39 protein-coding genes, 2 tRNA genes and 5 pseudogenes are annotated in these 41,655 nt (G+C 61.6%); 33 read left to right on the forward strand and 13 right to left on the reverse strand.

The annotated features are described in order from the left end of the window. Positions 1 to 261 (forward strand): putative transposase (locus tag E4Q23_RS12850; RefSeq protein ID WP_211203747.1); only part of this gene is annotated, 261 nt, incomplete at its 5' end. A 25-nt stretch (positions 262 to 286) separates the two neighbouring features. Here E4Q23_RS12850 and E4Q23_RS12855 read toward each other — a convergent pair. Next, positions 287 to 541: a hypothetical protein gene (locus tag E4Q23_RS12855; RefSeq protein WP_169067004.1), complete on the reverse strand. Its 255-nt coding sequence runs from the start codon at positions 539 to 541 to the stop codon at positions 287 to 289. A gap of 292 nt (positions 542 to 833) precedes the next feature. Between E4Q23_RS12855 and E4Q23_RS12860 the strand changes: the two genes are divergently transcribed. Together E4Q23_RS12860 and E4Q23_RS12865 are read left to right on the forward strand one after the other, a co-directional pair. After that, positions 834 to 989 (forward strand): hypothetical protein, encoded by a 156-nt coding sequence (locus E4Q23_RS12860; RefSeq protein WP_169067005.1) that lies wholly within the window; start codon positions 834 to 836, stop codon positions 987 to 989. Positions 990 to 1,001: 12 nt separating this feature from the next. Beyond that, on the forward strand, positions 1,002 to 1,181 hold the full coding sequence (locus tag E4Q23_RS12865) for a hypothetical protein (protein ID WP_169067006.1): 180 nt from the start codon (positions 1,002 to 1,004) through the stop codon (positions 1,179 to 1,181). Positions 1,182 to 1,330: 149 nt separating this feature from the next. On the opposite strand, the gene ppk2 (E4Q23_RS12870) is transcribed toward E4Q23_RS12865, so the two are convergent. From ppk2 (E4Q23_RS12870) to E4Q23_RS12895, 6 genes and pseudogenes are all read right to left on the reverse strand, one after another. Further along, a complete protein-coding gene (gene ppk2, locus E4Q23_RS12870) occupies positions 1,331 to 2,164 on the reverse strand; it encodes a polyphosphate kinase 2 (protein ID WP_248595429.1) in 834 nt (277 codons plus the stop codon). Between the two features lie 176 nt (positions 2,165 to 2,340). Beyond that, entirely contained in the window at positions 2,341 to 3,171 is an 831-nt protein-coding gene (ppk2, locus tag E4Q23_RS12875; protein WP_248595430.1) for a polyphosphate kinase 2, read from the reverse strand. A 244-nt stretch (positions 3,172 to 3,415) separates the two neighbouring features. Next, a complete protein-coding gene (locus E4Q23_RS12880; RefSeq protein WP_169067009.1) occupies positions 3,416 to 4,825 on the reverse strand; it encodes an efflux transporter outer membrane subunit in 1,410 nt (469 codons plus the stop codon). Further along, positions 4,818 to 8,056: pseudogene (locus E4Q23_RS12885) on the reverse strand (efflux RND transporter permease subunit). The gene E4Q23_RS12880 and the pseudogene E4Q23_RS12885 overlap by 8 nt, the downstream one beginning before the upstream one ends. 6 nt (positions 8,057 to 8,062) lie before the next feature. Continuing rightward, positions 8,063 to 9,292, reverse strand: coding sequence for an efflux RND transporter periplasmic adaptor subunit (locus E4Q23_RS12890; RefSeq protein ID WP_169067010.1), 1,230 nt, complete (start codon positions 9,290 to 9,292; stop codon positions 8,063 to 8,065). 554 nt (positions 9,293 to 9,846) lie between these two features. Further along, positions 9,847 to 12,790 (reverse strand): annotated as a pseudogene (locus E4Q23_RS12895) (Rne/Rng family ribonuclease). Positions 12,791 to 13,195: 405 nt separating this feature from the next. Here E4Q23_RS12895 and E4Q23_RS12900 point away from each other — a divergent pair. Genes E4Q23_RS12900 through E4Q23_RS12915 form a run of 4 tightly spaced genes read left to right on the forward strand, consistent with a single transcriptional unit; the run spans position 13,196 to position 16,119 of the window. Further along, on the forward strand, positions 13,196 to 14,188 hold the full coding sequence (locus E4Q23_RS12900; RefSeq protein WP_169067011.1) for an RluA family pseudouridine synthase: 993 nt from the start codon (positions 13,196 to 13,198) through the stop codon (positions 14,186 to 14,188). After that, complete coding sequence (locus E4Q23_RS12905) at positions 14,172 to 14,828, forward strand: HAD-IIIA family hydrolase (protein WP_169067012.1); 657 nt, start codon at positions 14,172 to 14,174, stop codon at positions 14,826 to 14,828. Before E4Q23_RS12900 ends, E4Q23_RS12905 begins: the two co-directional genes overlap by 17 nt. Beyond that, entirely contained in the window at positions 14,807 to 15,166 is a 360-nt protein-coding gene (locus E4Q23_RS12910; protein ID WP_169067013.1) for a Rieske (2Fe-2S) protein, read from the forward strand. Before E4Q23_RS12905 ends, E4Q23_RS12910 begins: the two co-directional genes overlap by 22 nt. Before the next feature lie 59 nt (positions 15,167 to 15,225). Further along, positions 15,226 to 16,119 carry a S49 family peptidase gene (locus E4Q23_RS12915; RefSeq protein ID WP_169067037.1) on the forward strand — a complete coding sequence of 298 codons (894 nt, stop codon included), beginning with the start codon at positions 15,226 to 15,228 and terminating at the stop codon, positions 16,117 to 16,119. 20 nt (positions 16,120 to 16,139) lie between these two features. Here E4Q23_RS12915 and E4Q23_RS12920 read toward each other — a convergent pair whose 3' ends face one another. Further along, a complete protein-coding gene (locus tag E4Q23_RS12920) occupies positions 16,140 to 16,850 on the reverse strand; it encodes an SAM-dependent methyltransferase (protein WP_169067014.1) in 711 nt (236 codons plus the stop codon). A gap of 33 nt (positions 16,851 to 16,883) precedes the next feature. After that, entirely contained in the window at positions 16,884 to 17,468 is a 585-nt protein-coding gene (locus E4Q23_RS12925; protein ID WP_169067015.1) for a Maf family protein, read from the reverse strand. Between the two features lie 130 nt (positions 17,469 to 17,598). Between E4Q23_RS12925 and E4Q23_RS12930 the strand changes: the two genes are divergently transcribed. From E4Q23_RS12930 to E4Q23_RS12970, 9 genes are all read left to right on the forward strand, one after another. Continuing rightward, positions 17,599 to 18,078, forward strand: a complete 480-nt coding sequence (locus E4Q23_RS12930; protein ID WP_336511685.1) for a YceD family protein — start codon at positions 17,599 to 17,601, stop codon at positions 18,076 to 18,078. Positions 18,079 to 18,102: 24 nt separating this feature from the next. After that, positions 18,103 to 18,315 carry a 50S ribosomal protein L32 gene (gene rpmF, locus E4Q23_RS12935; protein ID WP_169067017.1) on the forward strand — a complete coding sequence of 71 codons (213 nt, stop codon included), beginning with the start codon at positions 18,103 to 18,105 and terminating at the stop codon, positions 18,313 to 18,315. 37 nt (positions 18,316 to 18,352) lie between these two features. Beyond that, positions 18,353 to 19,369: a phosphate acyltransferase PlsX gene (plsX, locus tag E4Q23_RS12940; RefSeq protein ID WP_169067018.1), complete on the forward strand. Its 1,017-nt coding sequence runs from the start codon at positions 18,353 to 18,355 to the stop codon at positions 19,367 to 19,369. A gap of 1 nt (position 19,370) precedes the next feature. Continuing rightward, positions 19,371 to 20,330, forward strand: coding sequence for a beta-ketoacyl-ACP synthase III (locus E4Q23_RS12945; protein ID WP_169067019.1), 960 nt, complete (start codon positions 19,371 to 19,373; stop codon positions 20,328 to 20,330). Positions 20,331 to 20,347: 17 nt separating this feature from the next. Beyond that, positions 20,348 to 21,298 carry an ACP S-malonyltransferase gene (gene fabD, locus E4Q23_RS12950; RefSeq protein ID WP_169067020.1) on the forward strand — a complete coding sequence of 317 codons (951 nt, stop codon included), beginning with the start codon at positions 20,348 to 20,350 and terminating at the stop codon, positions 21,296 to 21,298. A gap of 17 nt (positions 21,299 to 21,315) precedes the next feature. Then, positions 21,316 to 22,056: a 3-oxoacyl-ACP reductase FabG gene (gene fabG, locus E4Q23_RS12955; RefSeq protein WP_169067021.1), complete on the forward strand. Its 741-nt coding sequence runs from the start codon at positions 21,316 to 21,318 to the stop codon at positions 22,054 to 22,056. 119 nt (positions 22,057 to 22,175) lie between these two features. Then, on the forward strand, positions 22,176 to 22,412 hold the full coding sequence (gene acpP, locus E4Q23_RS12960; RefSeq protein ID WP_169067022.1) for an acyl carrier protein: 237 nt from the start codon (positions 22,176 to 22,178) through the stop codon (positions 22,410 to 22,412). Positions 22,413 to 22,528: 116 nt separating this feature from the next. Beyond that, a complete protein-coding gene (gene fabF / locus E4Q23_RS12965; RefSeq protein WP_169067023.1) occupies positions 22,529 to 23,767 on the forward strand; it encodes a beta-ketoacyl-ACP synthase II in 1,239 nt (412 codons plus the stop codon). Between the two features lie 31 nt (positions 23,768 to 23,798). Then, entirely contained in the window at positions 23,799 to 24,233 is a 435-nt protein-coding gene (locus tag E4Q23_RS12970; RefSeq protein ID WP_169067024.1) for a protein YgfX, read from the forward strand. On the opposite strand, the gene nadB is transcribed toward E4Q23_RS12970, so the two are convergent. After that, on the reverse strand, positions 24,217 to 25,788 hold the full coding sequence (gene nadB / locus E4Q23_RS12975) for an L-aspartate oxidase (protein ID WP_169067025.1): 1,572 nt from the start codon (positions 25,786 to 25,788) through the stop codon (positions 24,217 to 24,219). The genes E4Q23_RS12970 and nadB overlap by 17 nt on opposite strands. Before the next feature lie 194 nt (positions 25,789 to 25,982). On the opposite strand from nadB, the gene rpoE reads away from it, so the two are divergent. The 13 genes and pseudogenes from rpoE (at position 25,983) to nagZ (ending at position 36,439) form a co-directional block, all read left to right on the forward strand. Next, positions 25,983 to 26,582 (forward strand): RNA polymerase sigma factor RpoE, encoded by a 600-nt coding sequence (gene rpoE / locus E4Q23_RS12980; protein ID WP_169067026.1) that lies wholly within the window; start codon positions 25,983 to 25,985, stop codon positions 26,580 to 26,582. Between the two features lie 2 nt (positions 26,583 to 26,584). Further along, complete coding sequence (locus E4Q23_RS12985) at positions 26,585 to 27,022, forward strand: SoxR reducing system RseC family protein (protein WP_248595427.1); 438 nt, start codon at positions 26,585 to 26,587, stop codon at positions 27,020 to 27,022. Positions 27,023 to 27,100: 78 nt separating this feature from the next. Beyond that, entirely contained in the window at positions 27,101 to 28,552 is a 1,452-nt protein-coding gene (locus tag E4Q23_RS12990; protein WP_169067027.1) for a DegQ family serine endoprotease, read from the forward strand. Continuing rightward, complete coding sequence (locus E4Q23_RS12995; protein WP_169067028.1) at positions 28,549 to 28,800, forward strand: glutaredoxin family protein; 252 nt, start codon at positions 28,549 to 28,551, stop codon at positions 28,798 to 28,800. Before E4Q23_RS12990 ends, E4Q23_RS12995 begins: the two co-directional genes overlap by 4 nt. A 93-nt stretch (positions 28,801 to 28,893) precedes the next feature. After that, positions 28,894 to 30,685 (forward strand): annotated as a pseudogene (lepA, locus tag E4Q23_RS13000) (translation elongation factor 4). A gap of 14 nt (positions 30,686 to 30,699) precedes the next feature. Further along, a complete protein-coding gene (gene lepB, locus E4Q23_RS13005) occupies positions 30,700 to 31,488 on the forward strand; it encodes a signal peptidase I (RefSeq protein WP_169067029.1) in 789 nt (262 codons plus the stop codon). Positions 31,489 to 31,497: 9 nt separating this feature from the next. Continuing rightward, positions 31,498 to 31,869, forward strand: coding sequence for a DUF4845 domain-containing protein (locus E4Q23_RS13010; RefSeq protein WP_211203749.1), 372 nt, complete (start codon positions 31,498 to 31,500; stop codon positions 31,867 to 31,869). Beyond that, positions 31,866 to 32,537: a ribonuclease III gene (gene rnc / locus E4Q23_RS13015; RefSeq protein WP_169067030.1), complete on the forward strand. Its 672-nt coding sequence runs from the start codon at positions 31,866 to 31,868 to the stop codon at positions 32,535 to 32,537. Before E4Q23_RS13010 ends, rnc begins: the two co-directional genes overlap by 4 nt. Then, positions 32,534 to 33,419 (forward strand): annotated as a pseudogene (gene era, locus E4Q23_RS13020) (GTPase Era). Before rnc ends, era begins: the two are co-directional and overlap by 4 nt. Positions 33,420 to 33,493: 74 nt before the next feature. Further along, a complete protein-coding gene (recO, locus tag E4Q23_RS13025; RefSeq protein WP_291996477.1) occupies positions 33,494 to 34,210 on the forward strand; it encodes a DNA repair protein RecO in 717 nt (238 codons plus the stop codon). Further along, positions 34,207 to 34,974, forward strand: coding sequence for a pyridoxine 5'-phosphate synthase (locus E4Q23_RS13030; RefSeq protein ID WP_169067032.1), 768 nt, complete (start codon positions 34,207 to 34,209; stop codon positions 34,972 to 34,974). The genes recO and E4Q23_RS13030 overlap by 4 nt, the downstream gene beginning before the upstream one ends. After that, a complete protein-coding gene (gene acpS, locus E4Q23_RS13035; RefSeq protein WP_169067033.1) occupies positions 34,971 to 35,348 on the forward strand; it encodes a holo-ACP synthase in 378 nt (125 codons plus the stop codon). Before E4Q23_RS13030 ends, acpS begins: the two co-directional genes overlap by 4 nt. A gap of 98 nt (positions 35,349 to 35,446) precedes the next feature. Then, on the forward strand, positions 35,447 to 36,439 hold the full coding sequence (nagZ, locus tag E4Q23_RS13040) for a beta-N-acetylhexosaminidase (protein WP_211203752.1): 993 nt from the start codon (positions 35,447 to 35,449) through the stop codon (positions 36,437 to 36,439). Positions 36,440 to 36,503: 64 nt separating this feature from the next. Here nagZ and efp read toward each other — a convergent pair whose 3' ends face one another. Together efp and earP are read right to left on the reverse strand one after the other, a co-directional pair. After that, the gene (gene efp / locus E4Q23_RS13045; RefSeq protein ID WP_169067034.1) at positions 36,504 to 37,061 is read right to left on the reverse strand and encodes an elongation factor P; all 558 of its coding nucleotides are present in this window, start codon (positions 37,059 to 37,061) and stop codon (positions 36,504 to 36,506) included. 36 nt (positions 37,062 to 37,097) lie between these two features. Continuing rightward, positions 37,098 to 38,249 carry an elongation factor P maturation arginine rhamnosyltransferase EarP gene (earP, locus tag E4Q23_RS13050; RefSeq protein WP_169067035.1) on the reverse strand — a complete coding sequence of 384 codons (1,152 nt, stop codon included), beginning with the start codon at positions 38,247 to 38,249 and terminating at the stop codon, positions 37,098 to 37,100. A 184-nt stretch (positions 38,250 to 38,433) separates the two neighbouring features. On the opposite strand from earP, the gene uvrC reads away from it, so the two are divergent. From uvrC to E4Q23_RS13070, 4 genes are all read left to right on the forward strand, one after another. Beyond that, positions 38,434 to 40,251 (forward strand): excinuclease ABC subunit UvrC, encoded by a 1,818-nt coding sequence (gene uvrC, locus E4Q23_RS13055; RefSeq protein ID WP_169067036.1) that lies wholly within the window; start codon positions 38,434 to 38,436, stop codon positions 40,249 to 40,251. Then, on the forward strand, positions 40,251 to 40,907 hold the full coding sequence (pgsA, locus tag E4Q23_RS13060; protein ID WP_248595428.1) for a CDP-diacylglycerol--glycerol-3-phosphate 3-phosphatidyltransferase: 657 nt from the start codon (positions 40,251 to 40,253) through the stop codon (positions 40,905 to 40,907). Before uvrC ends, pgsA begins: the two co-directional genes overlap by 1 nt. A gap of 26 nt (positions 40,908 to 40,933) precedes the next feature. Next, a tRNA-Gly gene (locus E4Q23_RS13065) sits at positions 40,934 to 41,009 on the forward strand. Between the two features lie 63 nt (positions 41,010 to 41,072). Next, a tRNA-Cys gene (locus E4Q23_RS13070) sits at positions 41,073 to 41,146 on the forward strand. A 318-nt stretch (positions 41,147 to 41,464) separates the two neighbouring features. Here the strand turns inward: E4Q23_RS13070 and E4Q23_RS13075 are convergent. After that, positions 41,465 to 41,655: pseudogene (locus E4Q23_RS13075) on the reverse strand (IS1634 family transposase); the annotation flags it as partial.

Below are 41,655 nucleotides of genomic sequence, written 5' to 3' on the forward strand. Positions count from 1 at the left end.
TACCGGGCCGAAACCGCCATGGTGGCGCTATTGCGTCGCCACTTGAAGAAGGAGGACGACGCGCGTGCGCTCATTCGCGAATTGTTCGTTTCTTCCGCCGACATCGAACCGAACGCTCTGGCCAACACCCTGACCATCAAAATTCACCGGATGGCCAGCCCAGCCCATGATCGCGCCATCGCCGCGCTCCTCGATGAACTCACCCTGCAAGATTTCCCGCATCCTGAAACTGGGGCAAAAATGATCTTCGCCCTCGTCTAAAGTGCCAACCGGGTTTCCTCCGAGATCAGGAAGTCTGAAGTTGGAAAATGACGGCTTGCTGGCCAGGTCCGAGGTCGAGGACCTGGCGTGTGCCGATGGTCGTCCAGTCGCCGGTGAAGCCTTGCTTCTCGTCGGCCGCCACGGTGCCCTCGGTGCTTGCAGCGCTAACTTTTGTCGCCGGTGGCGTCGCTGGCTGGCCGCAGGCGGTCACCAGTAGCACGCCGAGCAGGGCAATGCTTCTCGCGCAATGGTGTTTGCATGATGCAGGTGGAAAACGCATAGTCTTGCCTCCCGTCGGAAAAAGAAGCGGCAAAACGCAAGCGGCCGGTTCGCTACAACCTCTGTAGGTGGCCCCCGCGTCCACTGCTTTGAAGACTAGCACTTTGCCCTTTGCCAAGCCAATATTTTTTTTTGGCGCATCAACTGCCCCTATGATTGCCAATGTCTTAGTGGTTTGTCGTACCGTGGAATCCTGAATATGCCATACGCAGCATAGGGGTTGAATGCCGCCATTATCGGAAAGCTCGCCTGTTTGTTGTCGCCGAGGCACAGGAGTATGGCAGCGGTATGCTGTGCTATCGCATTCCCGCGGGGCTGTACTTCCCGCTGGCCAACACGCTTGCTTCGCCAGCGGGCAGGCCGTCATCGTCGGCGGCAGCTTCGGTGGTGGCAAGCTGACCTACAAGGGCGAAGTCCATGACTTCAAGATTGGTGGCCCCACCGCATGAGGAAACGTCGGCGTGTCGACGATGAGTGCCGCAGGCGAGGTCTACGACCTGACGGACGTGGCCAACTTTCCCGGCACCTACACGAAACTCGACGCAAGTGCGACGGTGGGCGGCGGGGTTGGGGTGCTTCACCTGAAGAACGAACACGGCGTAATCATGAAGCTGACGTCGCGTCCAAAGGCCTTCAGCTGAACGCGGGCTCGGCAACCGGCGTCACTGTCACGATGAAGTAGGTCGCCTCGGCGCTTTGCCTTACTGGCGACCCAGCGTTTCGCTCACCCCGGCATGAGCGAAGGTCCGCTTGCCGCGGCGGCCTCGGGAAGCCGCCGGCCAGCGATGCTTCAGAACATTTCCGGGATGTACTTCACGGGATGCTCGCTTTTCTGGTACTTGCCAGCGCTTTGCCGTTTGGGCAGCTTGATGTCCAGTGGCTTGGCCACTTCGTAGGGAATGCTGTTCAGGATGTGCTTGATGATGTTCAGCCGCACCCGCCTCTTGTCGTCGGATCGTGCCGCAAACCACGGCGCCCATTCAGAATCAGTGGCCTCGAACATGTCGTCCCGGCTTTGCGAGTAGTCGTACCAGCGGCTGTACGACTTGAGGTCCATCGGCGACAGCTTCCAGCGCTTGCGTGGGTCGGTGATGCGCGCTTCGAGGCGGCGCGTCTGCTCGTCCATGTCGACTTCCAGCCAGTACTTGAGCAGGATGATGCCGTTCTTGCTGACCATGAGTCTTTCGAACAGGGGCGCTCCCTTGAGGAAATCCTCGACCTGCTCGTCGCTGGCGAAACCCATGACGCGTTCGACGCCGGCGCGGTTGTACCAGCTACGGTCGAAGATGACCACTTCGCCGGCTGCCGGCAAGTGCGGCAGGTAGCGCTGCACATACATCTGCGTCTTCTCGCGCTCCGTTGGCGCGGGTAGCGCGACGACCCGGAAAACGCGCGGGCTGACGCGGCCGGTGATGGCCTTGATCGTGCCGCCCTTGCCGGCGCCGTCACGGCCTTCAAAAACGATGACCACCTTGAGGCCTTTCTTGATCACCCATTCCTGGAGGTGCACCAACTCGGCTTCGAGCTTTTCGAGCTCCTTCAGGTAGGCCTTGTTCGACAACTTTTTGTGCGTCGAGGCCGCGGCCGTTTCGGCCGCGTCGCCGTTCAACGCTGCCAAGGGCATGTCGGGACTGATGTTGCCCAGGATTTTGTCTTTCTTTTGTGCCTTCTTTTTCTTGCCCATCGTTCCGATCTCTCCAATCGCTGTTGTCAATAGAAAAATCATCTTGCCACCAGAAGCCGGGTCATGCCGCCGCGCAAGCACGTCGGCGGCAAGGCCCTGCCACCACGGTTCGCCGCCTAAAAGACTTCCGGAACGTACTTCAGAGACAGCTTGGGTTCCTTGTAGTCGCCCTTCTTCTGTCTTGCGGGCAGCTTGATCTTGGGAGTCTTGGGTACTTCGTAGGGGATGCTGCTCAGGATGTGCTGGATGATGTTCAGGCGAACGCGCTTCTTGTCGTTGGAGTTGGCGACGAACCAGGGTGCCCAATGGGTATCGGTTTCCCTGAACATTCGGTCGCGCGAGCGCGAATAGTCGTACCAGCGGCTGAAGGACTTGAGGTCCATCGGTGAGAGCTTCCACTGCTTGCGCGGGTCGGTGATGCGTGCCTCGAGGCGCCGCTCCTGCTCGTCCATGTCGACTTCCAGCCAGTACTTGAGCAGGATGATGCCGTTTTCCTCGACCGCTGCCTTCTCGAACATCGGCGCCATCTTGAGGAAATGCTGCACCTGATCCTCGGTGGCGAAGCCCATCACCGTTTCGACGCCTATCCGGTTGTACCAGCTGCGGTCGAAGATGGCCACTTCGCCGGCCGCCGGGAAGTGCTCGATGTAGCGCTGGACGTACATCTGGCTCTTCTGGCGATCGGTCGGCGCGGGCAGGGCGACGACGCGGAAAATGCGCGGGCTGACGCGCGCGGTGATCGCCTTGATCGTTCCGCCCTTGCCGGCGGCATCGCGGCCTTCGAAGACCAGGATGACTTTGAGACCCTCTCTGATGACCCAGGACTGGAGATGAACGAGTTCCGCCTCGAGTTTCTCGAGGGCCTTGAGGTAGGCCTTATTGGACAATTTCTTCTGCGCTTTCTTGGCCTTTCCAGTTCCTTCTGCGCTAACGATCACCTCGGGCATCGCGCCGATCTCTGCTTCTGGCGGCATGTCCGGATTGATGTTTTCCTCGACCGGGGCTGGCGTGCCCGGTTTTTGCTTCTGGCTCATTGTCTTCTCCTTTGGTTGTCTCTGAGAAACTTCCTTGCTGGAAAATCGCCGGCGATGAAGCCGGTCAAACGCTGCCGCGCCGTTCAGGGCACCGCAGATTGCCAATGCCAATGCCGATGCCGTCGTCAGCCGCGGCGCGCCGGAAGTTCAGCGGCGATCACTGCACTTTGCGCGTGGCGGTCAGCTTGTCGGCCTCGCCTATCCAGCCGCCGCCCATCGCCAGGTAGAGATTGATCATCGCCTGGAACTGCGTTTGCTGCGTCTGCGTGTACTGCAACTGAACGTTGAACAGGCTGCGCTCGGCATCGAGAACTTCGATGTAGCTGGTGTAGCCGTTGTCGTAGCGCAGCCGGGCGGTTGCTGAATACTGCTCCAGCGCCTTGACCTGCTGCTTCTGCGCGCGCAGCTGCTCGCGTGTGCGCTCCTGATTGATGAGTGCGTCATTGACTTCGCGGAATGCTTCCTGGATGCTTCTCTGGTAGGCGAACAGGGCTTGCTGCTGCTGTGCTTCCGCTTCCTGCACCTGGCTGGCGATGGCGCCAGCGGTGAAGATCGGCATGGTGATCGGTGCCGCGTATTGCCAGGCCTTCGATTGGCTGTTGAACAGCTCGCTCAGACCATTGCTGGCGTAGCCGAAGAGCCCGGTCAGGGATATCGTCGGGAAGTAGGCGGCTTTGGCCGCACCGATCAGCGCGTTGGCGGCGATCAGGTTTTGCTCGGCCAGCTGAATGTCTGGCCGGCGTTCGAGAAGATCGGAGGGCAGGCCGGCAGGGATCGTCGGCAAGCTCAGTTGATCAATGTTCTTGCCGCGGGCGATGGGCCCGGGATTGCGACCGAGCAGGACGCTGAGGCCGTTCTCCTGCTGGGCGATCGCTCTTTCAATCGGCGGGATGCTGGCCAGCGCTTCGTCGTACTGCGACTTGTTCTGGCTCAGTTCGAGCGTCGAGATAATGCCGCCGAGATAGCGTTCCTGGAATACGGAGTAGGACTCTCCTCGGCTCAGGGCGGTCGCCTGGGCGATCTCCAGCTGGCGATCGAGGTCGCGGAGGTTGATGTAGGCTCCGGAAACCCGGCCAACCAGCGACAGGATCACCGCTCGGCGGGCGTCTTCACTGCCCAGTAGCTGTGCCCGGGCGGCTTCGTTCAGGCGGCGAATTCGCCCCCAGATGTCAATTTCCCAACTCGCGCTGATCACCGCCTGATAGCTGTTGTAGGTGGAGGGACTGCTGGCGCCGGAAAGTATGCTGCGCTGCCGGCTCGCCTCGTAGCCGGCGCCAACTTGCGGGAAGAGTTCGGCACGAGAGATGCCGTAGCGGCCGGCGAACTCCTCGATGCGCGCGGTGGCGATCAGCAGGTCGTGGTTGTTGTGCAATGCCGTGCTGACCAGATCGTCGAGTACCGGATCGTCGAACTGCTTCCACCAGGCAGTGTTTGCGAGCTCATTGGCCGTCTGGGTGTCGAGGCGCCAGGCCGGCGGCGTCTCCACCTGCGGACGAAGGTAGTCCGGGCCGATCATGCAGCCACTGGCGAGCAGCGCCAGCAGGGCGGCGATCATGGTCTTACGCATGGCTCGGGCCCTCCTTTGCGGCGATCTGCGTTGGCAGCTCGTCGCTTGCGCCGGCCTTGGCATGGCCGTCGCCACCTCCACCGCCACTTCCACCGCCGTCAGGGTGTTGATAGGGTCCCGTATGGCCCTTGTGCGCGAGCTTCTCGACGACGTAGAAACAGACCGGGACGATGAAGATCGCCAGACAGGTCGCCGCCAGCATGCCGCCGATCACCGCGCCGCCCATCACCTGCCGTGAAATGGCGCCGGCGCCGGTGGACAGGGCGAGCGGGATCAGGCCGAAGATGAAGGCGAAGGAAGTCATCAGGATTGGCCGCAGGCGCAGCTGCGCGCCCTTGAGTGTCGCGTCGGCGAGCGAAAGCTCACCTTTTTCATACTCCATCTTGGCAAACTCGACGATCAGGATGGCGTTCTTGGCGGCCAGGCCGATCAGCATCACCAGGCCGATCTGGGCGTAGATGTTGTTCTCCTGGCCGCGCAGCAGCAGTGCGGCGAAGGCGCCGGCGACGGCGATCGGTGTTCCCAGAAGGACCGAGAACGGCAGCGACCAGCTTTCGTACTGGGCCGCCAGGATCAGGAAGACGCAAAGCAGCGAGAAGCCGAAGATGACTGTTGGCGAGACGCCCTGCTGCGCTCTTTTCTCCTGGTAGGACATGCCCATGTAGTCGTAGCCCATTTCGCCCGGCATGGTTTCGGCGAACACCTCCTCGAGCGCCGTCATGACCTGATCGGAACTGTAACCGGGGGCTGCCGAGGCATTAATCTGCGCGCTGCGGTAGAGGTTGTAGCGCATCGTGAACTCCGGGCCGGCGATGTGGCGTACCGAGGTCAGCGCTGACAGCGGCACTGTTTCTCCGTCCTTGTTGCGCACATAGAACTGGCCGATCCCGTCAATATCGGTGCGGTAATCGCCCTCGGCCTGCAGGTAGACCTGCCATTGACGGCCGAAGCGGTTGAAGTAGTTGATGAAGCCGCTACCCAGGAAGCTCTGCAGGGTCTTGTACACATCGTCGATGTTGACCCCTTGCTTGAGTACCTTGTCGCGGTCGACATCTACAAACAGCTGCGGGACCGTGGGTCGGAAAGTGGTCGACACACCGGCCAGTTCGGGACGCTTTCGGGCAGCGTCGACGAACTTGGTGGTGTTCTCGGCGAGGAAGGCAATGTCCTTGCCGGAGCGGTCCTGAAGGATGAAAGTCGCGCCACCCGAGGTGCCGACGCCGGGAATCGCCGGTGGCGGAAACGAGAAGCCGATGGCACCCGGGATGCTGCCCAGTCTCTTGGTCAGCGCGGCCTTGATCGCTTCGTATTGCAGTTCGGGCGCCTTGCGTTCGGCCCAGTCCTCGAGGGTGATGAAGAAGAAGGCGCTATAGGTGTTCTGTACCTGACTGAGCATGTTGTAGCCGATGACCGTCGTCGTGTACTTGACGCCTGGAACCTCCATCACCAGCGCTTCCGCTTCCTTGGCGATTTCCCGGGTGCGCTGCAGCGAGGCCGCGTCGGGGAGCTGGATGCCGGCATAGACAAAGCCCTGGTCTTCATCGGGAAGGAAGCCGACGGGAGTCATTTTGCCGAGAAAACCGGCAGCGACGGCGATGCCGAGCAGGAAAAGGAGGCTGATTGCGCTCTTGCGGATGGCCAGGCGGCAGGTTCCGACGTAGCCGCCGGTGAGGCGGTTGAAGCCCCTGTTGAACCAGTCGTAGAACTTCTGGACCGGGCCGGTCCCCCTGCCTTTGGTTTGAGGAGCAGGGCGCAGAGCGCCGGGCTGAGGGTCAGCGCATTGAACGCAGAAATGATCACCGATAGCGCAATGGTGACCGCAAACTGCTGATAGAGCTGCCCGGTGATGCCGGGGATCATCGCCGTCGGTACGAAGACCGCCGAGAGGATGACGGCGATGGCAATCACCGGTCCGGTGACTTCGTCCATCGCTTTCATCGTCGCTTCCTTGGGCGACAAGCCGTGCTCAATGTGATGTTCGACGGCTTCGACGACGACGATCGCGTCGTCGACGACCAGACCGATCGCCAGCACCAGACCGAACAGCGACAGGGTGTTGATCGAAAAACCGAACACCGGGAAAAGCATGAAGGTGCCGACCAGTGATACCGGCACGGCGAGCAGCGGGATCAGGGTCGCACGCCAGCCTTGCAGAAAAGCGAAGACGACGATGATTACCAGGACGATGGCCTCGAACAGCGTGTGCTGGATGGCCGTGATCCCTTCGGTGACCGAGAGGGTGGTATCGAGAGCGACGACGTAGTCGAGGTCAGGCGGGAAACTTTCCTTGATCGTTTTCATTAGCGCCTTGGCGCCGTCTGCTGCCTCGAGGGCATTGGCGCCCGGCATCTGGTAGAGGGCGATCAGTGTCGCTGCCTTGCCGTTGAGGCGGCCTTCCATGTTGTAGGTTTGGGCGCCGAGTTCGATGCGCGCCACGTCGCGAACGCGAACGATCGATCCGTCCGGGTTGGCGCGCAGCACGACTTTGCCGAACTCCTCGGCACTCTCCAGGCGTCCCTGCGCGCGTACCGCGTAGGTGAATTCCTGCCCCGGTGGAGCAGGCTCGGCGCCGACCGTACCGGCCGGGTTAACGGTGTTCTGCGCGTTGACCGCGTTGATGATCTCGGGAATGGTGATGTTCAGCTTGGCGAGCTGGTCGGGCTTGACCCACAGGCGCATCGCGTACTGGCCGGCGCCGAAGACGGTGACGCTGGCGATGCCCTTGACACGCGTCATCTGGTCGTTGATGTTGATGTACGCGTAGTTCGAGAGGAAGACGCCGTCGTAGGTGTTGTTCGGCGAGTAAAGCGCGAACATCACCAGCGGCGAGGCAGTCGACTTCTGTACCGTGACGCCGAAGTTGCGCACGTCGGCCGGCAGTTGCGAGTCGGCCTGGTTGGAGCGCATCTGGGTGAGAATCTGGTCGGTGTTGACGTCGGTGGCAATGTCGAAGTTGACCGTCAGCGTCGATTGGCCGTTGTTGGCGTTGATCGAATACATGTAGTTCATGTTGTCGACGCCCGACATCTGCTGTTCGATCGGGGTGGACACCGCCTGTTCGACGGTCAGCGCGTCGGCGCCGGTGTAGGTGGAGTTGACCTTGATTTCCGGCGGCACGATGTTCGGGAACTGGGCGATCGGAAGCCCGACCATGGCCACCACCCCGATCAGCGTCATCAGGATCGAGAGGACCATGGCGACGATCGGCCGATTGATGAAGAACTTGGCCATGGCCGCTTACCCCTTGCTTTCGGGCGCGGGCGCCGCTGGTTTTTCCCCGGGCGCGGCCGCTTTCCCGTCAGCCGGTGCGGCCGCCGCGAAGGGTTGTGGATTGACCGTGCTGCCGTCCTTGACCTTCTGGGTGCCTTCGGCGATGACTTTTTCGCCGGGCTTCAGGCCGCTGGCGATGATCCAGTCCGAACCGATGCGGTTGCCGACGGTCACCGGGCGGATGGCAACCTTGTTGTCTGCGCCGACGACGGCAAGCAGGTATTTGCCCTGTATTTCGGTGACCGCTCGCTGCGGCACCAGCAGTGCTCCCTTTTCGATCGCCATCGTCGCCCTGATGCGTCCGTATTGACCGGGGCGGAGCAGTCTATCGGGATTCGGGAAGAGGGCGGCACCTTTGAAGGTGCCGGTCGTGGTGTCGACCTGGCGGTCGAGTACCGAGAAACGACCCGCGTGCGGGTAGGTCGAGCCATCGACCAGGATCAGTTGGAGGGGTATCCGTTCCGGTCGCGTGCCTTCGGCCTGGATGGCCCTGGCGAGGACGAGATACTCGCGTTCGCTGATGTTGATATAGACCTTGATCGGGTCGACGGTTGACACGGTCGTCAGTTCGGTCGGCATGCTCGGGCTGAGCAGGTCGCCGATCTGCGCCTTGGCGATGCCGGCAATGCCCGCGATCGGAGAGGTGATGCGGGTGAAGCTGAGATTGAGTTTCGCAGTATCCAGCGAGGCTTCGGCGGCTTCAAGAGATGCCTTGGCCGACAGCTCGGCACCGGTGGTGTCGTCGAGATCCTTCTGACTGAGGGCGTTCTTGGCCGCCAGAGGCTTGACCCGCTTTAGATTTGCCTTGGCAGTCTGGTAGAGCGCGCCTTGCTGAGCACGCAATCCCTGCGCCTGGTCGACGGCTGCCTGGAAAGGGCGCGGGTCGATCTGGAACAGCAACTGTCCTTTCTTGACCCAGTCGCCTTCGGTGTACGTCTGCTTGATCAGGTAGCCGGTCACTTGCGGGCGGATGACGGCATTGACGTCGCCATCCAGAGAGCCAATCCACTCCTCGTAAATCGGCACGTCCTTCTGCGTCACGGTGACGACTTCGACAGTCGGAGGTGCCGGCGGCGCGGCCACTTCTTTCTTGCCACAGCCCGCCGTAAGCAGCAGCGCAACGCTGGCCAGGCTGGCAGCCGTATACCCGAGGGTACGACGACGCGCGGACGAGAAGAAGATTGGGGTAGAGGTCATGACGGCTCCTGCGTGGGGACAGTTGGACTGGCTTGTTGCTGCTCGGAAAATTCCCGAAGTCTATGAGAAGGGTCGATAGGGCAAGTCTCGTCTACTTTTCCTTCTTGCGACGGTAAGGCGCATTGGACGAGAAAAGCCGGATTATAAGAGAAATTGGGGAATCATTATGCTCTACGTAGGCATCGCAAATGCATGTCAGTCGGTCGCCTGGTCAGAAATCAACTGGGTGCGGCCGGGGCTCAGTAGGCGGGCCCAGGGGCAGCGCGGGGAAGCGTTTTCCAGTGGGTTGCTGCTGGGGAAATGTCCACCGGAGCACTTGCCTTTAATGTGAAAGTCGCGTATGCGACTCACGAAACTCCCTTCTCCCTTGCGGGAGAAGGGGCAGGGGAAGAGGGAAACGGTCATGACTTTCATGATTCGGGGTGTCTCGACATGTCATGACCGTTCGCTGCATGGCCGATATTTGCGGGAGGATCGGATCTCCTTGACCTGGAGGCTTGTGCGCCTTGGCGGAAAGTATCTCCGACCCTCGCTCACGCGAACAAACGCGCGACTTACTTTTGCGTTTCGACCATCACCAGCGGCTCGTCAGCAACGGCCACGGTGGCGGGCTTGCGACGTGGCTTGCGTGCCGTCGCCGCTGCAGTCACTTCCTCGGCTTGCCATGATTGCGCCTTGTCGGTGTTGGTTTCGATCATCACCAATTCACTGCGCACGTTCACCGCCGGGGTGGCGGTTGGCGGTGGAGCGGACTCGACCAGATCAAGGGCTGCCGGAACGTCTACCACCACCTCTTCTGCTGCTGTAGCTACGGGGCTTACCGGGACTTCTGCGCCGGAGCTCGCTTCGATGACGGGCGGCGTTGCGACTACGAGCGGTGGTTCGACGGCTGTTGGCGTTTCGGCAGCGGCAGCTGTGACGGGGGCGCCTGCCTCCGCCACGGCGGCGGCACTTGCTTCCGGCGCGTTCGCGGTAAGGACTTCGCTCGCCGCCTTGGCTGTTGTCGCCGCAGCGTCGGGGTTTGCCGCAGTGTTTTCCGCCTTGCCGGAGTTGACCGGCGCGGTCGTGTCGGCAAGCTCGGCCAGCAGCGCCGGCGCCGGCGCAGGGGGGGCGCCCGCGGCGGGGCGCTGGATGACGACCTTGGCAGGTTGCGGGTGGGGTTGCTCCGTGCTGATCGGCACCACCGGCACGCTTTCCGGCGCGGCGGTGGCCGGCGGGTTTGCGGCCTGCTGCGGCTCGGCTGTAGTGGGTGCAGTTCTTGCCGCTGGCGCGCTAGCTGGTGCGGCGCGACTGGCTGCCGTTTCGCTGTTCAGGAGGTCGACCTGGTTCTCGGTTTTCTCGCCGCGCTCGCGGCGACCACCGCGACGCCCACGACGGCGTGGGGCGCTACCGTTCTCGCTGGTCGCTTGTTCAGGAGCGGGGCTGTTCGGGCGCGGAGCGTGTTCTGGCTGCAGCGTGGCTGGTGCTTCAAGCTCTTGTGGCGGGGCAGATTGCTCCTTGCGCTCGCCACGTGGTTCGGAACGCCCGCGACGGGGTTCGCGGGGTTCGCGGGGCTCTCGCGGCTCACGAGTCCGCGACGGTTCCGGGCGTGCCTGCGGGGCGGTCTGTGGCGCTGCGGCCTCGTTTTGCTCACGATTGCCGCGTGGTGCAGGTGCTTCACGCGTCTCCTCGCGACGATTGTTGCGAGCGTTGCCGCGGCGGGGATCGCGCTGTGAGTCACGTGCCGAACTGCTGGCACGAGCGGGCCTTGCCGGTACCGGTGCCGGTTCGGCTGGCGCTGCCTCGGGCTTGTGCTGGAACCAGGAAATAATCCGGCTCACGAAGCCACTTGCCGCGCTGGCTGGCTTTTCGGCCGCGGGCGGGGGTTCTTGCGCGCGCATCGGTGCTGGTTGCGACGCGGTAACGCCCTTGATTGCCGCTTCGGGGCGCGACGCTTTGGCGTCAGCGACGGTCGTCGCACCGGCGACGTCTGCGGTGGGCATGTCGACCATGCGGTACGAGGGCTGCAGCTGTTCGTCGTGGACCAGTTCGTCCTGGCGAACGCGGACGATCGTGTGCTGTGGCGTTTCGAGGTGCATGTTGGGAATCAGCAGGATAGTCACTTTGTGTCGCTGCTCGATTTCCTGGACATCGGTTCGCTTTTCGTTGAGCAGGAAAGTGGCGACGTCGATCGGTACCTGGGTGTGCACCGCCGCCGTGTTGTCCTTCATGGCCTCTTCTTCGAGAATCCTCAGGATGTGCAGGGCGGCCGATTCGGTACTACGGATGTGACCAGTCCCCGAGCACCGCGGGCAGGCGATGTAACTGGTTTCCGCGAGCGCCGGGCGCAGGCGCTGGCGCGACAACTCGAGCAGGCCGAAGCGGCTGATCTTGCCGGTCTGCACGCGTGCACGGTCAAAGCGCAGTGCGTCGCGGACGCGATTCTCGACGTCACGCTGGCTGCGCTGGCTCTCCATATCGATGAAGTCGATGACGATCAGGCCACCGAGGTCGCGCAGGCGCAATTGACGGGCGACTTCTTCTGCCGCTTCGAGGTTGGTTTTCAGCGCTGTCTCTTCAATGTCGGCGCCGCGCGTCGAGCGGCCCGAGTTGACGTCGATAGACACCAGGGCTTCGGTATGGTCGATGACGATGGCGCCACCCGACGGCAGGCCGACCTGACGCGAATAGGCCGATTCGATCTGGTGCTCGATCTGGAAGCGAGAGAAGAGCGGCACATCGTCGTGATAGCGCTTGATGCGGTCGACCGTCGCTGGCATCACGTGCGCCATGAACTGACTTGCCTGTTCGAAGACGTCGTCGGTGTCGATCAGTATTTCGCCAATGTCGGGCTGAAAGTAGTCACGAATGGCACGGATCACCAGGCTACCTTCCTGGTAGATCAGGAAGGCTCCCTTCTGCTGATGGGCGGCGCCCTCGATGGCTTTCCACAGCTGCAACAGGTAGTTGAGATCCCATTGCAGCTCTTCGGCATTTCGGTCAATGGCCGCCGTCCGGGCGATCAGGCTCATCCCCTGCGGGACATCAAGCTGATCCATCACTTCGCGCAACTCGGCGCGCTCGTTGCCCTCGACACGGCGCGAGACACCGCCGCCGCGTGGGTTGTTCGGCATCAGTACCAGATAACGCCCGGCGAGGCTGATGAAGGTCGTCAGCGCCGCTCCCTTGTTGCCACGCTCGTCTTTGTCAACCTGGACAATCAGCTCCTGGCCTTCGCGAAGCGCTTCCTTGATTGTCGTGCGGCCGGCATCGACACCGGGCTGGAAGAAGGCGCGGGACACTTCCTTGAAGGAGAGAAAACCGTGCCGCTCGGAGCCGTAGTCGACAAATGCCGCTTCCAGACTGGGCTCGATGCGGGTAATGACTGCTTTATATATGTTGCTTTTTTTTCTGTTCCTTGGCGGCCGATTCAATGTCCAGATCAATGAGTTTCTGACCGTCGACAATGGCGACACGCAGTTCCTCGGCCTGTGTCGCGTTAAAAAGCATGCGTTTCATAATAAATTGGGCTCCCACGCGCTCTCACGGGGGAATTGCCTGCTTCAGGCAGCGACGGATTAGCTGTTTGGTGGGGTGCTTGAGGGGCTCTCCGACAGGGCAACTAATAGGGCAATCTCGCCGACTTGTCAGTCGTCTGGCCTTTGAAATCAAGGACTCCGGAATCTGCCTGGGCCGTTCCGCAGGTGCTGGGCGCGCGCAGTTCAAGTAGTATCGCTACTTAGTGGTGAGCGTACTTAACCAGGTGCATCGCGTTGAGTGATCTTGCGCAGGTTGGCGCAAGCGAGGCGGCTGAGGCCTGCCGGAAAGTGCGTCGCAATTGCTTTAGAATCGGCGCCGCTGGACGGTCTCACGGGTCAGCGCCTCTTTCAACTCAAGACGCAAAACGAGCGAAGTATATTCAAAATGGCCGAAGTTAGCAAAAGCTCCGTGATTCAGGAGCTGATCACCGAGAACGAACACGGACAGCGCCTGGACAACCTGTTGCTGAAGAAGTGCAAGGGAGTGCCCAAGAGCCACGTCTACAGCATCGTGCGCAGCGGTCAGGTGCGGGTGAACGGGCGCCGCACCGCGGTATCGTATCGCCTGCAAATTGGCGATGTGGTGCGCATTCCGCCGATGCGCACGGCGCAGGTCGAGCAGGAAGTCGTGGACGGGGCGGCCCTCAAGGCGCAGCTGCCGGTGGTCTATGAAGACGAGGGCCTGCTGGTCGTTGACAAGCCGGCAGGCCTTGCCGTGCATGGGGGCAGCGGGGAGAGCTTTGGGGTCATCGAGGCGCTGCGCCGGCAGCGGCCGCAGGCACGCTTTCTTGAACTCGCACATCGCCTGGATCGCGAGACTTCCGGCCTGCTGTTGATCGGCAAGAAGCGCTCGGTGTTGCTGGTCTTGCACGAGATGTTCCGTGCCGGTGCCCGCGGCGGTAGTGAGCGCGGCGCCGACAAACGTTATCAGGTCTTGGTCGCCGGGCGCTGGATGGACCCGGTACGCAAGGTCCGCTTGCCTTTGCTCAAGTATCTGTTGCCGTCCGGCGAGCGCCGGGTTCGTGTCGCAGACGACGGCAAGGTGGCCTATACCGTGTTTCGGCTGCTGGCGCGCTGGGAGCATTTCAGTCTTCTCGAAGCGGAACTGAAAACGGGGCGGACGCACCAGATTCGCGTGCATCTTGCACACCTTGGCTTTCCCATTGCCGGTGACGAGAAGTACGGCGATTTTGCCCTCAATCGGATCCTTACCAGGGACGGGCTGAAGCGCATGTTCCTGCACGCCACGAAAATGACGATGCCGCATCCGCAGGACGGTCGCGAAATGATGCTGGAAGCCGCTTTGCCGAGCGCCCTGGCGCAGTTCCTGCGCAATGTTTCGAAAAAGGAGAGGCAGGACTATGGCGAGCCGGTTTAAATTGCTGGTATTCGACTGGGACGGCACCCTGCTTGATTCGGCGGGGGCGATTGTCGAGGCCATCCAGGCGGCGTGCAGTGACCTCGGTTTGCCGATCCCGGCGGACGAGCGGGCTCGGCATGTGATCGGGCTCGGCCTGCACGATGCGTTACGCTTCGCGGTGCCGAATCTGCCCGCCGACAGCTATCCATTGATGGTCGAGCGCTACCGCCATCACTACCTGCAGCACGATCACGAACTGCAGTTGTTCGACGGTGCTGCAGCCATGATCGCCGAACTGGCCGCGGCCGGTTTTCTGCTCGCCGTGGCCACCGGTAAGAGCCGGATCGGACTCGATCGCGCCTTGCGCAGCAGTGGCCTGGGGCCGTATTTTCACGCCTCACGCTGTGCCGACGAGTGTTTTTCCAAGCCGCATCCGCAAATGCTTGAGGAGTTGATGGATGAATTGTCGGTCGACCCGGAACGGACGCTGATGATCGGTGATACAACGCATGACCTGCTGATGGGCAAGAACGCTGGCGTTGCCTGCCTGGCCGCCGGCTATGGCGCGCATCCAGCGGCCGCGCTGGATGCGCTGGCTCCCTTGGCCCGTCTCCAGGAGATTGATGAGGTGGCGCAATGGTTGCGAATCAACGCCTGATCTGCCTGTCTGCCGATTTGATCGACGGCGGCGTCGGCGTTCGTTTCACCGTCCCGGGGGGCGAGAGTGAAGAGCCGGCCTTCGCCGTGCGTTTTCGTGGTCGGGTGGCGGCCTATCTCAATCGCTGTGGTCACGTACCCGTTGAACTGGACTGGCAGCCCAATGAATTCTTCGATGATTCCAAGCTATACTTGATTTGCGCGACACATGGCGCCTTGTATTCCCCTCAAGACGGTCGCTGTCTGGGCGGCCGCTGTAACGGTAGAGGCCTGACGCCGCTAGCGATCGAAGAGCGCGATGGCGCCATCTACTACACCCCAAGCGAGCAAGAAGCGTGACTACTCCTGAAAACGAACCCCAATGGGAGCGGCAGTTGTTGGAAAAATTTGCCCTGGCGATGCTGCAGGAGCAGCGAGTGAAACGGCGCTGGGGAATTTTTTTCAAACTGATCGGCTTTTCCTACCTGCTCGCGATGCTGCTCCTGTTCATCGACTGGGGCGGCGGCTCGGAGAAGCTGGTCAATGGCAAGCACACGGCGCTTGTTCACCTCAATGGCACCATCGCCAGCGGTGGCGAAGGCAGTGCGGAGAGTATCAACGACGCCTTACGCTCCGCTTTTGACGATAAAGAGACTGCGGGCGTCGTCCTGCGGGTCAATAGCCCGGGTGGCAGCCCGGTACAGGCGGGTATCGTGCATGACGAAATCCGCCGCCTGCGCAGCAAGCATCCACAGATTTCACTTTACGTCGTGGTCGAGGATCTCTGCGCTTCCGGCGGCTATTACGTGGCTGTCGCCGCCGACAAAATCTTCGTCGACAAGGCCAGCATTGTCGGTTCGATCGGCGTGCTGATGGATGGCTTCGGCTTTACCGGGACCATGGACAAGCTCGGGGTGGAGCGCCGGTTGCTGACCGCGGGAGTGAACAAGGGCTTCCTGGATCCGTTTTCGCCGCAGGATGCAGAGCAGAAGAAGCACGCACAGGTCTTGCTTGGCGAGATTCACCGGCAGTTCATCGAAGTCGTTCGCAAGGGGCGAGGTGAGCGTCTGAAGGAAACGCCCGAGATGTTCAGTGGCCTGATGTGGACCGGTACGCAGAGCATTCAGCTCGGGCTGGCCGACGACTTGGGTACCGTTGAGTCGGTGGCGCGCGAAGTGATCAAGGCCGAGCGGATCGTCGACTTCACGATCAAGGAAAATATCGCCGAGCGTTTCGCCAAGCGCCTGCGTGCCGACGCCGCGCAAGGTGCGGGTTCTCTGCTTGGCGCCATCGACTGGTCCGCCTTGCGCTGACTTTCGTTGACCGGCGGTCGCTAGGCCTGCAGCAGGAATACCGTCGGCCGGCGATTGATATTTGGTAGCGATTGGCGCAGCCACGCGGCAACCCGGCGCGTGGCGATCTGCTCGCTGTCGAGAGTGAGGTCGGTCGCGACGCAGACTCTGGTGTCGCGGGCGCAGGTCTTGAGCACGGATTCGAGCATTTGTTGGTTGCGGTACGGCGTTTCGATGAAAATTTGCGTTTGCTGTCCCAGCCGCGACTCCCTCTCCAGTTCACGCAGGCGCTTTTCGCGTTCGCCAGGGGCGCTTGGCAGGTAGCCGTGGAAGGCGAAGCACTGGCCGCTCAGTCCCGAGCCCATCAAGGCCAGGAGAATCGATGACGGACCGACCATGGGTACGACCTGGATGCCTTCCTGTTGCGCCAGAGCGACCAGCGCGGCGCCCGGGTCGGCGACCGCCGGACATCCGGCTTCGGAGATCAAGCCGACATCGTTGCCGGTCAGCAGGGGTGCCAGCAGTGCCGGCAGCTCGCTGGCTGGCGTGTTTTGGTTGAGCTCCTGAATCCGGATCTCTTGCACGGGCAGGTCGGCGGGCAGCAACTTGAGGAAGGCGCGCGCCGACTTGGCATTTTCGGCAACGAAGTGACCGAGTCCGCGCGCGCAGGCAAGCACGGCTTGTGGCAGGACCACGGCGACGGCGGTCGGGCCGAGCGGAACGGGGATCAAATAAAGCCGTCCCTTGTTCATAAAATACCCTATGTTTAACGTTTAGTGCATTGATTATAATACAGATATGTTCTCTGTGCGCAGTAGGTCGCAAAGGGCTATCAGGGGTAGCCCGATGAGCGCGTTGGGGTCTTCGCCATCGATCCTGGCAATCAAGGCGATTCCCAATCCTTCTGATTTGGCGCTGCCCGCGCAATTGTAGGGCTGCTCCCTGCGCAGGTAGTTTTCGATTTCGATGTCTGTCAGGTCACGAAAGTGGACCCGTGTCGGTACGCCGCGCAGCTGTGCTCGGCCGCTTGCGGCGTCGAGGAGGCAGAGGCCGGTAAAGAAATTGACGCTGCGCCCACGCATGGTCTGCAACTGGCGCACGGCCTTGCCGTGATCACCGGGTTTGCCGAAGACCTGACCGTCAAGGCAGGCGACCTGGTCGCTACCAATGATCAGCGCGTCCGGAAAAAGGGCGCTAACCGCTCGTGCCTTGGCTTCGGACAGGCGCAAGGCACTGGCTTCGGGTGTTTCGCCTGGTAGCGGCGTTTCATCGACGGCGGGATCAGCGCTCTCGAAGGGCAGGCCGAGCCGAGCCAGGAGTTGGCGTCGGAATGGCGAGGTCGAGGCCAGGATGAGCTGTTTTCTGGGCATAGGGTGTGGCCGATCAGGGAAGGAAATTGCGGCCGCCGCCGAAGTAATCGAGAAATAGCTTGTTTTGCGGCGCCACAGCTTTGACTTCAAAAGCCGAAAATAATATCATGCCGCCCTTATGTCGAGACGCGTGCTCATTGATGGTCTGGCTTTCGGGCGCGAGGGAGGTTCGCTGCAAGGCGAAGTGCCGCTGGCGGCGCTGACTCGTTTGGCTGACTTGCTGTTGGACTCAACGGCTTGTCTGACGTATCGCGTCGAAGGGGGTATGGGCTCTGGCGACCGCGCGCAGCTACTGCTGCAGGTGGGCGGCGTGCTGACGCTGTGCTGTCAGCGTTGCCTGGAGCCGCTGGCGTACGCGTTGGAGTTGCGTAGTTTGCTCGAATTTGTGGCGAGTGACAGTGATCTGACGCAGGAGGATCTGGAGGACGACTCCAGGGACTTTCTTCCGGCCGAGAAGGAGCTTGATGTGCTGGCTCTGGTCGAGGATGAAATCCTTCTGGCGCTTCCGACGGTGCCTCGTCACGACGATTGTGCGCTGCCCGGTGCCGCAGGCGAATCGACGAAAGAGTCGCCATTTTCAGTTTTGGCCGGCCTCAAGGGCAGGGCTTAGTAAGTTTGATTTTAGGAGTTTGACATGGCTGTTCAACAGAACAAGAAATCCCCGTCCAAGCGCGGCATGCATCGCGCACACGACTCCCTGGGCAGCCCGCCGCTGGCCGTCGAGCCAAGCACCGGCGAAGTGCATTTGCGCCACCACATCAGCCCCTCGGGCCACTATCGCGGAAAAAAAAGTCGGCAAGGGCGCGAGCGAGTGATTCCCTTGGATGGGGCAGGCGGCTTCCCATGATGGGGGCCTTCCTGCCTTTTCTTTGGTCTGCCTTCCGATGACTATTACCGTCGCCATTGACTGCATGGGTGGGGATCATGGTCCCCAAGTGACAATTCCGGCGGCGCTTGAGTTCGTCCGTGATCAGCCTGACGTGCGCGTGATCCTGGTCGGCATCGCCGATAGTATCGTCTCCATGGTCGGCGACGTGGCCATTGGGCGTGTCGTTATTCATCATGCCAGTGAGGTCGTCGCCATGGACGAGGCGCCGTCGGTAGCGCTGCGCACCAAGAAGGATTCGTCGATGCGCGTGGCGGTCAATCTGGTCAAGAGCGGCGAGGCCGATGCCTGTGTCTCGGCGGGAAATACCGGCGCCTTGATGGGTATTTCCCGTTTCGTGCTCAAGATGCTGCCCGGTATCGATCGCCCGGCGATCTGCGGTATTCTGCCGACGATCAAAGGGCACACGCACGTGCTGGACCTTGGCGCCAACGTCGATTGTAGCCCTGAAAACCTGCTGCAGTTCGGAATCATGGGTGCTGCCTTGGTTTCGGCGGTCGAGCATCGCGATCGGCCAACGGTCGGGATTCTGAATATCGGGCAGGAAGAAATCAAGGGTAACGATGTCGTCAAGCGTGCTGCTGAACTGCTTTGGGATTCCGGCCTGAATTTCGTTGGCAACATCGAAGGCGATGGTGTCTACAAGGGGCAGGCTGATGTCGTGGTCTGTGATGGCTTTGTAGGCAATGTCGCTTTGAAATCCTCGGAGGGCCTGGCGCAGCTGCTGGCGACCTTTCTGCGTGAGGAATTCAGGCGCAATTTGTTGACCAAGCTAGCCGCGGTAATCTGCTTGCCGGTGGTCAATCGCTTCAAGAGCCGCGTCGACCATCGCAAGTACAACGGCGCCACCTTGCTTGGCTTGAAGGGCATTGTCGTCAAGAGTCACGGCTCGGCAGATGTCTTCAGCTTCGGGCAGGCGCTGCGGCGTGCTGCGGAAGAGGCGCGCAGTGGCGTCCTGGCACGGATCAGTGAGCGCGTCGCGCAACAACAACAACCGCTTCTGGAGATCGCATAGCATGTTCTCCCGCATCACCGGTATCGGCAGTTATCTGCCCGGACCGCCGGTCAGCAATGACGATCTCGCGAGTCGCGGGATCGACACCAGCGATGAGTGGATCGTCAGCCGAACCGGCATCAAGTCTCGTCATCTTGTGGCGAACGGCGAGAACGCCAGCGATCTGGCCCTCGAAGCAAGCAAACGAGCGCTACTTGCTGCCGGTCTGGATGCCACCGACCTGGACTTGATCATTGTCGCCACTTCGACCCCGGACTTTATCTTTCCGAGCACCGCGTGCTTGCTGCAGGGCAAGCTGGGCAATCGTGGCGCGACCGCCTTCGATGTGCAGGCGGTGTGCAGCGGTTTCGTCTATGGCTTGACGATTGCCGAGAAATTCATCCGCTCGGGTAGCCATCGCCGGGCTCTGGTCGTCGGCGCCGAAGTCTTTTCACGCATTCTCGACTGGTCTGATCGGGGCACCTGCGTGCTCTTCGGTGATGGGGCGGGTGCGGTCGTTCTCGAGGCTTCCGACAAGCCGGGAATTCTGGCCACTGCCTTGCATGCCGACGGTGCCCACCACGGTATCCTGTCGGTTCCCGGTAGCGTCTGCGGGGGTAAGGTCACTGGCGATCCCTTCCTGCGCATGGACGGACAGGCGGTCTTCAAATTTGCCGTGCGCGTGCTCGCGGAAGTGGCGGACGAGTGTTGTCAGGCCGCCGGCATCGCGTCGTCAGACATCGACTGGTTGATTCCGCATCAGGCCAATGTTCGCATCCTCGAAGCAACGGCGAAACGCGTCAAGATGCCGATGGACAAAGTGGTGGTGACCGTCGATCGACATGGCAATACGTCAGCGGCGTCCGTGCCATTGGCCCTCGACGAGGCGGTTCGCGACGGGCGCATCAAGGCCGGTCAGAAAATCATGCTCGAAGGCGTCGGTGGTGGTTTCACCTGGGGCGCCGTGCTGCTCGAACTATAGAAGGGAAGCAATACAAGATGGCTTTCGCATTCGTTTTTCCGGGTCAAGGTTCGCAATCGGTCGGGATGATGGCCGCCTATGGCGATTCGCCTGTGCTGCGGGCGACCTTCGACGAGGCCTCGGCGGCGCTGTCGCAGGATCTCTGGCAATTGTTGATCGATGGTCCGGCCGAAGCCTTGGCGCAGACCGTCAACACGCAACCGCTGATGCTCACCGCCGGCGTTGCGGTCTATCGTCTGTGGCTGGACCGCGGTGGCAAGTTGCCGGCCGTCGTTGCCGGGCACAGTCTTGGCGAGTACTCGGCACTGGTTGCTGCCGGAGTCATCCGCTTCCGGGACGCAGTACCGCTGGTTCGGCTGCGTGCCACCGCGATGCAGGAAGCCGTGCCGGCGGGCGCGGGCGCGATGGCGGCCATTCTTGGTCTCGATGACGAGAAGATTGCCGAGGCCTGCATCGAGGCAGCCGCTGCGGCTGGCGATAGCGAGGTCGTCGAAGCGGTCAATTTCAACGGCCCGGGGCAGACGGTGATCGCCGGCAGCAAGGCGGCGGTGGAACTGGCCTGTGCCGGCTGCAAGGCGCGTGGTGCGAAGCGCGCGTTGTTGTTGCCGGTCTCGGCGCCTTTTCACTCGTCGCTGATCCGACCGGCAGCCGACAAGCTGGCTGCACGCCTCGCCGAGCTTGATTTCGCGGCGGCGCAGATTCCGGTGATCAACAACGCCGATGTGGCGATCGAGTCGGACAGTAACCGGATCAAGGACGCCTTGATTCGACAGGCATACTCGCCGGTGCGCTGGGTGGAGACGATCCAGAAGATCGCGGGAATGAATGTGACGACGGTGGCCGAATGTGGGCCGGGCAAGGTGCTGGCAGGCTTGACCAAACGTTGCGCAGCTAGCTTGACAGGCCTTGCGCTGGCTGATCTGGCGGCGCTGGAAGCCGCGCTCGAAACTCTCGGATCGGCACGCTAGAGGCGATGGGGACGGGAATGCTCAACGGACAAGTGGCCTTGGTCACCGGTGCCTCGCGCGGCATCGGTGCGGCGATCGCGCTCGAACTGGGTCGCCTTGGCGCCACGGTGATCGGTACGGCAACGACAGGCGAAGGCGCGGCAACAATTTCTGCGGCTCTGCTGGCTGCGGGCAGCGCGGGTGAGGGCGTTGTTCTGGAAGTTCGCGATGCTGAGCAAATCAATGCGTTGATCAGCCACATCGAGAAGACGCACGGTGCGCTGTCGGTGCTGGTCAATAACGCCGGAATCACGCGCGACAACCTGTCGATGCGTCTCAAGGACGAGGAGTGGGAAAACGTGCTCGATACCAACCTGAAAGCGGTTTTCCGCCTTTGCCGGGCGGTGATGCGCGGCATGATGAAGGCACGCTACGGTCGCATCATCAACGTCACCTCGGTTGTCGGTCACGCCGGCAATCCGGGTCAGGCCAATTACTGCGCTGCCAAGGCCGGCGTTGCCGGCATGAGTCGGGCACTGGCTCGGGAACTGGGCAGTCGCAACATCACCGTGAATTGCGTGGCGCCCGGTCTAATCGACACTGATATGACGCGTGCACTCGACGACAAACAGAAAGCAGCGCTGCTGCTTGGCGTCCCGCTTGCGCGGCTCGGATCTCCTCAGGAAGTGGCGGCGGCGGTTGCTTTCCTGGCGTCGGCCGGGGCTGCTTACGTTACTGGCACGACGATTCACGTCAACGGCGGCATGTTCACTGGCTGAAATCGGTTCTGGACGAAAAAGCGTCCGGGTCGCATGGACTGATGTTTGGTAAGTTTGGGCCATTTTGCTAGAATGGCGCATTTCTGTTTTACCTATGAACTCTGAGAAGGAGCACTTTGATGGAAAATATTGAGCAACGTGTCAAGAAGATCGTCGCCGAACAACTCGGGGTCAACGAAGCGGACATCAAGAATGAATCGTCGTTCGTCGACGATCTCGGCGCTGATTCGCTCGATACAGTTGAACTGGTAATGGCTCTCGAGGAAGAGTTCGAGTGCGAGATTCCGGATGACGAAGCCGAGAAAATTACCACCGTGCAGCAGGCCATCGACTACGTCAGTTCGCACAAGAAGTAAGTTTTCCCGTAGACGCTATCCACGACCCCTGCGGTCAGGCTCTGCAAGGGGCCGTCCTCGGTGGGGAGTGATGGCAAGCTTTTCCGCTTCAGCATCTTCTACTCCCGGAGCACAAGTTGGCACGTCGCAGAGTCGTTATCACTGGCCTTGGTATCGTTTCTCCGGTTGGCAATTCCGTTGAAACGGCCTGGCAGAACATCATTGCCGGACGTTCCGGCATTGAACGGATCACTCGTTTTGATGTTTCCAGCTTTCCAGTGCAGATCGCTGGTGAAGTGCGGGACTTCAACATTGGCCAGTACCTCTCGGTAAAAGAAGCGCGCCGCATGGATGTCTTCATCCATTACGGCATGGCGGCAGGCATTCAGGCGATCCGCGATGCCGGGCTCGAAGCGCACCCGGCGCAGGCCGAGCGAGTCGGCGTATCGATCGGTTCCGGCATCGGCGGTCTGCCGATGATCGAGAACACCTGCGACGATTTTTCTGCAGGTGGGGTGCGCAAAGTGTCGCCGTTCTTCGTTCCCGGTTCGATCATCAACATGATCTCAGGCAACCTGTCGATCATGTATGGCTACAAGGGCCCCAACATCTCACTGGTCAGCGCTTGTTCGACGGGGACGCACAGCATCGGCGATGCGGGCCGCCTGATTGAATACGGCGATGCCGACGTGATGATTGCCGGTGGCGCTGAAGGCTGCCTGTCGAACCTGGGCCTGGGAGGTTTTTGCGCTCCACGTGCCCTATCCACGCGCAACGACGACCCGCAGACCGCGAGTCGTCCGTGGGACAGAGATCGCGACGGCTTCGTACTCAGTGAGGGCGCCGGCGTCGTAGTTCTGGAAGAATACGAACATGCCAAGGCACGCGGCGCGCGCATCTATTGCGAGTTGGCGGGTTTCGGTATGAGTGCCGACGCCAACCACATCACCGCACCGTGCGACGACGGTGAGGGGGCGGCGCGTTGCATGGGCAATGCCTTGCGTAACGCACAGCTGAATCCGGAGGACGTGCAGTACGTCAATGCACATGGTACTTCGACGCCCCTGGGCGACAAGGCGGAAACCGTTGCCGTCAAGCGCGCTTTCGGCGCTCACGCAAGCAAGCTGGTGGTCAGTTCCACCAAGTCGATGACCGGCCATCTCCTCGGTGCTGCGGGGGGCGTCGAGGCGCTGTTCTCGGCGCTGGCGATCTACCATCAGATATCGCCGCCGACCATCAACCTCGTCAATCCCGGAGAAGGCTGCGATCTCGATTATTGCGCCAATGAGGCGCGTCAGCTCAAGATCGATGTCGCCATTTCAAACTCCTTCGGCTTCGGCGGTACCAACGCCACCGTGGTCTTGAAGCGGATCTAGTTCCTGGCGTCCTGACGGGCGCGCGCATGGCATGCAGTTTCCGATCGACATTGCTCTGCGCCGCTCGCGTCTGCTCTTTGTCCTGACGGCCTTGCTGCATGGGCTGGCTGCGGCCAGCCTCTTCGTTTTGCCCTGGCCTCTGAGCATCCGCTTGCTGCTGCTGGCGATCGTTGCCTTGTCGCTGTGGCAGCAGATTTGGCGGCCGTCGAGAGTCGTCGCCCTGCGCCTGGCGGCAAGCGGCGAACTGAGCTGCCACTTCGCCAATGGCGACCAGGTTTTCGCGCGGGTCCAGCCAGACAGCGTCGTTTTCAGCCAGTTTCTGGTCTTGCGCGTCCGTGCTGGCGAGTCAGGGCGGCTGGATGCCCTTGCGCTTTTTCCCGACAGCATGTCCACAGAGCAGTTCCGTTTGCTTCGCCTGTGGCTACGTTGGCGGGTAGATTCCAGTCAGCTCAAAGGCGGCGTTTGAGCACCGTGTTGCGGGCACGTTCCAGCGTTTCTGGATAATTGCGGCTGGAGTGCAAGCCGCGGCTTTCATGGCGGCGCAGTGCGCAGCGGATGATCAGGTCGGCAGTCACCACCAGGTTGCGTAGCTCGATCAAGTCGTGGCTGACTCGGAAAAGCGAGTAGAAATCGTCAATTTCGCGGAGCAGCAGGCGAATTCGGTTCTGCGCGCGCTGCAGGCGCTTGGTGGTGCGTACGATGCCGACGTAGTCCCACATGAAGCGTCGCAACTCATACCAGTTGTGGGCGATGACGATTTCTTCATCGGGATCGCTGACGCGGCTGTCGTCCCAGGGCGGTAGCTCCGGCAGTTCGCTTTCGTTTTGTTGGAGAATGTCATTGGCGGCCGCTTCGGCGAACACCAGGCATTCGAGCAGCGAGTTGCTGGCCAGACGATTGGCGCCGTGCAGGCCGGTGCAGGAAGCTTCGCCGGCGACGTAGAGGCCAGCAAGGTTGGTGCGTGCGCGCAGGTCAGTAATGACGCCGCCGCAAGTGTAATGCGCTGCGGGCACAACCGGGATTGGCTGGCGGCTGATGTCGATTCCCAACTCGCTACAGCGGGCCATGATGTTCGGGAAGTGCTCAGCGAGAAAGGCCGCTGGCTTGTGCGAGATGTCGAGGTAGACACAGTCCAGGCCGCGTTTCTTCATTTCGAAGTCGATGGCCCGGGCGACGACGTCGCGGGGCGCGAGTTCGGCGCGTGCATCGTGCCGGGGCATGAAGCGCCTGCCGTCAGGCAGTAAGAGGCGTCCTCCTTCGCCACGAACCGCTTCCGAAATCAGGAAGGACTTGGCCTGCGGATGGTAGAGGCAGGTCGGATGAAACTGGATGAACTCCATGTTCGCCACCCGGCAGCCGGCACGCCAGGCCATGGCGATACCGTCGCCGGTGGAAGTGTCTGGATTGGTCGTATAGAGATAGACTTTGCCGGCGCCGCCGGTGGCGATCAGAGTGTGTCGAGCGCCGAGGGTCAGCACCTCTCCGGTGGTGTTATCCAGTACATAGGCACCGTAGCAACGGCGCTCGGCCAGCCCCAGTTTTTCGCCGGTAATCAGGTCGACGGCGATGTGCTGTTCGAGGATGGTGATATTGGGATGCTGGCGAACCTTGTGCGTCAGTGTCGTCTGAACGGCCAGACCGGTCGCGTCCGCGACGTGGATGACGCGCCGGGCACTGTGGCCGCCTTCCTGAGCCAGATGGTAGCCGTCCTGATCGCGGGTGAAGGGGACCCCCTGTTCAATCAGCCAGTCGACTGCCCGGCGACCGTTCTCGATCACGAAGCGCGTCGCCCGCGGGTCGTTGAGCAGCGCGCCAGCGTTAATCGTGTCGCGGATGTGCGCTTCGATCGAGTCGCGATTGTCGAGAACTGCCGCGATGCCGCCCTGTGCCCAACTCGAGGCGCTGTCTTCCAGTGTGCGCTTGCTGATCAGCGTGACCTTGCGCGATGCTGCCAGCCGTAGTGCGGCCGCTTGCCCAGCCAGGCCGCTGCCAATGATGAGAACGTCGGAGCAAAGCGGCACGCTGGAGATCCTGCCAGTAAGGGGCTGCAACTATAGCATGTGCATGGCGCCGCAATAGCTCTTCATCGCGCGGCCATTTCCAGGCCGAGCAGGGCCAGCGTCGCTGCGCACGCTCTGTTACGATGAGCGTTGAAGGCTTGCGCTATACTTTTGCGCAAATAACGATATCGTCTTCAACAGGATAAGCAGAGAGCATGAGTGAACGCGAGATTGACCAGCTACTGGTTGAACGCGCACAGGCCGGGGACAAGCACGCTTTCGAGCTCTTGGTCGCAAAATACCAGCGCAAGCTCGCGCGCTTGTTGTCGCGTTTCATACGCGACGCGGCTGAAGTCGACGATGTCGCGCAGGAGGCTTTCATCAAGGCTTATCGGGCGCTGCCATCGTTTCGGGGCGACAGTGCGTTTTATACCTGGCTGTATCGAATTGGCATCAATACGGCGAAGAACTATCTGGTTGCCCAGGGGCGGCGCGCACCGACATCGACGGAATTCGATGCCCAGGAGGCCGAGGGTTTCGAGGATGCCGACCAGTTGCGCGACATCAACACGCCGGAAAGCCTCTTGCAGTCCAAGCAGATCGGCGAAACCATCAATGCCGCGATGGACGGGCTGCCGGACGAGTTGCGTAGCGCAATTGTCCTGCGCGAGATTGATGGCTTGAGCTACGAGGAAATTGCCGAGGCCATGAGTTGTCCGATCGGGACCGTGCGCTCACGCATTTTCCGTGCTCGTGAGGCGGTAGCCGAGAAATTGAGGCCGCTGCTCGATACGGCTGCCGATCGCCGGTGGTAGGCATGGGCGATCAGCAACCGACAATGACGGGTGCGTGGGGAAGCGTGGCCTCGCTTGACGGTGAGTACGCCTTGATCCGTATGGAGGAGAGCGGTTGCGGGCGCTGCCGGGAAGTTGGTGGCTGCGGCGGCAACAACCTTGCCAAGCTGTTGTGCAGCACGCCGCGTACGTTCCGAGTGCCCAACCCTGAGCGGCGCTCGGTGGGTGAGCGCGTACGCGTACGCGTTGGCGAGGGCTCGGTTCGCCGCAGTGCGCTTGCCGCCTATGCCTTTCCGTGGCTGGCGCTGTTACTCGGGGCGCTGGCCGGTTCGGCTGCTGCAGGCGAAGCAGGGGCTATCTGCGGCGCCATTGTCGGTTTGCTGGTCGGCTGGCTGGGTTTGCGGCGTGCGCAACGGCGCGATGCCGCCGATCCGCGTTGCCAGCCGTCGATCACGTCTTGACACTCTTCTCGGCCATCCCCAAATTCGTTGCAATCTGCCGCTCTGATCGGTAGTGACACTCAGGAGGTATTTGGTGCCATGAAACAGTTGCTTGCAGCTTTGTTGTTGCCCCTTTTTTCGCTACTCGCGCAAGCCCAGAGTCGCGGCTTGCCTGACTTCACCGAGTTGGTGGAGAAGCAGGGGCCGGCGGTGGTGAATATCAGTACCACCCAGAGCGCGCGCGCCAATGGGCGCGGCGCGCATCCGTTTCCCTTCGATGAAGACGATCCGATGTTCGAGTTTTTTCGGCGCTTCATTCCCCGCCAACCAGGAGTGCCCGGGATGCCGGGCATCCCGGATGAGCCGCGCGAGTTCCAGAGCCGTTCTCTTGGTTCAGGGTTCATCGTCAGCGCCGACGGCTACATCCTGACCAATGCGCACGTGGTCGACGCTGCCGACGAGATTCTCGTTCGCCTGACCGACAAACGTGAGCTGAAAGCGAGAGTGATTGGCGCTGACAAGCGCAGCGATGTGGCGCTGATCAAGATCGAGGCGACGTCTTTGCCAACGGTGCGCTTTGGTGACCCCAGCGTACTCAAGGTCGGCGAGTGGGTGGTGGCCATTGGTTCGCCGTTCGGCTTTGACAACAGCGTGACGGCCGGAATCGTCAGCGCCAAGGGGCGCTCGCTGCCGCAGGAAAACTACGTCCCCTTCATTCAGACCGACGTGGCGGTCAATCCTGGAAACTCCGGAGGGCCGCTGTTCAATCTCCAGGGCGAGGTGGTGGGTATCAACTCTCAGATCTACAGCCGTTCTGGAGGCTTCATGGGTATTTCCTTTGCCATTCCGATCGACGTGGCGATGGACGTGCAGGCACAGCTACGCGCCGCTGGCAAGGTCAGCCGTGGTCGCATTGGGGTGGTGATCCAGGAGTTGAGCAAGGAATTGGCTGAGTCCTTCGGCTTGAGCCAGGCGACGGGAGCCGTGGTCAACGCGGTCGAGAGCGGCGGCCCGGCCGACAAGGCGGGTGTCGAGGCCGGTGATGTGATCCTGAAATTCGACGGTAAAACAGTTAACAGCTCCAGCGATCTGCCACGCCTGGTTGCCGCGACCAGGCCGGGAAGCAAGGCGACGATGCAGTTGTGGCGCAAGGGAGCAAGCCGCGAGGTGAGCGTGGTGGTCGGCGAAATCCCTGAAGAAAAACTTGCCAGCCGCCTCAGCGGCGGTGGCAGGCCGGCCGAGCGTGCCGCCAATCGACTCGGTCTGGTGGTCGCGGAGCTGACTGCGGAGCAGAAGCGCGAACTCAAGCTCAAGCAGGGTTTGTTGATCGAGGATGTGCGCGGCAATACGGCGCGCGCCGAGCTGCGGCCCGGCGACGTGCTCCTGGCGATTATCTCGCGTGGCACGAGTACCGAGTTGAGCAGCGCCGAGCAGTTCAACAAGCTGTTGCTGGCGCTCGACAAGTCGGCCAACGTGACGCTGCTGGTGCGGCGCGGCGAACTGCAGACTTTTGTCACCATCAAGGGTTTCCCCGACAGGCGCGGCGAGTGAAGCAGGCGACCCGGCTGACGCTGATTTCGCGGCGCTACTGTCATCTTTGTCAGGACATGGAAGTGGCACTGGCGGGCCTGGCCGAGGAGTTGGCTTTCGAAATCGAGGTGCTCGATGTCGACGCCGATGCGGCGCTGGAACAGCGCTACGACGAATTGGTGCCGGTGCTCCTGCACAATGGCCACGAGCTTTGCCACTACTTCCTCGAGGTCAGCAAAGTCCGTGATTATTTGAGCAAAATCGGCTAGAATCCGCGCCTTCAGGCAGTTCGACCAAGGGTGCCCACCGGCACCTTTTTTTTTCAGGGGCGGCGCGGCCGAAACGGCGCCGACACGAGGTCCATGCAACACATTCGCAATTTCTCCATCATCGCCCACATCGATCATGGCAAGTCGACACTCGCCGATCGCATCATTCATCTTTGCGGCGGCCTTTCCGATCGCGAGATGGAGGCGCAGGTGCTGGACTCGATGGCCATCGAGCGCGAGCGCGGGATCACCATCAAGGCACAGACCGCGTCACTGCAGTATCGGGCGCGCAGTGGTGAGATCTACAATCTGAACCTCATCGATACTCCCGGGCACGTTGATTTTTCCTATGAGGTATCGCGCTCGCTTTCGGCCTGTGAAGGGGCCTTGCTGGTTGTCGATGCCTCACAAGGCGTCGAAGCGCAGACCGTCGCCAACTGTTATACGGCGATCGAGTTGGGTGTCGACGTCATGCCGGTGCTGAACAAGGTCGATCTGCCGTCGGCGACGCCTGACAAGGCGCGCCAGGAAATCGAGGATGTGATCGGCATCGACGCCAGCGAGGCGGTGTTGGCCTCGGCGAAGACCGGTCTCGGTGTCGAGGACGTTCTGGAAGCGATCATCGAACGCATTCCCGCACCCAAGGGTGACCCGGATGCGCCGCTCAAGGCCCTGCTGATCGACGCCTGGTTCGACAACTACGTCGGCGTGGTGATGCTGGTGCGTGTCTTCGACGGCACGCTGCGGCCGAAGGAAAAGATACACTTGATGGCCACCGGGTCGACCCACCTCTGCGATCAGGTCGGCGTGTTCACCCCGAAAGCGGTGCCCCGTGACGCTCTGCGTGCTGGCGAGGTCGGTTACATCATCTCCGGGATCAAGGAACTGCAGGCCGCCAAGGTTGGCGATACGGTGACCCTGTTTGACCGGCCGACGGCGCAGGCCTTCCCGGGCTTCAAGGAAATCAAGTCGCAGGTCTTCGCCGGTCTCTATCCGGTCGAGTCCAATCAGTACGACTCGCTACGCGACGCGCTGGAAAAGCTGACGCTCAACGACGCCTCGCTGCACTATGAACCCGAAGTCTCGCAGGCGCTTGGCTTCGGTTTTCGTTGCGGCTTTCTCGGCCTGCTGCACATGGAGATCGTCCAGGAACGTCTCGAGCGCGAGTTCGACCAGGACCTCATCACTACCGCGCCAACGGTGGTCTATGAAGTCCTGCTGCGCGATGGCAGCGTCGTTCAGGTGGAAAACCCGGCCAAGCTGCCGGAACTGTCAAAGACCGAGGAAATCCGCGAACCGATCATCACCATTACCGTTTTCGTTCCGCAGGACTACCTGGGCAACGTCATCACGCTGTGCAACCAGAAACGCGGCAACCAGGTCGACATGACCTACCACGGTCGTCAGGTGCAACTGGTCTACGAAATGCCGATGGCCGAAGTGGTGATGGACTTCTTCGACCGCCTGAAATCCGTTTCGCGTGGCTACGCTTCTCTCGATTACGAATTCAAGGAATACCGGGCGGCGGACGTCGTCAAGCTCGATATCCTGATCAACGGTGAAAAAAGTCGATGCGCTGTCCGTCATTCTGCATCGTAGCAGTTCCATCTATCGCGGGCGCGAACTGGCGGCCAAGATGCGCGAGCTGATCCCGCGCCAGATGTACGATGTCGCCATCCAGGCGACCATCGGCGCCAACATCATTGCTCGCGAGAACGTCAAGGCAATGCGCAAGGATGTCACCGCCAAGTGTTATGGCGGTGACATCTCGCGCAAGAGGAAGCTGCTCGAGAAGCAGAAGGCAGGCAAGAAGCGCATGAAGCAGGTCGGGTCAGTCGAGATTCCACAGGAGGCTTTCCTTGCTGTGTTGCGTGTCGGCAAGTAGAGGGGAGTGAGCCAGTGAATTTTGCATTGATCCTGCTGATCCTGTTGTTGGTCAGTGCTGCGGTATGGGCGGCGGACGTTTTTGTTTTCCGGAAGCGTCGCGCCGTCGGCGCCAAGGAGCCGTGGTGGGTCGAGTATGGCGCAAGTTTTTTCCCGGTCATTCTGGCCGTCTTCGTCCTGCGCTCGTTCATCGTCGAGCCTTTCAAGATCCCATCGGGCTCGATGATCCCGACGCTGCTGGTCGGTGACTTCATTCTCGTCAACAAATATACCTACGGAATCCGCCTGCCCGTCGCCAACCTGAAGATCATCGACATCAACAGTCCGCAGCGCGGTGATGTGATGGTCTTTCGTTATCCCGAGGATCCCTCGCTCGACTACATCAAGCGCGTGGTCGGCCTTCCCGGTGACAAAGTGGCTTACCGGAACAAGCGCCTGACGATTAATGGTCTCCCGATAGCGGTGGAGGAGGTTGAGGACTATCTGCATCCGGAACGGCTGTACTATTCCGAGCAATTCGTCGAGAAACTCGGTGAGGAGGGGCATCGAATGCTCAATGATCGCGATGCGCCGGCCTACATTTCCCATCCGGCGCAGTTCCCGAATCGCGAGAACTGCTCCTACAATAGCGCTGGCGTGATCTGCACCGTGCCGCCGGGCGAGTATTTCGTAATGGGCGACAATCGCGACAACAGTCGCGACAGCCGCTTCTGGGGCTTCGTTCCCGAAGAGAATATTGTCGGCAAGGCTTTCTTCATCTGGTTGAATTTCAGTGATTTCAAGCGCATCGGCCCGTTCGGTTAAGGAACTCACATGACTATCAAGCGTCAGCGTGGTTTGGCACTTTCCGCCCTGCTGCTGTGGGGCGTCGGCATTGCCATGGTGGCTATTCTTGTCATCCGGATCCTTCCCGATGTCATCGAGTATTCCAAGATCAAGCACGCGGTAAAAGCCGTGGCCAGCGAGTCCGCCGGAAAAACGGTTGCCGAGATTCGCCATGCCTTTGGGCAGTACGCCGAAGTCGAGCATATCAAGGGCTTCGGACCGGCTGATCTGGAAATCTTCAAAGAGGAGAATCAGGTGGTCGTTGCCTTCGCCTATGAGAAGCGTGTTCCACTGCTGGGCAATGTCAGTCTGCTGATCGACTTCTCGGGATCGTCGTCGGCCCGCGACAGCGGGCAATGACCCAGCGCGGATTCGAAAAGGCGTTCGGCTACACGTTCCGCGATCGCGAACTCCTGCAGACGGCGCTGACGCACCGCAGCTACTCCTCTCCCCATAACGAGCGCTTCGAATTTATCGGTGACGCCGTTCTCAATGCGGTTATCGCGCGGCGCTTGTTCGAGCAATTTCCGACGCTTCCGGAAGGTGATCTGTCGCGACTGCGAGCCAACCTGGTACGCCAGGACAGCCTGCACCAGCGAGCGCTGGCGCTCTCCTTGGGCGACTATCTGCTGCTTGGTGAGGGTGAGCAGAAAAGCGGCGGGCATCGACGCCCGTCAATCCTGGCCGATGCCCTCGAAGCGCTGTTTGGCGCAGTATGGTTGGACGCGGGCTTTGACGCTGCCAGCGAAGTCGTCCTTCGCCTGTACCAGGGTGTGCTCGTGCAACTGGCTCCAGGACAGGAGATCAAGGACGCCAAGACGCGCTTGCAGGAGTACCTGCAGGGCCGACGCCTGGCCTTGCCGCTGTACGCGCTGATCAATACCGCGGGTGAGGCACATGAACAACATTTCACGGTTAGCTGCAGCATCGACGCGCTGCGCATCCGCAGCGAGGGTAGCGGCAGCACTCGCCGGGCGGCCGAACAGGTGGCCGCCGAACACGCTCTCGAAGAGGTGGCCAACTCATGAGTGAAATCCGTTCCGGTCGCATCGCTATCGTTGGTCGCCCCAATGTCGGCAAGTCGACACTGCTCAACGCTTTGATCGGTGAAAAAGTCAGCATCGTCTCGCGGCGCGCCCAGACCACCCGTCATCGCATCACGGGCATTCTCACCGAGGCCGATGCGCAGTATGTTTTTGTCGATACACCAGGCTTTCAAACCAAGCACCTCAATGCCCTCAATCAGGTGATGAACCGCGGCGTCAGGCAGGCGCTGGCGGAAGTCGATGTGATCCTGTTTGTCGTCGAGGCCTGCCGCTTCGACGAACGCGATCGCGCGGTGCGCAAGCTGCTGCCGGAAGGCTGTCCGGTGATTATCGTGGTTAACAAGATCGACCAGATCAAGAACAAGGTCGATTTGCTGCCGTATCTCACACAACTCGCCGGTGAGGGTGAGTTTGCGGCCATCGTGCCGGTCAGCGCGACGCGTCGCGCGCAACTCGATGCACTGCTTGGCGAAACGCGCAAGCACTTGCCAAACGACGAGTTGCTTTTCGGCGAAGACGAGATCACCGACCGCAGCGAAAAATTCCTTGCCGCCGAGTACATTCGTGAAAAGCTTTTTCGCTTGATTGGCGACGAGTTGCCTTACGGTGCGGCCGTCGAAATCGAGCGCTTCGTCGTTGACGGTCCGCTGCGCCGGATCAGCGCGGCGATTGTCGTCGAGCGCGCCGGACACAAGTCGATAGTCATTGGCACGGGGGGGCGAAGTGGTCAAGCGAATTGCCTCCGAGGCGAGGCAGGACATGGAGCGAATGTTTGGCGGACCGGTCTTTCTGGAAGTCTTTGTCAAGGTCAACTCGGGTTGGGCCGATGATGCGCAGTTGCTCAAGAGCCTGGGTTACGAATAGTGCGAGTCGTACGAAGAGGCTAGAAGTGCGCATGCGCTTGTTGATTGCCGGCGAACCGGTCGGGAAGTGACTCAGTGAATCAGCGGCACAAGGTCGATGGACAGCCGGCGTTTGTGCTGCATGCCTATCCTTACAGCGAAACCAGCCTCATCATCGACGTCTTTTCGCGCGACTTCGGGCGGGTTGCTCTGCTCGCGCGTGGTGCGCGGCGGCCCAGATCGGTGTTGCGTGGCGTACTGCTCGCCTTCCAGCCGCTCGAGGTCGGCTGGGCGGGCAGGGGGGAGGTGCAGACCCTGATGAAGGCCGAGTGGCGCGGCGGACAGCCCCTGCTGGCAGGCAAGTCGCTGTTTTGTGGCTATTACCTCAATGAGTTGCTGATGCATCTGCTGCCGCGTGAGGATGCGCATGCGCGGCTATTTTCGGTCTATGCGGAAACGCTGCGCCGCTTTGCCGATGGCGCGCAGGAAGCCGACCTGCGCTGCTTCGAGCGCGCTCTGCTGCAGGAGCTGGGCTACGGGCTGATGCTCGAAACCGATACTGACGGCGTCAGCGTCGAGGGCAACGCACGCTACGGCTACGAGATCGAGCGCGGTCCGGTACGTCTCGCCGCGCCAGACGCCTCGGCGCTGGCGGTGAGCGGCAGAACGCTGCTCGACCTGGCGCGCGAGGATTTCTCCGATCCGCGCTCGCTGGCCGAAGCCAAGCAGCTGATGCGCACGCTGATCGGCCACTATACTGGCGGCAGGCACCTGGCAAGCCGCAGGATTTTCAGGGAGCTACAGGAACTATGATCGAACTGGGCGTCAATATCGACCATGTGGCGACGATCCGACAGGCGCGCTGCACCTACGAACCCGATCCGGTCTGGGCAGCGGTCGAAGCGCATCTCGGCGGTGCCGACGGCATCACCATCCACCTGCGCGAAGATCGGCGACACATTCAGGACGCCGACGTCGAGAAGCTCCGCGAACTGGCGCAGATCAAGCTCAACCTGGAACTGGCAGCGACCGAGGAAATGATTGCCATCGCTTGTCGCGTCAAGCCGCAGATGGCGATGCTGGTGCCGGAAGGGCGGCACGAAGTGACCACCGAAGGCGGGCTCGACGTGCTGGCGCAGGAGAGGGCGCTGCGTCAGTCGGTGGCTCGCCTGACTGACGCCGGCATCATCAGCAGTGTCTTCATCGACGCCGATCCGGCGCAGGTTGAAGCGGCCGCACGCATCGGGGCGCGCGTCTGCGAGATCCACACCGGCCCTTACGCGCATGCTTTCTACACGCAGGGGCGTGATCCCGAAAGTCCCGCGGTCGTGGCCGAGATCGACAAGATCCGCGTCGCTGGCGCCGCCGCCCGCCAACTCGGCATGCGCTTCAACGCCGGGCACGCGCTCAATTACTTCAACGTCCAGCCGATCGCGCAGTTGCTTGGCATCCGCGAGCTGCACATTGGCCACGCGATCATCAGTCGAGCGATCTTCGTCGGCTTGCGCGAGGCGGTCCGGGAAATGAAACGCTTGCTGCGTGAGGCGCAGGCGCTGCCGCCAGCGACGCCGACATGATCGCCGGTATTGGCACCGACATCGTCGCCGTTGCCCGCCTCGGCGGGCTCTATGAGCGCCACGGTCAGCGCGCGCTGGCGAAGCTGCTGTCAGCGCGCGAATGTACGGAATTTGCCGCTGCGCACCAGCCGGCGCGCTTTCTCGCCAAGCGTTTCGCCGCCAAGGAAGCGTTCGGCAAGGCGCTCGGGATCGGTCTGAGCGCTCCGGCGACCCTGCCGAATATCAGTGTGGCGCATGATTCGCTGGGCCGACCGCTGTTCGAGTACGCGGCACCGCTGGCGAAGCTTCTTGCCCAGCGGGGGCTGGTTGCTCACCTCTCGATCAGCGATGAGGACGACTATGCTGTGGCGTTCGTCATCATGGAGCAGGCATGAACGCGATGAACGCGATGAACGCCATCAACGTCGTGAACGTCGTGAACGTCGTGACTTCGCCCTCCACGTCGCCGCTCAAGCTGCCGCTCGGCCCGCTGATGATCGACCTGGCCGGGCTCAGCCTGTCCGATGTCGAACGTCAGCGCCTGTGCCATCCGCTGGTCGGGGGCCTGATTCTTTTTGCACGCAACTACCAGTCGCCGGAGCAGCTCGAGCGCTTGACGAGCGAGGTGCATGGGCTGCGTTCACCGGCCCTGCCGATCGCCATCGACCACGAAGGAGGCCGGGTGCAGCGCTGCCGCGACGGCTTCACGCAGCTGCCGGCGATGCGCCGTCTCGGCGAGTGCTGGGACCGTGATCCGCAGGCTGCGCTGACTGCCGCCCGCGAGCTGGCTTACGTTCTCGCCACCGAGTTGCGCGTGCGCGGTGTCGATCTGTCCTTTACGCCGGTGCTCGATCTCGACTGGGGGCGCAGCAGCGTCATCGGTGATCGTTCCCTGCATCGCGACCCCGCCGTCGTTATCGAGCTTGCGGCGGCGTTCATCGAAGGATTGCGCAGCGCCGGCATGGCCGCCTGTGGCAAGCACTTCCCAGGTCACGGCTGGGTCGAGGCCGATTCGCACGTCGACCTGCCGGTCGACACGCGTCGGCTTGACGAACTGGCGCCTGACCTCGAACCATACCGGCACTTGCCTCTCGACGCGGTCATGCCGGCGCACGTCATCTATCCGCAGGTAGATTGGCGACCGGCGGGTTTCTCGCCGGTCTGGATACGGCTGTTACGCGAGGAGCTGGGTTTCGACGGCGTGATCTTCAGTGACGATCTGTCGATGGCCGGGGCGAGTGTCGCTGGCGACATTGTCGCGCGCTGCACGGCAGCCTGGGAGGCCGGCTGTGACATGCTGCTGGTGTGCAATACGCCGGAATCGGTTGCCGACCTGCTGGCGCGCTGGCGGCCTGTTGCCGACCCGCTGCGGGCAGCGCGGGTGGCGCGCCTGTGCCCGCTGACTGGCGCAAGCGATTGGGCGAGCCTGCAGCAGGAAGCCACGTATCAGGCTGGCGTCAAGGCAGCGCGACAGCTGTCGGCCTGACGCTGAAGCGAAAACAGGTAGCCGCAGCCGAAGCGAGTTGCCGGCTGCCGAATGCTGGTTACGGCTAGCGGACGCGCGAGCGGTACTCGTTGCTGCGAGTGTCAATTTCGATCTTGTCGCCGATCTCGACAAAGGCCGGGACCGGCAGCTCGAAACCGGTCGCCAGGCGGGCCGGTTTCATCACCTTGCCCGAAGTGTCGCCTTTCACCGCCGGCTCGGTATACACCACTTCGCGAACGACGCTGCTCGGCAGGTCGACCGAGATTGCCTTGTTGTTGTAGAACACCGCCTCGCACGGCATGCCGTCTTCGAGATAGTTGAGCGCGTCGCTCAGGCAGTCGGCTTCGATTTCGTACGGGTTGTACTCGGCGTCCATGAAAACGTAGAGCGGATCGGCAAAGTACGAGTAGCTGACTTCCTTGCGCTCGAGCTGGATGACGTCGAACTTGTCGTCGGCGCGATAGACGGTCTCGCTGGGGGAGTCGGTGAGCAGATTTTTCATCTTCATCTTGACTACCGACGCGTTGCGGCCGGATTTGACGTAGTCGGACTTCAATACCACCATTGGGTCATTGCCGACCATGAAGACGTTGCCGGTGCGAAGCTCTTGTGCGGTTTTCATTGGACGTTCCAGAAAACTGTTGGGGGAAACCCGAAATTATAGACTGGAACGGGCAAAGCGCAGCAGACGAGTGCTCAAATCATCCTCACTGGCGAGTCCTTCCTGCCAGCGCTTTGCGTGCTCGCGCAAGGTCGGCAGACAAGACGCGAAGCGCCACCAGTGGGCGGCGTCGACGTGCCCCGCGCTCCATGCATGCCAGAATTCGCGCACTGCGCTGGCGCTCGCTGTCGGCAGGTCGGTGCAGTAGAGGTCCAGGAAAGCGTCGAGCTTGGCGATGTGCGCCGCCGCCTGCTGCGGGTAGATGTGCCAGACCATTGGCCGTGCCGCCCACTGCGCACGCAGGAAAGAATCTTCACCGCGGACGAAATTGAGGTCGCAGAGCCACAGCAGGCGGTCGTAAAGGTCTTGTTCGAGGAACGGCAGGATGCGGATTTCAAGCGCGCCACGCCGCAGCAACGCGCCGGCCTTGAGTGGCTGGCCGGCGTAGCTTTCGATGGCCGGCAGCGCGCGCGATAGTGACGCCAGGCAGCAGACAGGCATCGGCGCCTCTTGCCAGAGCAGCAAGAGGTCCTTGATGGCTGGATTCTCGTAGGCGAACAGCGAGACCAGCAGACTGCCGACGGGTGGCGGCGCGCCGCCCGTCTGGCGCCAGAGTGCGGCCTGCTGCTCGGCGCTGGCGGCGAACTGCTGCCGGCGAGCCAGCAGGTCGCGCTCGCGCAGCAGACCGCCGGTATCACGGGAGAAGCCCGGAAAGAAGAAGGACTTGTTGAGCGGCAGGCGCGGGTGGGGCGAGGGCAGTGTGTGAAAGCCAGGCACCCAGGCTTCCGCGCTCAGATAGTCGAGGTTGATCCATACCGGCCTTGGTGATTGCTGCGCCATGGCGGCGATGAAGGCTTCGGGAATTCGGCAGGCGAAAGTTTCCAGTACCGCGTGCGCGGGGAGCGGGGTGACGAACGGCGTCTCCCAGCGGCGGATTTCGACGCCTTGCAGCTCCTGCATCGACAGCCCTGGGTCCACTTCCGGGCGCAGTGCCCGGAAAACCTCCAGTTCATCGACCCACAAGCGCACGTGCAACTGCCGCTCGCTGCGCAACTGCCTGGCCAGACGCCAGCAGATGCCAATATCGCCAAAATTGTCGATGACCTGGCAGAAGATGTCCCAGTCGGGTCGAGAGGATGTGTTTGGCATGGCGGCAAGTGCTGCGAGTGGTACGAGTGTTAGGGGCGGAGCGGCCCCCCATGAGGCGCAAGGGTGGCGGCTGTGGGGGCAGGGCCGGCGCGCGTGATAACATCGAAAAGGCCCCCCGTTCGTCACCCCTCGTCACCCCTCGCCATCCTACTCCTAAGCCAGCCGGCGGCTGCCGCGAATGCCAATGCAAGCCCCTTTCGACGCAAAATCTCTGCTCGCCACCTTGACCGAACTGCCCGGCGTCTATCGGATGATCGACCTGGCCGGTGTCGTACTCTATGTCGGCAAGGCAAAAAACCTCAAGAAGCGCGTCGCGTCTTATTTTCGTGATCATCACCCGAGTCCGCGCATCGCGCTGATGGTCGCGCAAATTGCCGCTGTCGAGACGACCGTGACGCGATCGGAGGCGGAAGCGCTGCTCCTCGAAAACAATCTCATCAAGAGCCTGGCGCCGCGCTACAACATTCTTTTTCGGGACGACAAGTCCTACCCCTACATCGTTCTGACGCGCGACCGCTACCAGCGCCTGGGCTTTTACCGTGGCGCAACCGACAAGCGGGCCGACTATTTCGGTCCCTTTCCTTCGTCGCAAGCGGTGCGTCAGAGCATCCACCTCTTGCAGAAAATGTTTCGCCTGCGCACTTGCGAAAACCCGGTGTTCAACAACCGCTCACGGCCCTGCCTGCTCTATCAGATCAAGCGCTGTTCGGGGCCCTGCGTCGGCCTGATAGCGCCTGAGCGCTATGCCGCAGACGTCGAGATGGCGACGATGTTCCTGCAGGGCCGCCAGCAGGACGTCATCGGGCGCCTGTCGGCAGCCATGGATCAGGCGGCAGAAAGTCTGGCGTTCGAACAGGCGGCGATCTGTCGCGATCAGATCCAGGCCTTGCGGCAGGTGCAGGACAAACAGTATGTCGACAGCGGCAAGGGTGGCGATGTGGACGTCGTCGTCGCCGTTGCAGAGGGCGGCATGCTGTGCGTCAATCTGGCGATGGTGCGTGCCGGGCGCCATCTCGGCGACCGGCCTCAATTTCCCAGCAACGCAGCCGATTCGTCGCCGCGCGAAGCGCTGAGTGCTTTTCTCGCGCAGCACTACGTCGCCCACCCCGTTCCGTCGCGCCTTCTGGTCAACCTGCCGCCGGCTGATGAGGAGCTTGCCGACTGGCTCGGTGAAATGGCTGGCCGGCCGGTCAGAGTCATGCAGCCGCGGCTGACGATGCAGCGCATCTGGATAGAAATGGCCGAGCAGAACGCACGCCTGGCCATTACCGCACGCCGTAGTGCGCTGTCGCGGCAGGGCGAACGCCTGGAAGCGCTCCGCGCGGCGCTGGGTCTCGAAGTCGAGGCGGGCAAGGAAGCGCGTATCGAGTGCTTCGACATCAGTCATACGCAGGGCGAGTCGACGGTCGCCGCCTGCGTCGTCTATCAGGGAGGCGGTATGCGCAAGTCGGACTATCGTCGCTTCAATATCCAGGACATCCAGCCCGGCGACGACTACGCGGCCATCCGTCAGGCGGTATCACGTCGCTACGCCAAGCTTCTGACCAGTGACGGCGCCGTCCCGACATTGATTCTGATCGACGGCGGCAGCGGTCAGGTCAGTTCGGCAGTTTCGGCACTTGCCGAGCTTGGCCTGACCCATCTTCCGCTGCTGGGCGTCGCCAAGGGAGAGGCGCGCAAGCCGGGACTCGAAACGCTAATTTTCGCAGATGGCCGCGAGCCGTTACAATTGCCCGCTGAACATCCCGCACTGCATCTGATCCAGGAAGTCCGCGACGAGGCACATCGTTTCGCCGTCTCCGGCCACCGCGCCAGGCGCGGCAAGGCGGCGCACTCTTCGCGACTCGAAGACATTGGCGGCATCGGGCCGAAGCGTCGCAAAGGCTTGATTTCCCGTTTTGGCGGCTTGCAAGGCATTTCTGATGCCGGGATTGACCAACTTACCGCCGTTCCAGGGATCAGCCGGGAACTCGCCGAGAAAATCTACGCAGCGTTGCACTGATGCCACTCAACATACCGATTCTATTGACCTGGCTGCGGATCATCCTGATCCCGCTGCTTATCGCCATCTACTACGTGCCCGAGTCGTGGGTGCAGTTTGTCGGGCGCGATCTGGCCGCGACAGTGGTGTTCCTGGTCGCCGCGGTAACCGACTGGCTCGACGGCTATCTGGCGCGTCGTTGGCAGCAGACCTCGGCTTTCGGCGCCTTTCTCGACCCGGTCGCCGATAAACTGATGGTCGCCGCGGCGCTGATTGTGCTGGTGCAACTGGGCCGCCTCGACGCCATCCTGGCGGCGATCATCATCGGTCGCGAAATTACCATCTCCGCCTTGCGCGAATGGATGGCGCAGATCGGCGCCCATCGCAGTATCGCGGTTTCGATGATCGGCAAGATCAAGACCACCGCGCAGATGATGGCCATCCCATTTCTGCTCTATTACGCGCCCCTCGACGGCTTCGACGTCTTCCAGGCCGGCACCTGGCTGATCTACATCGCTGCCGTGCTCACCCTGTGGTCGATGGGTTATTATATGCGCATGGCCTGGCCGCACCTGATCGAAGAGGACAAAAAAGCGCTAGCCGCGAGGCCGACTGCGGCGCCAACACGCCGGCGACGAGCAGCAGATTGTGCGCCAGGCATTGACAGGTTCAGGTAGGCCTTTATAATGCGCCTTCGCTTCATGCGGGAGTAGCTCAGTTGGTAGAGCGATACCTTGCCAAGGTATAGGTCGAGAGTTCGAGACTCTTCTCCCGCTCCACATTTTCTGCCGAGTGGCCTGTTTTTTCGCCCTCAACGGCAGTTCCTGCCATCAGGCAGGCACGGCGCGATAGCAAAGCGGTTATGCACCGGATTGCAAATCCGTTCAGCCCGGTTCGACTCCGGGTCGCGCCTCCATAGAAAGCTATCAAAATCAATCGGTTAAAACCCGGCACCAGGGAGGAATTGGTGCCGCGATTGATTCAAATGGGCTGGTAGCTGCTTCATGCTACCTCGCCTGGGTAGCGCTGCGACCCTAAAACGATTGTGCAGGGCGTGTAGCTCAGTGTAATTGCCCTCATGAACTGACGGCGCGGTCACGCGAGCCTGAACGCCGAGGGCAGGCGTCGGACAAGCCTTAACCCGTGTTTAACATTCTCAAAAAAACCTCTTGCATAATCAACTGCTTGCAAGGCACTTGAATCTCTAATGGCACAACAAGCGCGTAATTTCGTGTCAGGCGACCAGTTTTCGGGTTCCTCCGGGGTCTGAGTTGACGCCCAAGGCGCGATAGATCGCCATCAGCTCGGGCTCGGCGGCAGTGGCCTTGCGGACGTGCAGCGTGCGGCCATCGCGTTGCCGGAAAGTCGTCGTCACCCGGCGCTGGATCGAGAGGGTTTCGCGCAGGGTCGCCCAACTGTCGGGAA

Source organism: Candidatus Accumulibacter phosphatis (genome assembly GCF_012939955.1).
Taxonomy (GTDB): Bacteria; Pseudomonadota; Gammaproteobacteria; order Burkholderiales; family Rhodocyclaceae; genus Accumulibacter; species Accumulibacter delftensis.

Bases quoted from the DNA above. Each gene is read 5' to 3' on its own strand.
- E4Q23_RS12855 (WP_169067004.1), bottom strand. From the start codon at position 541: ATGCGTTTTCCACCTGCATCATGCAAACACCATTGCGCGAGAAGCATT.
- ppk2 (WP_248595429.1), bottom strand. From the start codon at position 2,164: ATGCCCTTGGCAGCGTTGAACGGCGACGCGGCCGAAACGGCCGCGGCC.
- ppk2 (WP_248595430.1), bottom strand. From the start codon at position 3,171: ATGCCCGAGGTGATCGTTAGCGCAGAAGGAACTGGAAAGGCCAAGAAA.
- E4Q23_RS12880 (WP_169067009.1), bottom strand. From the start codon at position 4,825: ATGCGTAAGACCATGATCGCCGCCCTGCTGGCGCTGCTCGCCAGTGGC.
- E4Q23_RS12890 (WP_169067010.1), bottom strand. From the start codon at position 9,292: ATGACCTCTACCCCAATCTTCTTCTCGTCCGCGCGTCGTCGTACCCTC.
- E4Q23_RS12900 (WP_169067011.1), top strand. From the start codon at position 13,196: ATGGCCGAAGTTAGCAAAAGCTCCGTGATTCAGGAGCTGATCACCGAG.
- E4Q23_RS12905 (WP_169067012.1), top strand. From the start codon at position 14,172: ATGGCGAGCCGGTTTAAATTGCTGGTATTCGACTGGGACGGCACCCTG.
- E4Q23_RS12910 (WP_169067013.1), top strand. From the start codon at position 14,807: ATGGTTGCGAATCAACGCCTGATCTGCCTGTCTGCCGATTTGATCGAC.
- E4Q23_RS12915 (WP_169067037.1), top strand. From the start codon at position 15,226: ATGCTGCAGGAGCAGCGAGTGAAACGGCGCTGGGGAATTTTTTTCAAA.
- E4Q23_RS12920 (WP_169067014.1), bottom strand. From the start codon at position 16,850: ATGAACAAGGGACGGCTTTATTTGATCCCCGTTCCGCTCGGCCCGACC.
- E4Q23_RS12925 (WP_169067015.1), bottom strand. From the start codon at position 17,468: ATGCCCAGAAAACAGCTCATCCTGGCCTCGACCTCGCCATTCCGACGC.
- rpmF (WP_169067017.1), top strand. From the start codon at position 18,103: ATGGCTGTTCAACAGAACAAGAAATCCCCGTCCAAGCGCGGCATGCAT.
- plsX (WP_169067018.1), top strand. From the start codon at position 18,353: ATGACTATTACCGTCGCCATTGACTGCATGGGTGGGGATCATGGTCCC.
- E4Q23_RS12945 (WP_169067019.1), top strand. From the start codon at position 19,371: ATGTTCTCCCGCATCACCGGTATCGGCAGTTATCTGCCCGGACCGCCG.
- fabD (WP_169067020.1), top strand. From the start codon at position 20,348: ATGGCTTTCGCATTCGTTTTTCCGGGTCAAGGTTCGCAATCGGTCGGG.
- fabG (WP_169067021.1), top strand. From the start codon at position 21,316: ATGCTCAACGGACAAGTGGCCTTGGTCACCGGTGCCTCGCGCGGCATC.
- acpP (WP_169067022.1), top strand. From the start codon at position 22,176: ATGGAAAATATTGAGCAACGTGTCAAGAAGATCGTCGCCGAACAACTC.
- E4Q23_RS12970 (WP_169067024.1), top strand. From the start codon at position 23,799: ATGCAGTTTCCGATCGACATTGCTCTGCGCCGCTCGCGTCTGCTCTTT.
- rpoE (WP_169067026.1), top strand. From the start codon at position 25,983: ATGAGTGAACGCGAGATTGACCAGCTACTGGTTGAACGCGCACAGGCC.
- E4Q23_RS12985 (WP_248595427.1), top strand. From the start codon at position 26,585: ATGGGCGATCAGCAACCGACAATGACGGGTGCGTGGGGAAGCGTGGCC.
- E4Q23_RS12990 (WP_169067027.1), top strand. From the start codon at position 27,101: ATGAAACAGTTGCTTGCAGCTTTGTTGTTGCCCCTTTTTTCGCTACTC.
- E4Q23_RS13010 (WP_211203749.1), top strand. From the start codon at position 31,498: ATGACTATCAAGCGTCAGCGTGGTTTGGCACTTTCCGCCCTGCTGCTG.
- rnc (WP_169067030.1), top strand. From the start codon at position 31,866: ATGACCCAGCGCGGATTCGAAAAGGCGTTCGGCTACACGTTCCGCGAT.
- E4Q23_RS13030 (WP_169067032.1), top strand. From the start codon at position 34,207: ATGATCGAACTGGGCGTCAATATCGACCATGTGGCGACGATCCGACAG.
- acpS (WP_169067033.1), top strand. From the start codon at position 34,971: ATGATCGCCGGTATTGGCACCGACATCGTCGCCGTTGCCCGCCTCGGC.
- nagZ (WP_211203752.1), top strand. From the start codon at position 35,447: ATGATCGACCTGGCCGGGCTCAGCCTGTCCGATGTCGAACGTCAGCGC.
- efp (WP_169067034.1), bottom strand. From the start codon at position 37,061: ATGAAAACCGCACAAGAGCTTCGCACCGGCAACGTCTTCATGGTCGGC.
- earP (WP_169067035.1), bottom strand. From the start codon at position 38,249: ATGCCAAACACATCCTCTCGACCCGACTGGGACATCTTCTGCCAGGTC.
- uvrC (WP_169067036.1), top strand. From the start codon at position 38,434: ATGCAAGCCCCTTTCGACGCAAAATCTCTGCTCGCCACCTTGACCGAA.
- pgsA (WP_248595428.1), top strand. From the start codon at position 40,251: ATGCCACTCAACATACCGATTCTATTGACCTGGCTGCGGATCATCCTG.